This window comes from Exiguobacterium sp. HSB13, from assembly GCF_056764755.1.
In genome coordinates this window covers 114,432-172,102 of record NZ_JBUZOM010000002.1, presented here as the reverse complement: position 1 = coordinate 172,102, position 57,671 = coordinate 114,432, and the positions used below count along the sequence as shown (strand labels likewise).

General features: G+C 47.5%; 57 protein-coding genes (1 of these 57 only partly in view). 25 read left to right on the top strand and 32 right to left on the bottom strand.

Annotation, left to right across the window (positions count from 1 at the left end; genetic code table 11):
* Together ACZGCQ_RS12660 and ACZGCQ_RS12655 are read left to right on the top strand one after the other, a co-directional pair.
* Positions 1-1,018: the 3' portion of a sensor histidine kinase gene (locus ACZGCQ_RS12660; RefSeq protein ID WP_481266473.1), read on the top strand. It extends 332 nt beyond the left edge of the window; only the last 1,018 of its 1,350 coding nucleotides appear in the window; its start codon lies beyond the left edge, outside the window; it ends in the stop codon at positions 1,016-1,018.
* A 136-nt stretch (positions 1,019-1,154) separates the two neighbouring features.
* A complete protein-coding gene (locus ACZGCQ_RS12655; protein WP_481266472.1) occupies positions 1,155-2,948 on the top strand; it encodes an acyltransferase family protein in 1,794 nt (597 codons plus the stop codon).
* A 52-nt stretch (positions 2,949-3,000) separates the two neighbouring features.
* Here ACZGCQ_RS12655 and ACZGCQ_RS12650 read toward each other — a convergent pair whose 3' ends face one another.
* The 3 genes from ACZGCQ_RS12650 to ACZGCQ_RS12640 all read right to left on the bottom strand — a co-directional run bounded on the left by ACZGCQ_RS12650 (position 3,001) and on the right by ACZGCQ_RS12640 (position 5,948).
* Positions 3,001-3,990: a copper resistance D family protein gene (locus ACZGCQ_RS12650; protein WP_481266471.1), complete on the bottom strand. Its 990-nt coding sequence runs from the start codon at positions 3,988-3,990 to the stop codon at positions 3,001-3,003.
* On the bottom strand, positions 3,987-4,514 hold the full coding sequence (locus ACZGCQ_RS12645; RefSeq protein ID WP_481266470.1) for a copper resistance CopC family protein: 528 nt from the start codon (positions 4,512-4,514) through the stop codon (positions 3,987-3,989). The genes ACZGCQ_RS12650 and ACZGCQ_RS12645 overlap by 4 nt, the downstream gene beginning before the upstream one ends.
* Positions 4,515-4,577: 63 nt before the next feature.
* Positions 4,578-5,948 (bottom strand): copper amine oxidase, encoded by a 1,371-nt coding sequence (locus ACZGCQ_RS12640; protein ID WP_481266469.1) that lies wholly within the window; start codon positions 5,946-5,948, stop codon positions 4,578-4,580.
* Between the two features lie 244 nt (positions 5,949-6,192).
* Between ACZGCQ_RS12640 and ACZGCQ_RS12635 the strand changes: the two genes are divergently transcribed.
* Positions 6,193-7,212: a hypothetical protein gene (locus ACZGCQ_RS12635; RefSeq protein WP_481266468.1), complete on the top strand. Its 1,020-nt coding sequence runs from the start codon at positions 6,193-6,195 to the stop codon at positions 7,210-7,212.
* A 66-nt stretch (positions 7,213-7,278) separates the two neighbouring features.
* Here the strand turns inward: ACZGCQ_RS12635 and ACZGCQ_RS12630 are convergent, their stop codons facing one another.
* The 3 genes from ACZGCQ_RS12630 to ACZGCQ_RS12620 all read right to left on the bottom strand — a co-directional run bounded on the left by ACZGCQ_RS12630 (position 7,279) and on the right by ACZGCQ_RS12620 (position 9,982).
* Positions 7,279-7,764 (bottom strand): FixH family protein, encoded by a 486-nt coding sequence (locus ACZGCQ_RS12630; RefSeq protein WP_481266467.1) that lies wholly within the window; start codon positions 7,762-7,764, stop codon positions 7,279-7,281.
* A complete protein-coding gene (locus tag ACZGCQ_RS12625) occupies positions 7,757-9,124 on the bottom strand; it encodes a PepSY-associated TM helix domain-containing protein (RefSeq protein WP_481266466.1) in 1,368 nt (455 codons plus the stop codon). Before ACZGCQ_RS12625 ends, ACZGCQ_RS12630 begins: the two co-directional genes overlap by 8 nt.
* Positions 9,125-9,400: 276 nt before the next feature.
* Positions 9,401-9,982: a DedA family protein gene (locus ACZGCQ_RS12620; RefSeq protein ID WP_481266589.1), complete on the bottom strand. Its 582-nt coding sequence runs from the start codon at positions 9,980-9,982 to the stop codon at positions 9,401-9,403.
* Positions 9,983-10,255: 273 nt separating this feature from the next.
* Here ACZGCQ_RS12620 and ACZGCQ_RS12615 point away from each other — a divergent pair, with 273 nt between their 5' ends.
* Complete coding sequence (locus ACZGCQ_RS12615; RefSeq protein WP_481266465.1) at positions 10,256-11,041, top strand: NUDIX domain-containing protein; 786 nt, start codon at positions 10,256-10,258, stop codon at positions 11,039-11,041.
* A gap of 59 nt (positions 11,042-11,100) precedes the next feature.
* On the opposite strand, the gene ACZGCQ_RS12610 is transcribed toward ACZGCQ_RS12615, so the two are convergent.
* A complete protein-coding gene (locus ACZGCQ_RS12610) occupies positions 11,101-11,706 on the bottom strand; it encodes a CPBP family intramembrane glutamic endopeptidase (protein ID WP_238238571.1) in 606 nt (201 codons plus the stop codon).
* Positions 11,707-11,886: 180 nt separating this feature from the next.
* On the opposite strand from ACZGCQ_RS12610, the gene ACZGCQ_RS12605 reads away from it, so the two are divergent.
* Complete coding sequence (locus ACZGCQ_RS12605; protein WP_238238570.1) at positions 11,887-12,774, top strand: Rgg/GadR/MutR family transcriptional regulator; 888 nt, start codon at positions 11,887-11,889, stop codon at positions 12,772-12,774.
* Between the two features lie 100 nt (positions 12,775-12,874).
* On the opposite strand, the gene ACZGCQ_RS12600 is transcribed toward ACZGCQ_RS12605, so the two are convergent.
* The gene (locus ACZGCQ_RS12600; RefSeq protein WP_481266464.1) at positions 12,875-13,738 is read right to left on the bottom strand and encodes a VOC family protein; all 864 of its coding nucleotides are present in this window, start codon (positions 13,736-13,738) and stop codon (positions 12,875-12,877) included.
* Between the two features lie 121 nt (positions 13,739-13,859).
* Between ACZGCQ_RS12600 and ACZGCQ_RS12595 the strand changes: the two genes are divergently transcribed.
* Both ACZGCQ_RS12595 and ACZGCQ_RS12590 read left to right on the top strand, forming a co-directional pair.
* A complete protein-coding gene (locus tag ACZGCQ_RS12595) occupies positions 13,860-14,210 on the top strand; it encodes a winged helix-turn-helix transcriptional regulator (protein WP_238238568.1) in 351 nt (116 codons plus the stop codon).
* 103 nt (positions 14,211-14,313) lie between these two features.
* Positions 14,314-15,096: a nucleotidyltransferase domain-containing protein gene (locus tag ACZGCQ_RS12590; protein ID WP_481266463.1), complete on the top strand. Its 783-nt coding sequence runs from the start codon at positions 14,314-14,316 to the stop codon at positions 15,094-15,096.
* A gap of 50 nt (positions 15,097-15,146) precedes the next feature.
* On the opposite strand, the gene ACZGCQ_RS12585 is transcribed toward ACZGCQ_RS12590, so the two are convergent.
* From ACZGCQ_RS12585 to ACZGCQ_RS12575, 3 genes are all read right to left on the bottom strand, one after another.
* Complete coding sequence (locus ACZGCQ_RS12585; RefSeq protein WP_238238566.1) at positions 15,147-15,731, bottom strand: DUF4352 domain-containing protein; 585 nt, start codon at positions 15,729-15,731, stop codon at positions 15,147-15,149.
* 169 nt (positions 15,732-15,900) lie between these two features.
* The gene (locus ACZGCQ_RS12580) at positions 15,901-16,836 is read right to left on the bottom strand and encodes an NADP-dependent oxidoreductase (protein WP_238238565.1); all 936 of its coding nucleotides are present in this window, start codon (positions 16,834-16,836) and stop codon (positions 15,901-15,903) included.
* A 111-nt stretch (positions 16,837-16,947) separates the two neighbouring features.
* Entirely contained in the window at positions 16,948-18,417 is a 1,470-nt protein-coding gene (locus ACZGCQ_RS12575; protein WP_238238564.1) for a methyl-accepting chemotaxis protein, read from the bottom strand.
* A gap of 155 nt (positions 18,418-18,572) precedes the next feature.
* Between ACZGCQ_RS12575 and crcB (ACZGCQ_RS12570) the strand changes: the two genes are divergently transcribed.
* Together crcB (ACZGCQ_RS12570) and crcB (ACZGCQ_RS12565) are read left to right on the top strand one after the other, a co-directional pair.
* Positions 18,573-18,971, top strand: a complete 399-nt coding sequence (gene crcB, locus ACZGCQ_RS12570) for a fluoride efflux transporter CrcB (protein WP_238238562.1) — start codon at positions 18,573-18,575, stop codon at positions 18,969-18,971.
* Positions 18,972-19,322, top strand: coding sequence for a fluoride efflux transporter CrcB (gene crcB, locus ACZGCQ_RS12565; protein ID WP_238238560.1), 351 nt, complete (start codon positions 18,972-18,974; stop codon positions 19,320-19,322).
* A 271-nt stretch (positions 19,323-19,593) separates the two neighbouring features.
* On the opposite strand, the gene ACZGCQ_RS12560 is transcribed toward crcB (ACZGCQ_RS12565), so the two are convergent.
* The 11 genes from ACZGCQ_RS12560 to ACZGCQ_RS12510 form a co-directional block, all read right to left on the bottom strand.
* Positions 19,594-20,448 (bottom strand): DegV family protein, encoded by an 855-nt coding sequence (locus tag ACZGCQ_RS12560; RefSeq protein WP_238238558.1) that lies wholly within the window; start codon positions 20,446-20,448, stop codon positions 19,594-19,596.
* Between the two features lie 69 nt (positions 20,449-20,517).
* Positions 20,518-21,546: an aldose epimerase family protein gene (locus ACZGCQ_RS12555; RefSeq protein ID WP_481266462.1), complete on the bottom strand. Its 1,029-nt coding sequence runs from the start codon at positions 21,544-21,546 to the stop codon at positions 20,518-20,520.
* Positions 21,547-21,638: 92 nt separating this feature from the next.
* A complete protein-coding gene (locus ACZGCQ_RS12550; protein WP_481266461.1) occupies positions 21,639-23,276 on the bottom strand; it encodes a LytS/YhcK type 5TM receptor domain-containing protein in 1,638 nt (545 codons plus the stop codon).
* A gap of 220 nt (positions 23,277-23,496) precedes the next feature.
* Entirely contained in the window at positions 23,497-24,819 is a 1,323-nt protein-coding gene (locus tag ACZGCQ_RS12545) for a hemolysin family protein (RefSeq protein ID WP_238238554.1), read from the bottom strand.
* Between the two features lie 36 nt (positions 24,820-24,855).
* Positions 24,856-25,224: a MerR family transcriptional regulator gene (locus ACZGCQ_RS12540; RefSeq protein ID WP_149426685.1), complete on the bottom strand. Its 369-nt coding sequence runs from the start codon at positions 25,222-25,224 to the stop codon at positions 24,856-24,858.
* A gap of 155 nt (positions 25,225-25,379) precedes the next feature.
* Positions 25,380-27,515 carry a (Fe-S)-binding protein gene (locus ACZGCQ_RS12535; protein ID WP_350464764.1) on the bottom strand — a complete coding sequence of 712 codons (2,136 nt, stop codon included), beginning with the start codon at positions 27,513-27,515 and terminating at the stop codon, positions 25,380-25,382.
* 177 nt (positions 27,516-27,692) lie between these two features.
* Positions 27,693-29,027 carry an alkaline phosphatase gene (locus ACZGCQ_RS12530; RefSeq protein WP_481266460.1) on the bottom strand — a complete coding sequence of 445 codons (1,335 nt, stop codon included), beginning with the start codon at positions 29,025-29,027 and terminating at the stop codon, positions 27,693-27,695.
* A gap of 104 nt (positions 29,028-29,131) precedes the next feature.
* Positions 29,132-29,569, bottom strand: coding sequence for an NUDIX domain-containing protein (locus tag ACZGCQ_RS12525; protein WP_481266459.1), 438 nt, complete (start codon positions 29,567-29,569; stop codon positions 29,132-29,134).
* Between the two features lie 55 nt (positions 29,570-29,624).
* Positions 29,625-30,044, bottom strand: a complete 420-nt coding sequence (locus tag ACZGCQ_RS12520) for a hypothetical protein (protein WP_050677289.1) — start codon at positions 30,042-30,044, stop codon at positions 29,625-29,627.
* Positions 30,034-30,435: a YwiB family protein gene (locus tag ACZGCQ_RS12515; RefSeq protein WP_323679639.1), complete on the bottom strand. Its 402-nt coding sequence runs from the start codon at positions 30,433-30,435 to the stop codon at positions 30,034-30,036. The genes ACZGCQ_RS12520 and ACZGCQ_RS12515 overlap by 11 nt, the downstream gene beginning before the upstream one ends.
* 524 nt (positions 30,436-30,959) lie before the next feature.
* Positions 30,960-32,660 (bottom strand): glycoside hydrolase family 13 protein, encoded by a 1,701-nt coding sequence (locus ACZGCQ_RS12510; protein WP_406748467.1) that lies wholly within the window; start codon positions 32,658-32,660, stop codon positions 30,960-30,962.
* 349 nt (positions 32,661-33,009) lie between these two features.
* Here ACZGCQ_RS12510 and ACZGCQ_RS12505 point away from each other — a divergent pair, with 349 nt between their 5' ends.
* From ACZGCQ_RS12505 to ACZGCQ_RS12465, 9 genes are all read left to right on the top strand, one after another.
* A complete protein-coding gene (locus ACZGCQ_RS12505; protein WP_481266458.1) occupies positions 33,010-34,446 on the top strand; it encodes an NAD-dependent succinate-semialdehyde dehydrogenase in 1,437 nt (478 codons plus the stop codon).
* Entirely contained in the window at positions 34,443-36,071 is a 1,629-nt protein-coding gene (locus ACZGCQ_RS12500) for an acetolactate synthase large subunit (protein WP_481266457.1), read from the top strand. The genes ACZGCQ_RS12505 and ACZGCQ_RS12500 overlap by 4 nt, the downstream gene beginning before the upstream one ends.
* Positions 36,072-36,076: 5 nt before the next feature.
* Positions 36,077-36,403 (top strand): bacillithiol system redox-active protein YtxJ, encoded by a 327-nt coding sequence (gene ytxJ / locus ACZGCQ_RS12495; RefSeq protein ID WP_029343222.1) that lies wholly within the window; start codon positions 36,077-36,079, stop codon positions 36,401-36,403.
* A gap of 244 nt (positions 36,404-36,647) precedes the next feature.
* Positions 36,648-38,183: a DHA2 family efflux MFS transporter permease subunit gene (locus ACZGCQ_RS12490; protein ID WP_023466811.1), complete on the top strand. Its 1,536-nt coding sequence runs from the start codon at positions 36,648-36,650 to the stop codon at positions 38,181-38,183.
* Between the two features lie 119 nt (positions 38,184-38,302).
* Complete coding sequence (locus ACZGCQ_RS12485; RefSeq protein ID WP_350469225.1) at positions 38,303-38,599, top strand: metal-sensitive transcriptional regulator; 297 nt, start codon at positions 38,303-38,305, stop codon at positions 38,597-38,599.
* 13 nt (positions 38,600-38,612) lie between these two features.
* Entirely contained in the window at positions 38,613-40,742 is a 2,130-nt protein-coding gene (locus ACZGCQ_RS12480) for a heavy metal translocating P-type ATPase (protein WP_481266456.1), read from the top strand.
* Positions 40,739-40,945 (top strand): cation transporter, encoded by a 207-nt coding sequence (locus ACZGCQ_RS12475; RefSeq protein ID WP_035399161.1) that lies wholly within the window; start codon positions 40,739-40,741, stop codon positions 40,943-40,945. The genes ACZGCQ_RS12480 and ACZGCQ_RS12475 overlap by 4 nt, the downstream gene beginning before the upstream one ends.
* Positions 40,946-41,032: 87 nt before the next feature.
* The gene (locus ACZGCQ_RS12470) at positions 41,033-41,257 is read left to right on the top strand and encodes a hypothetical protein (RefSeq protein ID WP_023466807.1); all 225 of its coding nucleotides are present in this window, start codon (positions 41,033-41,035) and stop codon (positions 41,255-41,257) included.
* Between the two features lie 171 nt (positions 41,258-41,428).
* Positions 41,429-42,730: a globin-coupled sensor protein gene (locus ACZGCQ_RS12465; RefSeq protein WP_029343217.1), complete on the top strand. Its 1,302-nt coding sequence runs from the start codon at positions 41,429-41,431 to the stop codon at positions 42,728-42,730.
* 56 nt (positions 42,731-42,786) lie between these two features.
* Here the strand turns inward: ACZGCQ_RS12465 and ACZGCQ_RS12460 are convergent, their stop codons facing one another.
* The gene (locus ACZGCQ_RS12460) at positions 42,787-43,395 is read right to left on the bottom strand and encodes a class F sortase (protein WP_029343216.1); all 609 of its coding nucleotides are present in this window, start codon (positions 43,393-43,395) and stop codon (positions 42,787-42,789) included.
* Positions 43,367-44,155: a DUF4397 domain-containing protein gene (locus ACZGCQ_RS12455; RefSeq protein WP_481266455.1), complete on the bottom strand. Its 789-nt coding sequence runs from the start codon at positions 44,153-44,155 to the stop codon at positions 43,367-43,369. The genes ACZGCQ_RS12460 and ACZGCQ_RS12455 overlap by 29 nt, the downstream gene beginning before the upstream one ends.
* A gap of 220 nt (positions 44,156-44,375) precedes the next feature.
* Here ACZGCQ_RS12455 and ACZGCQ_RS12450 point away from each other — a divergent pair, with 220 nt between their 5' ends.
* Positions 44,376-44,834, top strand: coding sequence for an Lrp/AsnC family transcriptional regulator (locus ACZGCQ_RS12450; RefSeq protein WP_029343215.1), 459 nt, complete (start codon positions 44,376-44,378; stop codon positions 44,832-44,834).
* Positions 44,834-45,427 (top strand): LysE family translocator, encoded by a 594-nt coding sequence (locus ACZGCQ_RS12445; protein ID WP_481266454.1) that lies wholly within the window; start codon positions 44,834-44,836, stop codon positions 45,425-45,427. The genes ACZGCQ_RS12450 and ACZGCQ_RS12445 overlap by 1 nt, the downstream gene beginning before the upstream one ends.
* Positions 45,428-45,472: 45 nt before the next feature.
* Here ACZGCQ_RS12445 and speB read toward each other — a convergent pair whose 3' ends face one another.
* The 3 genes from speB to ACZGCQ_RS12430 form a co-directional block, all read right to left on the bottom strand.
* A complete protein-coding gene (speB, locus tag ACZGCQ_RS12440) occupies positions 45,473-46,345 on the bottom strand; it encodes an agmatinase (RefSeq protein WP_047391872.1) in 873 nt (290 codons plus the stop codon).
* A 114-nt stretch (positions 46,346-46,459) separates the two neighbouring features.
* A complete protein-coding gene (gene speE / locus ACZGCQ_RS12435) occupies positions 46,460-47,302 on the bottom strand; it encodes a polyamine aminopropyltransferase (protein ID WP_023466799.1) in 843 nt (280 codons plus the stop codon).
* Between the two features lie 144 nt (positions 47,303-47,446).
* A complete protein-coding gene (locus ACZGCQ_RS12430; RefSeq protein ID WP_481266453.1) occupies positions 47,447-48,118 on the bottom strand; it encodes an NAD(P)H-dependent oxidoreductase in 672 nt (223 codons plus the stop codon).
* A gap of 378 nt (positions 48,119-48,496) precedes the next feature.
* Between ACZGCQ_RS12430 and ACZGCQ_RS12425 the strand changes: the two genes are divergently transcribed.
* Both ACZGCQ_RS12425 and ACZGCQ_RS12420 read left to right on the top strand, forming a co-directional pair.
* Positions 48,497-50,053, top strand: coding sequence for a BCCT family transporter (locus ACZGCQ_RS12425; protein WP_481266452.1), 1,557 nt, complete (start codon positions 48,497-48,499; stop codon positions 50,051-50,053).
* 89 nt (positions 50,054-50,142) lie between these two features.
* Entirely contained in the window at positions 50,143-50,988 is an 846-nt protein-coding gene (locus ACZGCQ_RS12420) for a metallophosphoesterase (protein WP_481266451.1), read from the top strand.
* Between the two features lie 36 nt (positions 50,989-51,024).
* Here the strand turns inward: ACZGCQ_RS12420 and ACZGCQ_RS12415 are convergent, their stop codons facing one another.
* Together ACZGCQ_RS12415 and ACZGCQ_RS12410 are read right to left on the bottom strand one after the other, a co-directional pair.
* A complete protein-coding gene (locus ACZGCQ_RS12415; RefSeq protein WP_481266450.1) occupies positions 51,025-51,519 on the bottom strand; it encodes a YwhD family protein in 495 nt (164 codons plus the stop codon).
* Between the two features lie 65 nt (positions 51,520-51,584).
* Entirely contained in the window at positions 51,585-52,109 is a 525-nt protein-coding gene (locus ACZGCQ_RS12410) for a hypothetical protein (RefSeq protein WP_069940184.1), read from the bottom strand.
* A gap of 168 nt (positions 52,110-52,277) precedes the next feature.
* Between ACZGCQ_RS12410 and ACZGCQ_RS12405 the strand changes: the two genes are divergently transcribed.
* Both ACZGCQ_RS12405 and ACZGCQ_RS12400 read left to right on the top strand, forming a co-directional pair.
* Positions 52,278-52,463 carry a 2-hydroxymuconate tautomerase gene (locus ACZGCQ_RS12405; RefSeq protein ID WP_023466792.1) on the top strand — a complete coding sequence of 62 codons (186 nt, stop codon included), beginning with the start codon at positions 52,278-52,280 and terminating at the stop codon, positions 52,461-52,463.
* Between the two features lie 72 nt (positions 52,464-52,535).
* Entirely contained in the window at positions 52,536-53,180 is a 645-nt protein-coding gene (locus tag ACZGCQ_RS12400) for an NAD(P)-dependent oxidoreductase (protein WP_481266449.1), read from the top strand.
* Between the two features lie 55 nt (positions 53,181-53,235).
* Here ACZGCQ_RS12400 and ACZGCQ_RS12395 read toward each other — a convergent pair whose 3' ends face one another.
* The 3 genes from ACZGCQ_RS12395 to ACZGCQ_RS12385 all read right to left on the bottom strand — a co-directional run bounded on the left by ACZGCQ_RS12395 (position 53,236) and on the right by ACZGCQ_RS12385 (position 56,698).
* On the bottom strand, positions 53,236-54,414 hold the full coding sequence (locus tag ACZGCQ_RS12395; protein ID WP_481266448.1) for a NupC/NupG family nucleoside CNT transporter: 1,179 nt from the start codon (positions 54,412-54,414) through the stop codon (positions 53,236-53,238).
* A gap of 122 nt (positions 54,415-54,536) precedes the next feature.
* Positions 54,537-55,364, bottom strand: coding sequence for a phosphotransferase family protein (locus tag ACZGCQ_RS12390; RefSeq protein WP_481266447.1), 828 nt, complete (start codon positions 55,362-55,364; stop codon positions 54,537-54,539).
* 26 nt (positions 55,365-55,390) lie between these two features.
* Positions 55,391-56,698 (bottom strand): HD domain-containing protein, encoded by a 1,308-nt coding sequence (locus ACZGCQ_RS12385; protein WP_481266446.1) that lies wholly within the window; start codon positions 56,696-56,698, stop codon positions 55,391-55,393.
* A gap of 145 nt (positions 56,699-56,843) precedes the next feature.
* Between ACZGCQ_RS12385 and lipL the strand changes: the two genes are divergently transcribed.
* Positions 56,844-57,665, top strand: a complete 822-nt coding sequence (gene lipL / locus ACZGCQ_RS12380; RefSeq protein ID WP_481266445.1) for an octanoyl-[GcvH]:protein N-octanoyltransferase — start codon at positions 56,844-56,846, stop codon at positions 57,663-57,665.
* Positions 57,666-57,671 lie beyond the last annotated feature (6 nt).

Below are 57,671 nucleotides of genomic sequence, written 5' to 3'. Positions count from 1 at the left end.
TACGGGAACGATTCGGACATTGCACCATATTGAAGCGATTTCCCTACCAAATGGTGAGTCTGGCTTTTTCCTGACGGTACAAACAAACAAGCCGAGACTGAATGAATATCAAGTCGGTAATCCGAATGCTTTCTTCATCTTGCAGGTCGTCTTGTTCATTCTCTTTTTACTGCTTTTGACACGCTGGATCGCTAAATTGTTCCGGGAACTCGAGCGACGACTCGAACGGTTGACGGTCGAACCACCGCCGACCGAATCGCTCCCACCGGTCAAAGGACCGAAGGAATTTAAATTGTTCGCGCAATCGATCGAACGGATTGAACAGGAACTCCGGACGTTACGGATGCGTGATCAGGAACGGTTCGTGCAGCAGTTACGATTGATCACCAGTCTATCGCATGACTTACGGACGCCCTTGACCTCAATCCAAGGCTTCATTCAATGGCTGACGGAAAAACATGAGACGTTATCCGCGACAGAACGCACGGAGCTGCTAGCGATCGTCACCCGCCAGTCGGAAACGCTCGCTGCCCGAATCGATGAACTGTTCACGCTCGCTAAATTATCGAACACTGATTATCCGGTCGAACGAACATCACTTGATCTCGTCACATTGACGGAACAAGTCCTGGAGCTGTTTCCTGGCACTTCCGCTACTGTTAGTGGTCCGGCACACGCGACTCTCTTCGCCGATCCGATGCTCTTACGGCGCTTGCTCGAGAACCTGATTCGCAATGCAACACTTCACGGAACCGGTGACCTTCGGATTTCAATCAAAGAAGAAGCAGAAGGCATCCAACTCATCTGCTCGAATGCGATTGAGTCGACCTATACACTAGAGGAACTAAACGAATGGTTGACACCGTTCGGAACATCTGACGCATCGCGTTCTTCCGGCGGTTCCGGTATCGGTCTGTCGATCGTTCAACAAATCATGGCACGTCATTCAGGTAGTGTCGCGTTGAATTCAAAAGACAACCGCTTCATCGTGACCTGTCGTTTTCCACATGTTTCGTAAGCCTGCATCCGACGCTTTCGTCGGGTGCTTTTTTTAGTCAGGTTGTTACTTCTTAGACACTTCTTTGAAATTGGAATTCGATACACTAAAGACTGTTAGAAATTAGTTGTCGTTTTAAAGGAGTTGTTCGTGTCTTATGAAATCCTCGTCTCGTTCGATTACATATATGCCAGGGCTTGATGGCTTGCGTGCCTTTGCTGTCCTATCTGTCATTCTCTACCACTTATCCGTTGCATTCTTCTCTGGTGGTTTCCTCGGTGTTGATCTCTTTTTCGTCCTATCCGGTTACCTGATTACCGGTCTCTTGTTACGCGAGTGGCAGACGACCGGACGCCTCGATTTGAAACGGTTTTGGATTCATCGCTTCCGTCGCCTGTTCCCAGCCCTATTCGTCATGCTGTTACTCGTTCTCGGATACGTGACCGTCTTTGAACGCGACCTGTTGCATACGGTTCGCCAAGATAGTGCCTTTGCGCTCATTTACGGAACGAACTGGTGGTACATCTTCCATGACGTCTCGTATTTCGAGTCGTTCGGCAAACCGTCACCGATTCAAAACCTTTGGTCACTTGCAATCGAAGAGCAGTTCTATCTGCTTTTTCCGATCTTACTTTGGTTCGGAATGAAAAATCGTCGACTGTTCCTGCAATTGATTGGCGTTGCGATCGGCGCATCCGTGCTCGCAATGGCGATTCAGTTCACAGCCGGTGAAGATCCAAGTCGTGTCTACTACGGTACGGATACCCGCCTATTCGCCTTATTGATTGGGAGTCTGCTCGCGTTTGCGTGGCAACCAACCCGCTTTAAGCTCGATATCCCAAAACGCGGTGTCCGGTTATTGAATCAAACGGGCGCTGTCACTTTGCCAATCTTGCTTATACTAATGATCGTCACAAGTGAGTTCGGAAGCTTCTTATACCGGGGTGGCTTTTTCCTTGTCGCCGTTCTTGCTGCCCTATTGATTGCTACGATCGCCCACCCGGCGTCGATTTGGAGTCGCTGGTTTGCGCATCCGGCACTCGTTGCGATCGGCAAACGATCGTACGGTTTATATCTCTGGCATTTTCCCGTCATTACGCTGATGACGCCAGTCGAGCAGATCGGAACGTTTTCATTGCTTCGGACCGTGTTGATCGTCGTCGTGCTGGTTGCGTTAACCGAAGCATCGTATCGCTTCATCGAACGTCCGATCCGTCAGCATGGTCTGTCCGGTTACTTAAAACGTCTATCGTTACATCCGCGACAGTTACGTCAGTTTTCAAAGATGCAGTGGACGAGTGTTGCCGTATTGACGGTTCTCGTCGTCAGCTTCATTGGTAACTTATCGATTCTTGCTGTCTCCGATACACCGAAGCCAGAACCTGCTTTTCATAAGGTAGCGGCGCCGAAAGAAAAACCAAAACCGGTCCTGAAACCGACGACACCGAAAGAAAAGCCCGACCAGCGAAAAATCTGTCGACCGACGCTTGCGATCGGTGATTCAGTATTACTCGGTGTCGAAGATTATCTCGGCAGCACACTCAAGCAATTGACGATTGATGCGAAACTCGGTCGCCAGCTCCGGGAGGCGATTCCATTGAGTCAACAATACGCCGCATATAACCAACATGGACGCCAAGTCATTCTTCATCTCGGAACGAACGGTAGCTTCCGGAAGGATCAGTTGAATAGTTTACTCGATCAATTCGCGAATGCCGATCACGTCTATCTGGTGACAGTACGCGTCCCGCGTCCATGGGAAGCGGAAGTCAATCAGATGTTACGCGAGGCCTCGAAACGAAAACGGGTCGAGCTGATCGACTGGCATGCTGTTGCCGTCAAGCATCCGTCTTACTTCGAAGCGGATGGCGTTCATTTGAATATCAAGGGCGCACGTGCCTATTCGAAGATTCTTGCGAAAGCAACGAATTGCGCTGTTTCAACGAAATAAAACCACGTCAAACAAGGTAGCGGAACTATCCGCTACCTTGTTTTTTTCATGTTCACCCTGTCGCCAGCAACCCAAGATAAATCAGACTGACGCTGAATAAGCTCAGCAAGACACCCACTGCATGGCGACGATACCCGAGTAAGAGCAGTGGTAAGGTCGCGATACCGATCATCAAGACCCATCCGTCCCCTGCTGGACTACTGGTCGGTAGTTGCCCTAGCGTCGGTTGTTCTAGACGACTGAGTGATGCACTCGCCATGAACAGCAACACTAAAATGATACTCTCCATTCGAATTAACGATCGCGGATCGTACGTTGAGTCAAAACGCAACCGACGCCGGACAAGCGTGCCATTACAGAAGGCGTAGAACAAAAGCGGTAACAACAAGAGGTGCTTCAGCAACAATGCTTGACCGTATGGCACACCCCAAAGATTCGTGTAACGTTCGAGGGGAATTGCTAATTGCATTAACAACAGACCCGACAGGATGACACCCGTAAAGGCAATCCGGGCAAATGGACTGAACCAACTTAAAAAGGCAGACCAACGCTCGGTCGAGCGAGCACCGATGGCTATCCAAAATACGACACCGATCCAAGCCGTCACACATAAGAAGTGGCTAAACTGGAGCATCCATCCGAACGCACCATATTTCGCTGCAGCGTGACTCGTTCCTGCGATCCCAATCCATAACGGGATCGTCAAAAGTGCGAGGAGGACGGACCGTTGTTTTTGCCACGCGAGTACAATCAATATGAGTAAGGCAGAGAAGTAAACGACAAGAAACATCCGACCGATGTGCAATTCCAGTAAACCCGTTCGTAGAGCCGCTGTCATCGTTTGCGTCGAAAGCAGAAAACGAACGGCACCGATGACCGGGATACTCGTTCCAAGAACAAGCATCCCGAGTCCCGCTACCGCCCATGACGTACCGTCCATTAATGGCGGTTTGCGTTTCGTTGAGATGAAGCGTAATACCAAATGGCCCATCCAAAGCGCACCACCCATGTAGACGAGTAGTTCTCCTACGAACGCACTCATGTCGTGCGACGACGTAACAACAGAAGGATAACGATACTGATCAACAGTCCCCCGACAACCCAAGGGAGCAGTGTCGGAACGAGTCCTTTTGAAACAGGTTCTGCTTCTGGAACGACCGATGCTTTTGTTTCCATCGGCTCTGCCTTTTCTACGGTGCTTGTTTCAGCTTTTGCCGCACCCAGTACCGTAAAACGAATCGTTCCTTTCACCGGATGACCATCATCTGAAATCGATGCCCACTTGATCGTGTATTTCCCTTCCGTTAAAGGCTCTGAGACGACAGCACTCAGTTCATTTCCGATGATGAGTGGTTTTGCGAGAGATTGTTCGACGCCACTCGCGTCTACTACACGTAAAGTGCTCGTTTTTTCAACAGCCTCACTGAACGTCAACCGGATTCGATCGACGGGTTCAGATAATGCCGATCCCTCTGCCGGATTCGAGCTTTTTAAACTCGTATGTGCTTCGACCGATATGGGCAACAGACAAATCAGGAATAGAATTACAAATCGGATGATGCGCATGTCGTTTACCTCCTTTCTGCTTGATGTGTAAAAGAAAACCCGCTGTTGCCAGCGGGTCGTCCTTTATTGTTGCGGGCGACGACGGAGTGCGAAGAATCCAAGGATCGATGCTGCTGCGATACCAAGCAGTGACCAGACGATACCTGTCGTCGATGCTTTTTCTTGCATACCACCGAGACCTGTGTTCGGCATTCCAGATGGTGCACCTTTGAATTTATCTGGGAACTGATCGACGATTGCTGTCGCTGTTCCTTCCCCTACGCCGTACATATGCGCGTACGCTTCGCGAATCGCTGGGTACGTTTTGTCGTAATCTTTTTCATTGTAGCTATTGAAGGCAAGTAAGAGTTGGTCGATGTGAACCTTCAATCCTTCTTCCAAATCTTTTGCTTTTAAGCGACCTTCCGTTGCCGCATCAAGGAATGCTGCCTGTTCGACACGGTACTCATCAAGTTCCTTCACAGCCATGTCACGTGCTTGATCATCTTTCGCGCCTGTCGCTTTGACATAGTCGACGAAGTAGCCGATGTGGCTCGACCAGATCTTCTTGAATTGTTGCGCTGCTTCGCTACCATACACAGAACCGATCGAAGCAGTCAGGTCATCCGTATTTTGATTCAAGGCACCGGCTGCCGCATCAAAGTCTTTTGCTCCGTCAATCCCTTTTTGCATCGCGAGCACTGCAAGCGCTGCGTGTTCCGAGAAGTTCCGGTTCAGTCCGGCACGAAGATCGGCTGCTGGTGTATCGACTTTCGTATTTTTGAATTTATCCGGGTACTGATCAACAATCGCACCAGATAATCCTTCTCCGACCATATACATATGCTCAATCGCTTTACGTAGATTGCTGTAAGCGGCATCATAATCACCCGCTACGTAGCTATCAAACGATGTTAACAGTTGCGTGATATGGACTTTAAGTCCACCTTCGAGATCCGCAGCCTTTAGACGTCCTTCCGTTGCTTTATCGAGGAACGCAGCCTGTTCGACGCGGTACTCATCAAGCTCTTTTAATGCTTTTTGTTTCGCATCTTCGTCCTTAGCACCCGTTGCTTTAACGTAATCGACGAAGTAACCGATATGGCTCGCCCAGATTTCTTTGAAGGCAGCGCCTGCTTCCTCCCCGTAGACTGATCCGACAGCTGCCGCTAAATCATCCGTGTTTTGATTCAAGGCACCGGCTGCCTGCTCAAAATCTTCTTTACCATCGATCCCTTTTTGCATCGCAACGACTGCGAGATACGCGTGTTCAGATAGAATTTGATCGAGTGTCGCTCGCAAATCCGATGCTGGGGATGAGACATCCAGTGAGACTTTTCCTGAACTGTGAGACATCTTACTATGGTCCTCATGACCGTGGGCACTGACACCTGCTGCTGGAATCAACAATGCGGCACTAAGCGGAACAGCGAGATACGACTTTTTCATCTTCATCTTATGAACACCCCTTTGATTTTTTGGACTTCACATAGATAACGTAAGAAGTTCACGAATGGTTTTATCTTTTTACATTTTTTATTTAAAATATTTTTTTGGTTGAAATAAGACCGGATAGTGCTTTAATTATTTTTAGTTTTTATTTACTCGTTTTGCGAAACAGCCGACTTATTTTCTAATCATTTCATTAGAATCTTCTTATAACCCCATCTTTTATCTTTTATAGAACAGGAGTGGACTCATGAAACGGATTGTCATTGGCGCAGTACTTGCTTCGCTCGTCGTCTCGCAAGCAGTTGGACCTGTCGAAGCAAAAAGTAAAGCGAAGAAGAAACCTGTCGTGCAAGTCGATCGAGACAAAAATGCAATTCCAGATGCTTGGCAAAAACAATATCATTTGGGATATGGAAAACAAGTCGCCACAAAAGATCACGATCGCGATGGTCTAACGAATGCGCAAGAATATCAACTTCGCCTCAACCCCACTAAATCGGATTCTGATCAGGACCGGATCAAAGATGGACAAGAGGATGCGGATCGCGACTCACTCACGAATCAACAAGAATACACAGCGCATCTGAACCCGTTGAAAAAGGATTCCGATCAAGATGGTATTTCCGATGATAAAGAAGACCAAGATCAGGATCGATTGACGACACGAGAAGAGTTCATCGTCGGTACGCAACCATTGAAAAAGGATTCAGATCGTGATGGCATCAAAGACAACGAAGAAGACCGGGATCGGGATACGCTTATCAACGAAGATGAATTCGAACTCGGTTCTGATCCAACAAAAGCCGACAGTGATCAGGACGGGACTCGAGACGATCAGGAAGATACGGATCACGACGGCGTTCAGAATAATCAAGAACTCAAACGGATCATGATCAAAGTGACGGATACGAACAAGAAAAAGTTCGAGTGGCGTTACAGTAATGAACATCACCGGAAAGAATTGCGCTTTAAAGACGAGATCGGTATCACTGACGTTGCGACGTTAAAAGATCGTCTCCTCGTCACACCATCGATGACGGAAGAAGAATTATTAACGTTAGTCGCACAGGCACTTCAATTGCCAAACATCAAAACGTTACACGTCCAGATCAAGTTCTATAATGGACAGGAACTCGAATCAGAAGATGAGCACTCGGATGACGATGATTCTTCGGATGACTCAGAAGATGATGATCAAAATGATGATTCAGACGATCATGGAGACGATGACGGGGATGATCACGGAGATCATGGTGATGACGATTAATCGTCTATACGAAAAATGAGAGGACGGAACAGTATTCCGCCCTCTCATTTTTTATTTCCTAATTCTTCAATGATGGTGACCGCTACTTCCGCCAGCTGGTTTCACTCCACCTTGTAAGATTTTTAAATCTTCTTTCGATAACTCACCGACGATGAACTGCCGTGTTGGCATGATCATCGCACCTTCACTGCTTGCATGCGCTTTAACATAATACAAGCCGGATTTCGGTAGTGCCTTCGCAATCGTATAGACACCTGGCTTTGTCTCCTCTGCCGGTTCCATACTATAACGTACTGTTCCATCCGCTTTCCAGATTTCGAAATGTACATAATCGACTTTTTGAACCGGTTTGGCTTCACGCCAGACTGTTGCTTCAAACGTCTGCTTTTTCTTGGCGTCCGGTTGTACGTCTTTTGGGATATTCATTTTGATCGATAACGGCTTAGCTACGGCATACTGTTCTGCTGCATCGGAATCGACCGCACACCCGGCAAGGCCCGTCGTCGTGACGAGCAGTCCGCCGAGCATGAGTGCTTGCATCGATTTACGCATTGAAGAACCTCCTTACATTCGGAATACGACGGATGATAATAAAATCGAGTAGCCAGACGATGAGTAATGAGAGTCCAACAAGCGGGAACAAAATACCGAGCACGACGAGTACGGCGAGGAATCCTTTCAACATGAATGCTTTCGGTCCTTTCGGCGCCCCCATCCCTTTACTTGGTTTCCGCTTCAACCAGAGATAGAAACCGCTGACCGCTACGAGAATGATTCCGAGGCAAATCAACAGACTAATTAACTGATTGAACCAGCCGAATTCCGTTCCTTTGTGAAGCGTGATTCCGGTCGCGACAATTTTACCGACGACACCATAGTTGTCATAACGGTAGTCGGCGAGCACAGCACCGGAATATTGATCGAGATGAATCGTTGCTTCATTCTGTGCTTTCGCTGGATACGCAGACAGCGTATAGACACCGCTCGGATCACTCGGGATGCTGATTTTAAAGCTTGGGTCCATCCCTTGTTGTTTACCGATCGCAACGATATCGTCGATCGAAGCCGGAACAGCACCTTCGACTTTTGACTGCGGGACATCAAGTGTTTCAGCAGCCCACGGAACCTCCGCGATATCTTTCGTCTGAAGCGTCGACGTCGGTGCCTCCCCACCCCAGATGGACGGTGGATAACCCAGCCCTTGGTTCGTGACGAGTGACTGGAAGTTCGTTCCCCAGAAACCGGACCACGGTAAGCCAGTCAAGATCAGGAACAGCATCCCTGCTGTGATCCAGAATGCTGGAACAGCGTGGAGATCACGACGAAATAACTTCTTGCCTTGACGAAGACGTGGGAACAAGACACCTGACAGTCCCTTTTGCTTACGCGGGAACCATAGGAACAGTCCCGTCACGATCAAGACGATTGCCCAACAGGCAACGAGTTCAACGATCCGGTCACCGGTCGTTCCCGCCATCAGCTCCCCATGGATCTCTTCGATTTTATTCATGATCCGATCATCGTCCGATAATGTTCCGATGATCTTACCGGAATACGGATTGACGAAGACCGTCGCCGACATGTCTGGTGACGAGACCTTCACTTCACTTGATCGATCGTCAGATTCACCCGGTCGGTACGACGTCACAAGTGCATCGGGATACTTCGCTTTGACGCGATCAATCTGTTCCGTCGCAGTGATGCGATCTGTTTTTGGTGTAACTTCATAATACGATTGATACAGGACGTTTTCGATTTGTGGCTTAAAAAGATAAATGGATCCTGTCACAGCAAGCATGACGAGGAACGGTGCAAAAATAATACCAGCATAAAAGTGCCACCGCCAAATCGTCCGGTAAGCAGAAGAAGTCGGTGCTTTTTTGACCGTCTCTTCCGTCTGCATGAGATTCATATGTACCCTCCTCTAGCAATAAATATGTCCACTCTGTGAACAACTCTTAGTATAAGCGTTTACAATCCAATTTCAGCCACTTGCTTGTGACGATAAATTGCCAATACAGTGTGTAAATCAGGTAGCTTTTAAGAAGTGTCAAACGTCTTTTTTTGACAATGATTTCACTTTTCTTGTAGATTACTTCTTATTTCAAAAAACTATTCTTATTCATAAAACCAAACTTCATCTAAAAAAGCGAATCCTGATCTGGATTCGCTTGCTCGTATGATGTTTTTATATTGAAGAACTTTCCTCGACTGATTCCTTTTGACGCCGATGGTGCACGATACCAATTACGACAATACCGATCACGATGATCAAGACAGAGCCGACGATTCCTGGATTCACCTGAAGCCAGTTCCACAGCTCCGACCACGTCACGGCTTCTCCGATCCGGACGATCAAAAAGGTCCAGAGTCCTGTATAAACGCCTGCCGCTAAGAACGTCATCACTAAATAGCGTGGTAACGGATAACCAAGAAGTCCGGCGACATAATGAATCGGGTGTCTGACGCCGGGTAAGAAGAACGATAGTCCAATCGCCCATAATCCCCGTCGTTCAATGATCGTTTCTGCTCGTTCCAAGAAACGTGACTTCATCCAGCGTTTAACAAGCGGAATCTCACGGAAGAACCGTGCAAGTAAATAAAACCATGTAAAAGCAATGAAGAAGACCGGCCAAGCGGTCAACCAGACGACGATCGGGTGCATCCCCTCTCGTAAACGTAATGCTGCAAAACTCATCATCAAGACATCGTCCGACAATGGGGTGAACATGATTCCGCCAGCCAGGCGGACGAGTGCCATGATATCCATCACGTATCCCTTCTTTCTGTTTCTCTCTATATGTAGTATCCCCGATTTTTCTAAAGTTGAGCCCTGTCCATTTCTTAACTTCTTCTTTAGTTACACTTTTCCGAACAAAAGAGATCGTCATCGATTCTTTAAAGTCACTTACACCGTATGAAATTTCTACACTATCGTTCAACAAAAAAGCCTTTTTCCCACATTGAGAAAAAGGGTTTCATCCGTTCGTTCGAGAAGGGGTACAACGTACATTTGAACGCTCATCTGATAGGAGGAATTTCCATGTTACATCGCCGGAAGACCTATACGATTCGTCCCGAACGCCTAGAAGAATTTACTGAGTTTTTCCATACCTATTTGTACCCGCTTCAAGTTAGCCACGGTGCCCGTCTTGTTGGTCGCTGGGTGACCGAGGCAGAAGATGAAGTCATCGCCATTTGGGAATATCGCGATCGTGAACATTACGAACAAGTCGATCGTGATGTCCGCAATAGTGCCTTACGTCGTGAAGCGATGAAGAAGCGCGCACGCCTTGGCAAAAATTTATATATCAAATCGTATGAAGACTTCATGACGTCGACTGGTACGTATGCCCCGCCTCGCGCTATCGTTAGTGTGACCGCATATATTACGAACGATGCGGGTGAAGTTCTACTCGTCCGTAACCTACATCGTGGTGATACGTTCGAGATGCCGGGCGGACAAGTCGAAAATCACGAGTCGATTCTTGACGCCATCAAACGAGAAGTCAAAGAAGAGACCGGTGTCGATGTCACGATCGATGGTATTACCGGCATTTATCAAAATGTCTCAAGTCACGTCCTTTGCGTCTGTTTCCGCGGGAAAGCCACGGGCGGCGAACTCGCGACACAAGAAGGTGAAACGACGGATGTCGGCTTCTTCCCGCTGACGCGTGACTCGCTGAGTGAATACATCAAACGGGAGCACTTCCAGTTACGGACGCTTGATGCGATGGATCCACACTACTTCCCACACGCCTTATATAAAGTCAGACCATATGAATTGATCAGCCGGTATGACGGTAATACAACGTCGTCATCACGCTAATATTCTATACATGAAAACATCCAGCAGCAGACCCAACGTCCACTGCTGGATGTTTTTCTTTAAAAAATGGATAATACAACAAAATCAACGATCATGTGAGAAATCCATGACCCAAAAATACTGCGCCCCGTCTTAATATAAACATAGTTGAAGATCAGTCGCGCTACACCTTGAAGTAATAATACGTGCAGGAGAGTCGATACGAGTGAGCCGTCCCAGTATGACGGAATATGAATGAGACCGAACACAACAGCACTCAACAGGGTACTCGTCCACATCGATAACCCTTTACTTCTTGCCCCTTCCAATATTCCAATCCCAAGCAACTCTTCCCCCATCAACATGAATGGAAGCATGAAGGCAATCTGCCCCAAGTGACCAGAAGCTGGATTAGCTGCCCACTCCAGTCCAGTCGAGCTAGCAATCAATCCGATGAGTATGCTTAAGACGACGTAGAGCAGCGCACCGACCGGAATCATCCATAACTTCTTTGGAAACGTAACCGCTTGTAGACTATCTTTTTTGAAAGTAACTGCCCATGCAACAAGCCCGCACAAGAATAATGCCCACCACGCCCAGTCAAACTGCACCAATGCAACAAAACCAACTAACAGTAGTAGTGACCCGACTAGTAACCCACCATTCGTTGTCCGCATCGTCTTCATTCCTGTTCCTCCTTCATTCATGACTCGGGACTTACCATGCGCTTTTTTGATACTTGAATTATAAGACGTAAATACGGGTATGATTAAAATAGTCTCCTATTTAATACCTCTCTATAAGATACTTGTTGATTTATTAGACCTATCCTTTAGCGTAATGTCTTTTAAACAGGAGGACTTATCATGCCATCTCACGGAGAATTATTGAGAGAATTGCGAATCAAAAAAGGAATGACACAGAAGCAACTCTACGATTCTGTCATGTCTAAATCTTATGCGATTCGCTTTGAACAAGGAAAACACGAGATATCCTTTCACCTGATCCAGTTACTCCTCGAACGACTCGGAATGGAAATTGATGAGTTTCTATACATCCATCATGGATTCAAGGAATCACTCATCGAGCAATTTTATGATGAATACGGATTAAAGGGGAATGCGAACGACATCGACGGGTTGATTCTTCTTAGATCGCAGTATTACGATTTACCGGAGTCTTATCAGAACAGTTTGCGAATTGCTGAACTCGATGCTCGTATCGAACAACTGACTCATTTCAATCAATATGGTGTCTTTTCAAAAGAGGCCATTGCAGAAGATACTCGTCAAACGATTCTTGATTACTTGGACCGTATTGAAACGTGGACAATTGGTGAACTACGTTTTTTGGCGAATACGCTCGACTTCATCGACTATGAAAGAAAAGTGGAGTATTTCCGTAGCATTCTCCCTTCCTTAGATCGCTATAAACAATTCAAACGTGGACGGACCATCATCTATACGTTATTGATCAATGAAATCCATGAATTGATCATGACGAATGAACTGGACATGGCACAGGTGTTACTCCTGCAGCTCGATGACTTTACCCAAGGTGTCGAAGCGATGTTCTATCGAAATTCACACAGCTTTTATACCGGTCTCCTACTGATTGCGCAAGGTGATGTAACAACAGGAACGATGTATGTCGAACGAGCCTTAATGATTTATGAAGTACTCGGTTATCCACACCAAGCAACATTATCGCGTTCGTTTTATGAAATCCTTTTAGAGAAAGCACTTCATCAGTGACTTTTCCGTTCTTCCTATCCTCCTCTAGCCTTTATCCATGCAAATATAAAACCCCCATCGACACGATTATTTCGTGTAGACAGGGGTTGGTGCAACGTCCTTAATTTTCTAGTCGTGCTACAGTCAATCGAACCGTAATACCGGCATCATCGGTCACATATACATCTCCTGCTTGATCCGTAACAGTGTAAGCAGAAACCTTTAACGTCTCGATCGCCGTCTGAAGCGTCGCTTGATCAGGATAACGTAACGTCCAGTAGACGAGTCCGACTGCATCTTTCGGATTCGTCGGTGCGTTGACTCCAGACCAGACGTTCAGACCGATATGGTGATGGTAACCGCCAGCAGCAACGAATAACGCCCGCATGCGGGAAGCATCAGCCGCCACCTCAAAGCCGAGTGTCTCGATATAAAACTTCCGCGCTGCTTCGAGTGTCTTCACGTGGAAGTGCACGTGTCCCATGACGGTCTCGCTTGGCATGCCATACCAATCTTCTTCTCCTGCTTCAACGAGCATGCTTTGCCAGTCGACAGGATCGGTCGTCATCTTGACGTCGCCATTCGCTTCATACGTCCACGTGTCACGCGGACGATCGGCATAAATCTCAATGCCGTTCCCATCTGGGTCCGATAAATAAAACGCTTCACTGACAAGATGGTCACCTTGACCAATTTCAATGCCTTGAGCGATCAGGTTCCGGATGACGAAGCCGAGTTCTTTTCGGTTTGGTAATAAAATCGCAAAGTGGTATAACCCGGTAACCGAGTTCGGTGGAAAACGGCGGGCGTTCGGATGGACTTCCAGCTCAACAAGTGGTGTACCTTGTGCGCCGAGCACAGTCAATTGTTCAGTTTGTGTCAGCACACGTAATCCGAGTGATCCGGTATAAAATGAAACGGAACGATCGAGATCCGTCACACGCAAGCGAACAGGACCGAGTGTAATCTGTGGGTGAATGGACATCTTGTTTCCTCCTTCAACTATATAGCTCGTACCTCTATTATTACGCGGAAGCGACGGAAGCGGAAGTAGGCACGAATAAGTGGTATAGTATCCTCAACGATACCATGAAGGAGGAAGACCGATGGAAGAGACACCAAGTTGTCGTGTCGAGACGGCACTCGAAATCTTGACCGGGAAATGGAAACCGTCGATTTTACTTGTATTGATCACGCGCGGAACACTCCGCTTCAGTGAACTGAAACGACAATTACCAAACATCACGCAAAAGATGCTGACGGCTCAACTACGTGAGCTCGAACTGAATGACATCGTCCACCGCGAGATTTATCAGGAAGTCCCACCACGTGTCGAGTACTCGCTGACGGACTATGGACGGACACTCATTCCGGTCCTTGACGCAATCAATGCCTGGGGCGAACAGCACGTCATTCATCTCGAAAATAAAGACAAACTAACGTCTGCTTCACAATGAGAAGTCCATTTCGATGCGATTTCTCTTTTTTTATGGAATAAACTGTCTATTATCCCGTATACTGACCTAATAGACTTCTGTTTTCGGAAAGGAATGAGTCCTCATGCATCAACTTCATGCGATCGAGCAGCTCGTTGCTCGACTCACACAAGATCCTGCTGTCGAAGCCATCTTCTTGAAAGGATCGTTCGGACGGGGAGAAGAAGATGTTCATTCAGACATCGATCTGTACTGCCTTGTCTCGGAAGAACGCCAAACGAAATTCTTATCCCGTCGTTTGTCGCACCTAGCCGTCTATCGCCCAATCATCTGGAAAGATGAAATCGACATCATCGCGCCACAAATGATTGTCGTCTACGATGATTTCCTACATATCGATTTATTCACGGTGACACTCGACTCGCTGAATCATAAGGATCAACTACGTGTTCTGTACGACCCGAAGCAACAGCTGATAGATTACACAGATACATGTGACTTGACGCTTTCCGCTCAAGAAGCGACCGATGAAGCAATTGATGCCGTCTGGTTCTTATTCCAATACAAAAAAGCAGCGGCACGGGGAAATGACTTATGGGCGGTTGAGATGCTACGTAGCGCTTTGATCAAGTTCGCGAAAGTATTGCTCCATCACCATGCTCCGAATCGAGCGCAACTCGGATTGAAGACGATTCCGACGACGTTGCCTGACATTCCTCGCCTTGCTCTTGAAGCAATCTATGACGTCCTTACACCAGCCACGCACGCAGAAGCGGCTCAGCGTTATCTAGCGTGTCTCGAGACAGAACGGAAAGCACTCGACCGGACGCTCGCCGCTCATCCAGAGACGCTCGAATTACTTGATCGATTGACACCTGAGCTACTGATCCAACAATCTCGATCGTAAAAAACTGAAGGGAGTAGCGGGCATTTGTCCACTACTCCCTTTCTTGATGCTTATTGTGTCAATTGAATCTCTTTTGATTGTCCACCTGCCCAGCCAAAGCCAGATGAGACTTCAAGCAGCGGACTTTTGACTTGTTTCGGTAATTCGAAGACGATGTTGCCGGTTTTTTCGATATTCGGATTAATCGTCTCTAAGAAGAACCCCATTCCGTCTTCATTCGCATAGAGATCGAGTTCTGTGTCGGCTGAGTATTCCGTATCGCCGACATTGACTTTAAACATATTGCTGTCGACGAATCGCTCTTCCTTATCTCCGTTTAGAATCGTCAGACCGATGACTAAGAATTGTCCTGATGTTTTCTTTTCGCCAAGGACATTCGATAGCGTATCGACCATTTTGACGTCATTGACGACGTACGTCAGTTTACCGACCTTCACCTCATCATTAATCCCGTACGTTTTCTTGACCGGCTTTGCGGCTGCCTTTGCTTTCACTGGTTTTGCTTCTGACTTAACTGCTTCTTGTTGAACTTCCACTTTTTTCTCAGGTGCTGCTTGATCTTCGTCATCCCCCAGATTTCCGAGAATGACTGCTCCGATTACAATGATTCCTGCCCACTTAAATCCTTTTTTCATGTTACTTCCTCCTTTTAATTTGGCTGACTCACATCTGATAGCCTTAGTATAGGAAGAAGCAACACCTTACCCTTTACACTTTTTTGACCAGGTATTTTTTTGTTTTAGGTTCGAAAAATGGATTGACAACATACAAAAAGAGCGCTGAATTTAGCGCTCTTCTTCTCACTCATTCTCCTTTGACTCGGATGACGATTTTTCCTTTAGCATGCCCTTCTTCACCATAATCGTGGGCTTCCTTGATGTGATCGAGATCAAAGATCCGATCAACGACAGGCTGTAACTCGCCACGCTCGACTGCTTTTGCGATATGCTGCAAACGCTCACCGGTCGGTTGCATGAAGACATACGCAGAACGTGCATTGTGCTCTTTCGCTTTGTCTTCATCAGGTGGTGTTGAGATCGAGACGAGCATCCCGTTCGGCTTTAGCATTTGATACAACTCACCTTGTTTATCGCCGCCCATCGTATCAAACACAAAATCGACGTCCTGGACACGATCAGCTGGATTTTCTTGTTTGTAATCGATGACTTCGTCTGCTCCAAGCGCTTTCACCCAGTCAACGTTTTTCGTACTTGTCGATGTAATGACGTATAAGCCATTCGCTTTCGCGAGTTGAATCGCAACCGTTCCGACGCCCCCTGATCCGGCACCAATGAAAATCCGGTCACCTGGTTTCGCATCCATCACTTCGAACATGACCTGCCATGCGGTATGCGAGACCAGCGGAAGAGAAGCCGCTTCAGCAAAACTGAGTGATTCTGGTTTTTTCACGACAAGATGTGCATCGACTGCAACGTACTCTGCATACGTTCCTTGACGGGCAATTTCCGGACGACTGAAGACCGCATCTCCGACTTGAAGATCCGAGACGTTCGCTCCGACTTCTTGAATCACACCAGCAACGTCCCAGCCGATGACAAGCGGCATCTCATAGCTCAACATCTCACGCAAGTATCCTTCGCGTAACTTCCAGTCGACTGGGTTGACACTTGCGGCATAGACTTCAATCAAGACATCGTCTGGTCCAATGACGGGCTTATCCAGTTCTCCAACCTTAAATTGTTCCGATCCACCATACTGTTCAATGTAAGCTGCCTTCATCCGTTGACTCCTCCTTCAATAATCGTTCCCTATCTTGTTCCCCGTCCGTTGCAACGACAAACTGTCGCAGACACACAACAGCTCCCCATCAATCGATGAGGAGCTGTCTCGTTAAGCGTTCGTCTGCTGAAGGGTTGACGCTGTTTCGTTCAAGGCGTGAATCGCTTGTTGCAGTTCCATGACCTGTCCGACTTGATGGCGTGTCAGACCGGATAATGATTCACTTTGTGAAAGTAAAGCGTTCATGAATGTATCGAGTTGACCGGTTGCTGTCGTAATAGCAGTAAGACTACTCGTCATCGTCGCGAACTGGGTCTGCGCCGACTGGATCGAACCAACGACTTCTGTCGCATCCGTCTCGATCGTCTGCAGGGCTAACTGACTCTCTGCCATCCGTTCTTCCTGCTCTCGTAGCAGTGTCGTACTCGCATGAATCGAATTACCAGTTTGTGTGACGTCTTGATCCACACGTTCAATGATTGCATTGATTTCCTTTGACGCTTCTGCCGTTTGTGCTGATAGATTACGAATTTCTTGCGCAACGACCGTAAAGCCTTTCCCGAACTCGCCAGCACGAGCTGCTTCAATCGAAGCATTCAGACTGAGTAAGTTTGTCTGAGCCGCAATCGCATTGATGCTCGACGTGATCGCAACAATTTCTTGGAACCGCCCAGCGAGTTGTCCGAATGACGTGACAGACTCATCCATGCTCGTCGTCAATTGTTGTAAGGATTGTCCAGCAAGACCAATCGTCTGCCTGCTTTGTTCGGCTGTCGTTCGTGATGAAGAACTCCGATCGAGTGCGTGGTCGACGGAAACCGTCACGTCTTGCATCCGGTTGACTTGTTGTTCGTTCAATTGGCGGATTTCACGAATCGCTTGGACGCTACCTGCTGCATCATGTGCCAGCTGTTGCATCGCTAGATCGACCTGACTGAAAGAATCCTTCGCAGCATCGACTGTTTCGCTCATCTCTTCTGTGAACGTCGTCACTTCCGTTGCGGTTGCTGCCGTTTGTTCAAGCGCAACTTGCGATGTTGCCGCGTAAGCTTCCGACCGCTCTTGTTCTTGGCGGACTGCGCGCATGACATTTCGTCCGAAGACGGCAACGAAGACAGCAGCCGAGAAAATCATCAAATAGATGACATAGGCGACGATCAAGTCAAATGTATTCGTAAAGACGATTGTTCCAAGTATCGTGAATATTATCATTTCGATGAGTCCAAGAATTCCTGCAAGAATAACGAGGCTTGGAATCAAGTAGACGATCGAAATCGTCAAATAGAGATAGACGATCGTCCAAATGCTTGGCGACGGTAATGTCGTCAAGACTAAAGCGAGTACGAAATAGGTTAACGTCACTTGGACGTATTTCCCACTCGGACGATGTCCAAGTAGACGGTTGCCAGCAAGCAACGCGACCGTCAAGATCAAACCACCGACTAAAAACTGATAAAACACACTGATCGGAACGTAATTCATTTGGGCAAATAAAAAAATCAATGGATGCGCAATGGTAATTAACGTTGCAATCAGGCGGGACAAAATCTTTGTACTTTGTTGCTCGAGGGCAGATACCATCTTGTTCAAACTCCTTCACCTTATTAAAGTCATACAGTTGTTCATCGGTAGAAAGAATTCAATCGTTAAGTCCCTCGCGTGACTTTTTTTCTTGACGCTTTCTTAAAGCCAGGAGTACGTTTAATGTAGACTTTTTTCAAGAAAAGAGGATTCATATGCTCTATGTACTCGTAGGTCTCGCAGGTATTCTTGGAGCCTCTGCTCGTTATGGACTCGGACTGCTGATTGGCGACTTGACGACCGGTCCTTTCCCGTGGCCGACGCTTGCAATCAACTTAATTGGGAGCTTTCTGCTCGGCTATGCGACACACTTTTTATTTCGAACGAAACTCTTACACCAGTATGCGATTACAGCAATCGGAACAGGATTCATTGGATCGTTCACGACGTTCTCGACGTTCAGTGTAGAAACGGTGACCTTAATCCAAACACATCATGTAACGGATGCCCTTTTATATGTTCTCATCAGTCTGTTTGGTGGCTTATTCCTGTCTTATCTCGGTTATACGCTTGGGACAAGACGGCTACGTCGCGTGACGAAAGGACGTGAGTGAATGGAATTACTCTCCCTTGCCATCGGTGCTTTTTGTGGCGCTATCAGTCGGTTCGCCGTCAGTCAATGGATGAAGACGGTTTGGAAACGCGAATTTCCACTGGCGACGTTCCTGATTAACGTACTCGGTTCATTTTTACTTGGACTCGTCATCGGGGCGCATCTCGATACGACATGGACGTTACTCTTAGGTACCGGCTTCCTCGGATCATTTACGACATTCTCAACGTTTAAAATCGAGACATTGCAGCTATTTCAGGACGGAAATCGTAAAGTGCTCACCCTCTATCTCATCTCGAGCTACGGTTTCGGAATTCTTGCAGCTTTCCTTGGAATCACACTTACAGCTTGAACGAAACAAGGAGTCTGACTCAAAAAAAGAATGACGCGTCTTTTCACGCCCTTTCCTCAGGCGAGACACAAGCCAGTTTTCCTGCTTCATTTAAGCAGGAGAGCGGGTCTTGTTTGTCTCTGACAGCGCAAAGATGCGCTTTTTCCTGTAGGAGTTGCGTGCGACGCGTCATTCTTTTTGTTACAAGATAAGGGTGGCAGATTATCGTTCTGCCACCCTAACTTTGTAGAGTCTGACTTTTGAGTCAGCCCCTTGTCGTATCCGTTTCAGTTTAGTCATTCATCCAGAATAAACCGACTGTCTCTGCTCCGGCATGCGTTCCGATCGCAGGACCAAACGTCCCTTCAAGAATCGTCAGATCCGGGAACTTCGCTGCGACTTGTTGACGCAATTCAGCCGCCATTTCCGGTGCCATCGTCGTCGCGACATAAATCCGATTCTTGTAGAACGTATGCTGACGCATCGACTCATCGATTTGTTTCACCATTTCGATGTAGGCTTTTTTCAGCGAACGTGCTTTTTTGAATGGAACGATTTTTCCTGCTTCGTCCGTCGTGATGATTGGTTTAATGCTGAGTAAGTTCGCAAGGAACAAATCTCCCGACGAAACACGTCCACCTCGACGCATCGTCTCCATATTACCGACGATCATATAGAAATGCGTCTTCTTCGTCAACGCTTGTAAGGCTGCTACGATTTCCTCGACGGATTTCCCCTGTGCCTCGAGTTCCATCCCGTAACGAATGAATTCCTGCTGGTTCTCGAACGCTGTATGCGAGTCGATGATGTGAACGGGAAAGCTTGCTGCTTCCGCTGCTGATGCTGAGCTTTGGACGGTACTTGAGAGTCCGTTCGTACAATGCACCGCAATCGCGCAGTCATATCCTTCTTCTTTCAGCCGTTCGTATGTCCCGACGAACTCACCAAAGATTGGTTGCGATGTTTTTGCAATCAGTTTCTTGTCCGCATCAAGTGCACGGAACAATCGCTCGACTGTGATGGCATTCTCTTGATACGCCGTATCACCAAGCAAGATTTGAATCGGTACGACATTGACGCCGATCGTTTCTGCCTCTTCCTTCGTGAAATAGGCCATACTATCGGTCACCCATGCTATTTTAGTCATTTCCCTAGCCTCCGTTAGATTCTTCTCGCTTTATCCTACCATATACAGAAGTGGAAATCGCAAGAAACGTCATGACATCACCTGAAAATGAAACGATGTGTGCTTATGATAGTGCTCGCCAGCATGCAAGACGACAGAAGGAAAATTCGGTTGGTTGATTGCATCTGGTAATCCTTGTGTCTCAAAACAGATTCCAAGATACGGTGTCGCACGACGACCACAAATCGTGAAGTCACCTGACAAGTGATTGGCAGTGTAAACAACGACTCCCGGTTGATCGGTCACGACCCGTAATCGTCGACCGCTGATTGGTTCGTCGAGAACGATTTCTCCGCTTTCTCTGAGCAAGAAGGGGTGATCAACACCACTACCTGCTTGGCGTAGTTCTTCGTCTGGTGCGTGTGTCACTTCATGTAGTGGACGCGCTTCCGAAAAATCAAAGACAGTTCCTGCCACAGGGAGGATGTCACCGGTCGGTACAGCATCTTTCGTTAACGGTACATAAAAAGGAGCATCCATTTGTAGGACATGCTGTTCGATCGTCGTTTTTGCTTCACCCGTCAAATTAAAGTACGTATGGTTCGTCGGACTGAATGGTGTCGAAGCCGTCGTCTCCGCCTCATAATGAATCTGAAGAACATCCTCATCCGTCCATTTGAATGTCAAAGTGAACGACAAATGACCGGGATACCCGTTCTCACCGCTTGGACTATCTAAGCGTAGAATCAGATCGTTCTCATTGATTTCGTGCGTGAACATCCGGTTCGCCCAGTTTTCGCTTCCACCGTGCAGATGATGATCACCCTCATTTTGTTCCAGGACATATGTCATCCCTTCAAGCGCGAACGCTCCGTTCGCAATTCGTCCCCCGACACGTCCGATCGTTGCCCCTAAATGATGTGGATCATCCTGATATTCCGACAGGTCATCAAATGCGAGTACGACGTTTTCGATCGCTCCTTGTTGATCTGGAACACGTATGGCAAGAATCTTCGCCCCTCGGTTCAAGATATCGACGCTATGTCCGTGCGCATTCTGTAAAGTAAAGCAGAGCAAGGACTCATCACCGAACTGTCCCACTTTAGTTATCGTAATCATCATTTGTTTCCTCCTGTACGTTACATTTTCCTGTTTTCCTTTTTACCCTCGGAACGAGACAAAAAAACAACAACGGCGAAATGCCATTGTTGTCAGAGGGATGGAAGAGGTAACCGGACTTCGATGCGTGTTCCTTGATTGATGATCGAGTGGACATGTAATGTCGCAACCGGACCGTATGTCACGTCTAACGCTCGTCGAATCAAGAACAGATTTGAATCCCCCGCTTCCTTTTGCTCCAATTGTTGCATTACATTAAACGGCATACCCTGCCCATTGTCCGTGACTTCGATGACCCAGTCCCTCGTCGCCTTAAAGGCACGGACATCAATCCGGTGATGTCGTCCTGCTTTTACGAACGCATGACGCAGTGCATTATCGACAAGCTGTGTCACGAGAAAGGGGAAAACGAAGTATTCTTCAACGGCAGTCTCGATATCAAGATCGACCGTAATATCAGCGGAAGTCAGTTGGTTGGGACGGCGTCGTGTTCCTTCGAGTGATAAATATGCCTTTAATGTCGCTAGTTCTTCACGCAACGGGTGTTCATCATGTCGCGTCGCTGCCGTCAAAAGTTGAAGCAACGCATTCAGTTGATGTTTCACAGGAGTTCCTGGATCGGCTGTCCGTTGAATCTCTTCAATGATCCCTTTGAGATAGGTCACATGTAACATCGGTTTCATTTTTCGTCCACTTAATCGGGTCAATTGCTCTTCCCGGTGTATGTTCAGCTCTCGAGCTAACAAACCGACGAGTTGTTCTGTCATCCGCTCCACGGTGTCATCAAATAAATCCTTTGAGAAATAACAGATGACACCCGCTTTTTGACCGTTGATCCGCATCGGATGAAAACTCAAAATTTGTCCCGTCTGCTCATCTTCTTGTCGCACTGGTTCTTCCGCCTCAATCCATCGTTGTTCTTCACGTCTCGGCTGCTCGCCACAGACGGCAGGTTGCTGATCAGTCATATCGATGACGACTTCTGTCGCCCCGATCAACACGATTCGTTGCATCTTCGTTTCTTTTAATAATGTCGCTCCGATTTGTCGCGCGACTTCCGAGGTCAATCCCTGCTTTCGTAATGGTTGTAACGCTTGCAGTAGACGATCGGAACGCTCAGTCTGGCGGACGAAGAGCGCTCCCTCGAGCCGAAGTTGTGTCCGTAAAATCATGATGAACAGGATGACACCGCATGTGTTTGCGAACAGTAACGGAAAAGCGGCACGGCTCATCAAATCAAGTGCCTCTGTCGTATCCGGGGCAAGCAATAATGTGATACCGCTCTCGAATAACAACGCAGTCAATACGATACCGATTGGTGGAACGAGCGCATAACCATCATGCAAACGCCACCGCTTCCGATACCATCCGCTCGCAAGTCCAGCGAGCATCGCAATGATCCAGCCTGCTTCTGCCCCTAACGAACCGAGCACGTAACGGTGCAGACCGACTAAACATCCCGTGATCCCACCGACCACCGGTCCACCAATCAAACCACTCGTTACGATGACAGCCAGTCGTGTATCGAGCAACAGGGCATCCTTTTCGACAGCTAATCCGAGTAACGGATCAATCGTCGTATCTTGCGAAAGTTCGATCCCCGCGTAATTCATCAAAATACCAGATGACACGAACGCAAAAAGAAGTGGAAGGTTCATTCCACGGTCCATTTTGAATATGTATCGGGAAATGCGCCACTGGGATAATAGAAAGGCTAACAGTGCTAACATACCTAAACGACTCAGTAAAAATGGAATCTGCTCGAGCACGGAATACCTCCTCGTTTCATGGGACGCGATTCAACAATAAAGTAACTGTAGATTACATTCCCGCTTCACTAGTCATTCTCCTATCATGACTGCCGAAAGTTCGCACAATCCGTCCATTCTTGATTTTTTGACTGATATGATGCAAAAAAAAAGCCGGCTCCTCGATGAGGAACCGACTATTTTATCCTTCTGCTTCTACTTGTTCAGCTGGATGCAACCAAATTTTGACGCGGTTGATTTGATAGTTTTCCATCTCCATCACTTCGACTGAGAAGTCTGGTGTGTCGATGTGTTCACCTGGTTGGAGATCAATGTTGTGCATCTGAATCCAACCACCGATTGTATCGACATCTTCGACATTCGTAAAGCGAATATTGAAGCGGTCTTCTAAGTCCGCGAGCAGGACTGTACCGTCGAGTAGGAACTCATCCGATTTAACCTGTTCGATTTCTTCGATTTCATCCGCATCGAATTCATCACGGATTTCACCGACGATTTCTTCGAGTAAGTCTTCCATCGAGACGAGACCTGCTGTTCCACCATATTCATCGACGACGAGAACGAGATGGGTCCGGGTCCGTTTCATCTTCCGTAACGTTTCTTGAAGTGACGTCACTTCCGAAACAACCGGTAAATCCTTGATATAATGCGTCACCGGATGCTCATTTCCGTTCGCATAATCCGTCAAGACTTCCTTGACGTTGACGTATCCGAGAATCCGATCTTTATCATTTTCTTCTGTGACCGGGTAACGCGTGTACGGATTATCCATGAAGATTTCCATCAGTTCATCTTTCGTTAAACGTTCCGAGATTGTCTCCATCCGCATCCGCGGCACCATCAAGTCTTTGACGATGTGCTCATCAAACGCAAAAACATTCTGCATGAGGGCAAGTTCCGTTTGGTTGATTTCACCACTTTGGAAACTTTGCGCCATGATGATTTTCAATTCATCTTCCGAGTGGGCTTGTTCGTGCCCTGCTGGTTTGACGCCGAACAGACCGAGGAACAAGCGAGCTGAACCGTTGAGTAACCAGATGAACGGATACATGATTTTACCGAACACGTAAAGTGGACGAGCAAATAGTAATGTCATCCGTTCTGCATACTGAATCGCAAGTGTCTTCGGAGCGAGTTCACCGATGACGACGTGTAAGAACGTTACGGATACGAACGCGATACCAAACGATAAGAGCGTTGAAACCGCAGCAGAGATGCCGAAGTCATCAAAGACAGGGTGCAAAATCTTTTCGACCGTCGGTTCACCGAGGGCCCCAAGACCAAGTGCTGTGACCGTGATACCAAGCTGACAGGCTGACAAGTAGTAATCGAGATCACCGGCGATTTTTTTCGCAAGCACGGCACTCTTATTCCCCTCTTGAATCATCTGATCCAAACGCGACATCCGGACTTTAACGACAGCAAATTCCGATCCGACGAAAAACGCCGTCAACGCAATCAACAAGACCACTAAAAATAAATTGATGAATAATATAGTATCCAAAATCCCCTAAACAGGGGTCACCTCCATTGTTTTGTATTAAAGCTGTGCAATCAAGGAAGCAATCAATGTGAGACGCCGTGATAGTTCTAAGCGGATCGCTTGTTTTTCGACGTCCGTCGAATACAACAAACGCTGCTCGAGTCCTTCAACCGTCGCCTGAAGTTGTTTCACTTCCTGATAAATCGTCTCCCCTGTTTTTTGTTCCCGTTCCGTAAAAGAAGCAAGAATCTCTTGCAGGGAAAGCCGTTGAGACTTCAAATATTCAATCTTTTCGATTTGATGAATGACCGATTCGTCATACAGACGGTAGCCAGAAGCGGTACGCTCTGGTGTTAACAGACCGAGTGATGTGTAATAATCGATCGTTCGTTTTGATAAGCCGGTGGTCTCCGCGACCTGACCGATTCGAAGTAACGCCTTCCCAAAAGATTCTCACCTCCTTTCTATAGCTAGTTCTTTTATCTTATCATGTCAAAACCATACAGTAAAACGTCGCGCTTTTTTAGAGAAAAAAACGACTACTCCCGTCCGCACGAGAATAATCGTTCCATCCTACTTTTTTATACAGTTACGACAGGTTCTTCGACGGGTACACCGACAATTGACCGTTCGAGTAATTCAACGACATCGTACGTAGCAACCGCCTCGTCGACTTCCTTCGCTTTCGTGCCGTCACTGAGCATCGTCAGACAGTACGGGCACGCAGATCCGATGACAGACGGTTGGACCGTCAACAATTGTTCCGTCCGTGCGACATTGACGCGTGCGCCGACTTTTTCTTCTTGCCACATCATGCCGCCACCAGCACCACAACACATCCCCTTTTCCCGGTTGCGTTCCGTCTCGACGAGCGTGATTCCTGGAATCTTCTCAAGAATATAGCGTGGTGCATCGTAAATATCATTGTAACGACCGAGATAACATGAATCGTGATAGACGACACGCTCCTTAACTTCATGGAGCGGTGTGATCCGTTTTTCGTCAATCAGTCGTGCGAGCAATTCAGTATGATGATAGACTTCAACGTCCGGACTCAGTCCGAAGTCGGGATACTCGTTTTTAAATGTATTGTAGGCATGCGGATCAATCGTGACAATCTTTTTGACACCATATTTCTCAAATGATTTGATGTTGGCTTCCGCGAGTTCCTGGAACAAGACTTCGTTCCCGATCCGGCGCGGTGTATCCCCTGAGTTTTTCTCATCGTTTCCGAGAATCGCAAACGAGATGTCTGCCTCGTTTAGAATACGCGCAAACGCCATCGCGATTTTTTGACTTCGGTTATCGTACGATCCCATCGCACCAACCCAGAACAGATACTCGAAGTCTTCGCCCGCTTTTTTCTTCTCCTTTGCTGTCGGAACGACGAGTTCATCACGGTTTTTCCGCCAGTTTTCGCGTTCTTTCCGGTTCATCCCCCATGGATTACCTTGACGTTCGATGTTCGCCATCGTCCGTTGCATCTCCGGATCCATCTTGCCTTCCATCATGACGAGGTGACGACGGAGGTCGATGATCTTATCGACATGTTCGTTCATGACCGGACACTGATCTTCACAGTTCCGGCATGTCGTACACGCCCAGATCTCTTCTTCCGTAATGACGTTCCCAATCAATGAATCCGGAACGATATCCATCTGTCCGGCTGCTGCCAGTGAAGCGATTTGATTGCCTTGCGATCCTTCGAACGCAAAGGCAGGTGCCCATGGCGAGCGCTGTGTGATGGCTGCCGTTTTCATGTTGAGATGGTCCCGTAATTTAACGATCAAATCCATCGGCGACAACATCTTCCCCGTTCCACTCGCTGGGCACATGTTCGTACAGCGTCCACACTCGACGCAGGCATATAGATCAACGAGCTGTTTCTGATTGAAATCTTCGATTCGGTTGACCCCGAAGCTGAATTCCGCTTCGTCGTCTTCTGCCTCTTCCATGACCGATAGATCGATCGGCGCCAAACGCCCGACTTTCGATGTTCGACCGAGCCAGACATTTGCTGTGCCGGCAATCAAGTGCGCATGTTTACCTTGCGGGATATAGACCATGAAGCTAAGTAAGAACAGTAAGTGCGCCCACCAGAAGAAAACGAATAGTCCGAACGCAATTGATTCCGGCACCCAACTGAATAAGAACGCGATGCTTGAAGCAACCGGTTCACCGAGCGTCGAATGATTCTCATAGACAAGGAAGAATCCATTTCCGAACAGGACGGCGACCATCAAACCACCGATGAAAATCAACGCAAGACCTGCCATGAAGTTTCGTTTCAAGCGGACGAGTTTCTCGACGTACCGGCGATAAAATCCCCAAACGACGGCAATCAAGATGACGAGCATGACGATTTCTTGGAAGAATGTAAAAATCGGATAAAGCGGACCGAGTGGGACGTGCGGGAAACGCTGACCGACGGCGAGTCCTTTCCAGATAAAATCGATCGCTCCGAATTGAACGAGTAAGAAGCCGTAAAACATCATGACGTGGATTGCGCCACTTTTCTTATCCTTTAATAATTTCTTTTGACCGAAGACATTGACTAAGACTGCGTCTAGTCGTTCTTTGTTCGTCAGTGTCCATTCCGCCTTTTTCCCCCGTTTAATGGCGGCATAACGACTTTTGACGAGTGACGTGAACAGATAGCCTGCATAGCCGATGACGAGTAGGAAGGCAATCCAGTTAATGAGTAAAAACGTATTCATGTTCGAACAAACCCCTTTCCCCCTAAAGCAGTTGTGTTGAAATGAGTATAGCATATAATGAATGGCTATTCATTCATTTTTTTCATTTAGTTTTTACTGCGTCACACAAGCAGATAAGTACTCAAAAAAAATCAAACGGTGAATGATCCACCGCTTGATTTAATCACGTCCAATACGTCATTTTTTTAATTTCATTGCATTGGCCATCAGACCAGGGATGTCCGTATTTTCATGCAACCCACTGAACTGTTCGCTTTGTGGACCGTAAGCGTAGAGCGGAACGTCTACACCTGTATGCACGGCAGTCGTCCAGCCGACATACGCTCGTTTACTGATCATCTCATTCAATGTCATGACGCGTTTCTTCGCATCCACTTTTTGCAACGTCTGAATTTCTTCAGCCGTCAAATCAAACGTCGTTTCTCGTTTGACGACAGTTGCGATGTTCGATAAGTCGTCGTTGAACTGACGAACCATCTCATCTCCCGTCGCCTTGACGTTTTTCAAGACTTCCGGTTTCGCTACGTACTCATCGTATCCACCGACTGACATACCACCTGTATCATGGTCACCGGCAACGACGACTAAAGTATGTTTATCTTTTGCAGCAAAACGAAGCACTTTTTCGACAGCCTGGTGGAACGCTTCTGCATCCTTCATCGCCCAAGCAGCATCATGCGCGTGACCCGCCCAGTCGATCTGACTTCCTTCTACCATCAAGAAGAAGCCATCGCGATCTTTCTTCAATGTTTGCAGGGCTTTCGACGTCATCGTCGCAAGGCTCGGTTGATTCGTGTTTTCCCGGTCCAGTTCCGGTGCCATTCCTTCTTCTGCAAACAATCCAAGAACTTTACGACCATCCGTCTCATTCAGACTTTCGAGTGAATCCGCATACTGGTATCCTGCTCGTTCTGCTTTCTTCACTAGATTACCAGCCTCTTGAACGCCACCATTCTTTTGATCAAAAAAGAACTTCTGACCGCCACCCAGTAAGACGTCGACTTTCATTTCATCCATGTATTGTTTCGCAATGTCCGCTTCGTTCGCACGCGTTGCGACGTGCGATGCAAAAACAGCTGGTGTCGCATGGGTGATGGCTGATGTCGAGACAAGTCCTGTTGCTTTGCCTGCTTGATCCGCCCGATCAAGAATAGACGCCACTTCTTTTCCACTTGGATCCATACCGATTGTTCCGTTGTTTGTTTTTGTTCCTGTTGCCATCGCCGTTCCGGCAGCAGCTGAATCGGTCACTTTCGTGTTTGCCGAATACGTCCGCATCATTCCTTTTAAGTGACCGTCGAGTTCTGTCTCCTCGCCTCCTTGATACCAGCGATAATTCGTTGCATAGGCAGCTGAATAACCGTCCGGAATCATGAAGATGACATTTTTAACCTTTGCTTGTTTCGTGTTTTGTTTTGCCTCGACCGGCTGAGCCGATTCATATGTATAACCTGCAACTCCCGTCATAAGCACTGTACCGAGAATACTTGTCGCCATCCATTTCTTGTTCATTTGTGTTTCCTCCCTGTTCACGATGATGGTTTCATCATACCGAGCGAATGTAAATGAACGATGGAGACGGCTTTAAGGAATGTAAAGAAACGATGACAGCCGAGTTACCACTTCATCTCTTCAAACATGTAATAACCTTTGTGCTGTTCTTCTAAATATGCCGATAATGGAAGACGGACGTCTTCACTTGTGATGTACTTCGCTAACTCCGTCTGATCGATCCACTTCGTCTCAATGATTTCTTTATCGGGATCATTTGGATCAAGTACACCACTCACTTCGCAATCAAAATACGTCACGAGACTGTGCGCTTGATAGGTCGGCATGAAGTTCTCCGTTAAGAAAGCAAACGACGACGATGTGACCGTCAAACCGGTTTCTTCTTCCACCTCGCGACGCAATGCTTGCTCGAGTGTCTCTCCAGATTCAATCTGTCCACCGGGTAAGCTCCAGCGTTTCTCCTGACCCGATTGATTATTGACGATGAGCAGTTGATCGCCCTTGCGGATGATCGCGACGATGATTCGATAGAGTGGATACATGACGCTTCCTCCTAAAAAGACCACCTTGCCTAAAACAAGATGGTCCACTGATTGTTTATTCTAAACCGAGCGACTGTGGCAGACGAACTGCACGTGCGAAGGCATTTTTATAGTCCTTTTTCGCGACTAATTTTTCGACTTCACGGATTGCTGGATGCTGTTCGTCCGCGAACGCACCAAGGATCGTCAAGTAACGCTCGTATACTTGATCGTCTTCCTGACGTGCTTTCAAGAGTGCTGTATACAGCATGACGGTATCTTCGCCGTATAAGACCGGTAATTCTTCATTGATTAAAAGTAACGTATCGATCGACTCCGGGTCGACCTTCGGATTGTATTCCGTGATGACCTGTTCTGCGAGTCCTTCGAGTTGATCGCGCCATTCGTTGTAACGCGGCTCATCGTTCTCGAGCCATTCAAACCATTCCTCTTCCAACATCTGCTCCATTTGACGTACTGTTTGTTCAAATGCCATTCGTCTCACTCCGTTCCCAAGTTAAATCAATCGTATACGTACCGACTGCTTGTCCATTCATTTTTAATGTATAACGAAACTGCATCTGCTGCCGTTTCATCTCAATCGTCTCCGTGTCCGTTTCCATCAACATCTGACCGAATTGACTGCCATACTGGCTTTTGGTCGTCTCTCCTAAAATAAAGACATGATGCATCGCAACAGGACCTTTACGATTCAAAGCAATCTGGTCTTTTGACCATTTGATCGTCGTATCGATCGGTTGTTCATCCGGCTGAACGAACTTCACGGCAAAACCGTCTTTTGTTTCGAACAACGTGCCGTCCGCCTCAAGTTCGACCGATTCACGCATCGGACCATCTTCGATCGTCGTCACCTGTCGTAATGACACCGGGTACTTTACTGGTTTCACTTCTATCACCTCATCGTTTAGCGTACACGATTTTTTCGTCTGATGCACCTTCTGCTTACATGCAACAAAAAAACGGATCCGATGTACATCGAATCCGTTCCAGATTGTAGACAAATGGACTGACTCAAAAAATGACGCACCTTTTCACGCCCTTTCCTCAGGCGAGACACAAGCCAGTTTTCCCGCTCCATTCGAGCAGGAAAACGGGTCTTGTTTGTCTCTGACAGCGCAAAATTGCGCTTTTTCCTGTAGGAGTGGCGTGTAACGTGTCATTTTCTTTATATCCGGAAGGAGAATCAGAAAAGCGTTTTGTTCACTCGACATCGCTTCCTAGGGAAAAACAAGCAAGAGCGACCCTGCAGCGAAGCGAAGCGGCGCGATGCTTGTCCAAGGAAAACGATGCGAGACGAACAAAAAAAGCGCAATCCTTCTCGTTAGAGAACAATTGCACTTATCTTCAGTCTCAAACGGATTCGATGTACTCCGAATCCGTTCAAAACATATTAGCGCACACGGTACAGACGAGCTTCGAATGGACGAAGGACGAGTTCTGTTCCTTCGTGGTGCATCGTCGGATAGTTGCCAAGCAACATATTGTCCGAGTGCAAGATGATGTCCGTATCGATTTCTGCTGTTTCGCCTTTTAAGTTCGTAACGATCAAGAACTGTTCGTCACCAAGCGTCCGTGTATACGCGTAGACTTTCGTATCTTCCGGTAAGATGAGATCGTACGCTCCGTAAATCAACGTCTCTTCCATCTTACGGATTTGGATCATTCGTTTGTAGAAGTTCAAGATCGAATCTTCATCTTGTTCTTGCGACGCGACGTTGATGTCCGCGTAGTTCGGGTTGACACCAAACCATGGAGATTGATTCGAAAAGCCACCGTTTTGCTCGTTCGTCCATTGCATTGGTGTGCGTGAGTTATCACGAGACGAGTTCCAGATGACTTCCATGATTTCCTCATGTGTCTTCCCGGAAGCGAGTTGCATCTCGTACATGTTTTTTGTCGCAACATCATCATAATCCGAGATGTCCGGGAATTGAACGTTCGTCATCCCGATCTCTTGTCCTTGATAGATGAACGGTGTGCCTTGCATGAAGAAATACATCATTGCAAGCGACTTCGCGCTCTCTTTCCAGTACTGTTCCTCGTCACCCCAAAGAGAGACCGAACGAACCTTATCATGGTTTTCGAGGTACAAGGCATTCCAACCTGTTGCTTCAAGTCCTTTTTGCCATTTTGTCAGCACTTGTTTCAGTTTGACGACGTCGACGCCTTTTTCCGCATCGGCACGCCAGAGATCCATGTGCTCGAACTGGAAGACCATGTTCATCTTGCCATTCTCTTCTCCGACCCATAGATCCGCTTCTTCCGGTGTGACGCCGTTTGCTTCTCCGACTGTCATGATATCGTATTTCGAGAACGTCTCATCTTTCAACTCTTCGAGATACGCATGGATGCCTTCGACGTTCATATGCATATCGAATGAAGGGACATACGGCATACCGAGCGGATTCGGGAGATCAGCGAATGATTGATCCTTGTTGATATGACTAATTGCATCGATTCGGAAACCATCGATGCCTTTATCGAGCCACCAGTTGATCATCGTATAGACAGCTTGACGCATGTCGCGGTTTTGCCAGTTCAAGTCTGGTTGACGACGAGAGAAGACGTGCAGGAAGTACTGCTCTGTCTTTTCATCATATTCCCATGCTGATCCACCGAAAATACTTTCCCAGTTGTTCGGTTCTCCACCATTAACGGCATCTTTCCAGATGTACCAATCGCGTTTCTCATTGTCTTTCGACGAACGTGATTCAAGGAACCACGGGTGTTCATCCGATGTGTGGTTGACGACAAGATCAAGCAAGACTTTGATGTCACGCTTATGCGCTTCTTCCATCAAGAGATCAAAGTCCGCCATCGTACCGAACTCATCCATGATGTCTTCATAATCACTGATATCATATCCATTATCATCGTTTGGCGATTTGAACATCGGACAAATCCAAAGGACATCAACGCCAAGATCCTTCAAATAATCCAATTTTGCGATGATACCCGGAATATCGCCGATTCCATCGTTGTTTGCATCGTAAAAGCTGCGTGGATAGATTTGGTAAGCAACTGCTTCTTTCCACCAAGCTCGTGTAATTGTTTGTTGGGCCGTTTCAGGGCGCGGTATCATTTGTGTCATGTGTCGTGAATCCTCTCGTAGGTCAGTCTTTAGGGTGTTGTTTTCATCAGTTATTGAACTTCTATACACATAGCGCAACCGATTGCGCAATTCCTCTACCTTCATCTTATCAAATCCACTTTTAAAGTCAATGTTTCGGGGGTGATTCCACCATTTCACATCAACGGTTGTCACTCTTCGTTCACACTGAATATTTCATATCGTTTTACATTACATTTACTGAATTATCCTACACTGTTTATCGGTCGATTTCTACCCTTTTGCATAACCTTTCCTTCCGAAAGTGAATCTTTTTTTCTTCGTTCGGGTATACCCTTACCAATGCATGTAAAAAAGGGGGATTTTCAGGATGAAGGGACAATTCTTTATTGGTGGACAATGGCTAGATCACGGACGAGAACGGACGGATGTTACGAATCCAGCAACTGGAGAAGTCGTCGGTAGTGTACCAAACGGAACAAAATCAGACGTCAACGACGCAGTAGAAGCAGCACGGAAGGCATTTCCTGATTGGTCGAAACGGACAGTCTACGAACGTGCCGAACTGCTCGAGAAGTTATATGCGAAGATGATTGAGAAAAAAGATGAACTGGCTCGCCTGATGACGCTTGAAATGGGGAAACCGCTCGCTGAATCAGAAGGTGAAGTGCAGTATGCCGCAAACTTCGTCAAATGGTTTGCAGAGGAAGGAAAACGCGCTTATGGACGTGTCATTCCGACACATGATGCTTCTAAACGACTTCAAGTCATCAAACAGCCGGTCGGTGTCGTTGCTGCAATCACACCATGGAACTTCCCGGCTGCCATGATTACCCGAAAGCTTGCTCCGGCACTCGTCGCCGGATGTACGTTTGTCATCAAACCACCAACAGCGACTCCGCTTACCGCGCTTCGTCTTCTTGAACTCTGTCAGGAAGTTGGGATTCCAGAAGGCGTCGTCAATGCCGTTACAGGCAGCGGGAAAGCACTCGGTGAATCACTCGCGACACATCCACATGTCGATAAGATCACCTTCACTGGTTCAACCGAAGTCGGACGGACGCTGATGGCTCAAGGAGCAGAGACGATCAAGGCGATGTCGCTCGAACTCGGAGGACATGCACCGATTCTCGTCTTTGATGACTGTGACCTTGATTTAGCTGTTGCTGAGACGATTAAGTCGAAATTCCGTAATGGCGGACAGACGTGTGTCTGCGGAAACCGGATTTACGTATCCGACTCGATCTATGACGCGTTCGTTGAAAAACTCGGGCAAGAGACAGCGAAGTTGAAGACCGGAAATGGTCTGGATGCTGAGACGAAGATTGGACCGATGATCAATAAAGCGGGTTACGATAAAGTCAAAAAACATGTTGATGATGCGACAGCCGCTGGTGCACGAGTCGTCACGGGCGGAACAGGAACGACGGATGAGGAGAACGATGTCTATTATTATGAAGCAACCGTTCTTGCGGACGTAAAACCCGGCATGCTGATCATGAACGAGGAGACGTTCGGACCTGTTGCTCCCGTTCAGCGTGTCAGTTCTGATGAGGAGGCGGTTCGTTACGCCAATCAGACACCATTCGGTCTCGCTTCGTACGTCTTTACAAAGGATTACGCGCGTGCCATTCGTGCAATCGAGGGGCTTGATTATGGAATCGTCGGCTGGAATGATGGCGTTCCTTCTGCTGCGCAAGCACCATTTGGTGGAATGAAACAATCCGGTCTCGGGCGCGAAGGCGGTAGCGAAGGACTTGAAGCGTATCTTGAGACGAAGTACATTTCCATCGGTGGACTAGCGTGAACGCGGCGGATTGGTTCGTCCAATGTTTAGAGGCAGAGGGCGTCACGCATATCTTCGGTGTTCCCGGTGAGGAAAACATTACATTGCTCGAATCACTCAGTCGTTCGTCGATCACGTTCATCACGACACGTCACGAAACGAACGCCGCGTTCATGGCAGCGATGTTCGGTCGCCTGAGTGGGCGACCGGGTGTCTGCCTATCAACACTTGGTCCTGGTGCGACCAATATGATGACCGGTATTGCAAGTGCGACGATGGATCACTCCCCTGTCGTCGCACTCACGGGTCAAGGCGCAACAGCACGGCAACATAAAGCGTCGCATCAAATGTTTGATCTCGTAGATCTCTATCGTCCTGTCACGAAGTCCAGTACGTCCGTGCTGTCAGCGGAGGTCATTCCGGAAATCGTTCGACGTGCCTTTGCGACAGCAAAAAGCGAAAAACTAGGGGCAACCCATATCTCTTTTCCAGAAGACATCGCAAAACAAGAACGTGATCAATCAGCGACACCTTTACAGCAGGATAGTACGCCAACGCATCTCCATTCCTTGACGATTGATGATCCCGATGCCTTACGTCTGATTGAACGAGCAAAAAGTCCCGTCATCATTGCTGGATTTGGCATCCACCGGCAGCAAGCACTTGATGCATTTCGAGCATTCGTCGAAAAGCTCCAAGCTCCTGTCGTCGAGACGATGATGGGAAAAGGAGCGATTTCTTCACACCATCCGCTCGCTGCACACACGATCGGTTTACCGGACGTCGATTACAACCAGCGGATTCTCGATGCGAGTGACCTCATTATTACGGTGGGCTACGATATTACGGAGTTACCTCCGCAAAAATGGAACCCGAAAAAGACACCAATCGTCCATTTGGATACGAATCCACACGAAATCGATGCCTATTACCCGGTCGTCGCGAACGTAGTCGGACCACTCGTCGATATGCTGACTGTATTGACTCCTTTACTTCCAGAGCGTGCGTGGAACGACTGGCAACACGATCGCGATAAATTACGCGACGAGATTCAAGAAACGTACTCGCTTGCCTTGCCTTTACATCCTCAAAGTATCGTCCGTGAACTCGAACGAACCGTCGGGGAGGATGGCATGGTCTTCTCAGACGTCGGCGCCCACAAAGTGTGGCTCGCTCGTCATTATCAAACGACACGTCCAGATCAATTATTCATTTCCAATGGATTCGCTTCGATGGGCTATGGTTTATCGAGTGCGCTCGCAGCCAAGCTGTTATATCCGGATCGGCGAATCGTCTGTGCCGCTGGAGATGGTGCCTTTTTGATGAATGGACAAGATCTTGAAACCGCCGTTCGTCTGAAGCTGCCGCTCGTCGTATTGATTTGGCGTGACGGTACCTATGGACTCATTGAATGGAAACAACAACAAGCGTTTGGGCGGTCATCCTACATCACGTTTGACAATCCAGACCTCGTTCAACTGGCTCATGCCTTCGGCGCACTCGGTCTTCGTGTCGGTGAACACGGCTCTCTCGCACATTGTCTTGACCAAGCATTTGCAAGTGATGGACCCGTTTTGATTGACTGTCCGGTCGATTACCGGGAAAATCTAAAGTTAAGTGAACGTCTCCGGACGTATGGAGGGTGATATACATGACACAACCACGTAAGCTGCAATCCATTTCTGATTTTGATCAATTTGCGTCCGAACATACCGCGTTCGTGATTTGCAAACACAGCACGACATGTCCGATTAGTGCCGCAGGCTTCTCGGAGTATACGAAGTTCGCGGATGAAACGTCTGTTCCAACGGCGTATCTTTTCGTCCAAGAAGCTCGGACGTTATCGAACCATATCGCCGAACATTACAGCGTTCGACACGAGTCACCACAAGTTTTGTTCATTCAAGACGGTAAATCGGTCTGGACAGCCTCTCATTACGACATCACAAAAGATGCACTTGAAACAAACGTCCAGTAATGCTAGCTATGAAACAAGCCTCCGGCAGTTTCAAACTGAAGACGAAGCGCAATTTTTCTTTCACGAGAAGGATTGCGCTTTTTTGTTTACTTCACTAGAAAAACGCTTTCAATCTTACATAAAAAATAAAATTATCTTTCTTAGCTATTATTATTTGTAATTCGAACTAAATCGGATTAAGATAAACTACAGATAGAACGACCGTATAGAAATCTGTACCGTTAGTTTAGTTAGGAGGATATTCATGCAACAAAGTGCAACTCACACAGCTCGAGCTCCTTACGGCATTCTCGCCGTTTTGATGATCGGGGCATTCATTGCTTTCTTAAATAATACATTGCTCAACATCGCCCTGCCTTCGATCATGAAGGATCTTGCGATTGAACCATCAACTGCTCAATGGCTGTCGACTGGTTTCATGCTCGTCAACGGTGTCTTAATTCCGACATCTGCGTTCTTGATTCAAAAATATTCGGTTCGTCGCCTCTTCTTACTCGCGATGACCCTCTTCTCGGCCGGAACGATTCTTGCCGGCTTCGCAGAAGTCTTTCCTGTGCTACTCGCAGGACGGATGATTCAAGCATCTGGTTCTGCGATCATGATGCCGTTACTGATGAACGTCATGCTCGTCAGTTTCCCGATTGAAAAACGCGGAACCGCAATGGGCTTTTTCGGATTAATCATGATGGGTGCTCCAGCAATCGGACCAACGCTATCTGGTTGGATCATCGAGCACTATGATTGGCGGATGTTGTTCCACTTCATCACACCAATCGCCTTGATCGTTCTCGTCGCTGGTTTCTTCTTACTTCGTGACGTCAAGGAACGGTCTGCCACTCGCATTGATCTTGCTTCCGTTGCACTTTCGTCACTTGGTTTCGGTGGCTTACTGTACGGATTCAGCTCAGCTGGCTCTAAGGGTTGGGACAGCTTCCACGTCTATGGAGCGTTGATCGTCGGAGTTATCGCACTCGTGACATTCATTTACCGTCAGCTCCATATGGAACGTCCGATGCTCAACTTCAAGATTTATCGTTACCCGATGTTCGCCTTGTCTTCTGCCATCTCGATGGTCGTCACGATGGCGATGTTCTCTGGGATGTTATTGCTTCCGATTTATGTCCAGACGATTCGCGGTATCTCACCACTTGATGCGGGTCTCATGCTATTACCAGGGGCGATCTTGATGGCCGTCATGTCACCAATCAACGGGAAACTGTTTGATAAGATCGGTGGACGTCCTCTTGCGTTGACTGGTTTGTTCATCACAGTCGTTACCAGTTACTACTTCAGTCAGCTTGAGATGGATACGACGTATACACATCTGATCGTCCTGTATTCGTTACGGATGTTCGGGATGTCAATGGTCATGATGCCAGTCTCGACGAATGGTTTGAACCAGTTACCAACGCGCTACTATCCACACGGAACAGCGATGAACAATACGTTGCAACAAGTATCCGGTGCGATCGGAACCGCCTTGCTCGTAACGATCATGTCGACGCATGCCAAGACGCGTGGGACAGAACTCGCGGCTGAAGCGGCGAAGAACATGACGAGTCAACCGACAGCTGAAGCGGCTGCTGCTCTGAAACAGCAGATTACGATGCAAGCGACGCTTGACGGAATCAACTATGCGTTCTTCATCTCGACGTTCATCGCTGGTCTAGCATTCGTCCTTGCCTTCTTCATTAAACGGGCGACACAAGCCGAAGATATCATCAGCGATCAACGTTCATTAAACGAAACGATCGTCAAACCACAAGTTTCCAATCAGTAAGTGCAAAAGCAGTCGCCTCTCGCGACTGCTTTTTTTATTTCTTAAGCTATATACTGGTACCCCCCACACCTATATGTTACAGTAAAGATAACAACAAAATCACCAAAGGAGGCACGACTATGACACACGATCACCCCGTCGTTCCACGAACGAATGAAGAACAAGATGCGTTGATGAAGCGATTGAAGCGCATCGAAGGACAAGTCCGCGGGATTGCTAATATGGTCACTGAAGATCGGTATTGTATCGACATTTTGACGCAAACGGCATCAATCCAAGCAGCACTAAGACAAGTCGAACTACAAATCATCGAACGCCACGTTAAGATGTGCATGCATGAAGTCGCCACCCGTCAAGATAGTACGGACGCTTACGTCGATGAATTGATGGCGGTCATCGCTCGATTGAAAAAGTAAGGAGGGTTTTCTGATGTCAAAAACGATTGAGTTTGATATTGAAGGCATGACGTGTGCCGCCTGCTCCGCCCGGATTGAAAAAGTCCTCAACCGGATGGACGGGGTTGAAGCAACGGTCAACTTGCCGCTTGAAACCGCTCGTGTCTCGATTTCTGATGCCTATGACGATCAAGCGATCATCGAAAAAATCCGAAAAATCGGCTACGGGGCAACGGTCAAACAAGCACCACACGCAACAAAATCGAATCGCCGGATGCTGTATCGCTTTATAATCGCGGCCATTCTATCGTTACCGTTGCTCGCGAGCATGCTGACGCATATTCCAAACAGTCCGTTCTACCTTCCATTCTTGATGAATCCGTGGCTACAGTTTGCTTTAGCGACACCGGTTCAATTCATCATCGGAGCGCCCTTCTATAGTGGGGCCTATAAAAGTTTACGGAGCGGTAGCGCCAACATGGACGTTCTCGTTGCACTCGGAACATCGGCAGCTTACTTTTATTCCGTTGCTGAAATGCTACTCGTCTCTGATATGCCGCATCTCTACTTTGAGACGAGTGCGATTCTGATTACACTCGTCTTGCTCGGCAAGGTCCTTGAAGACCGTGCGAAACAACAGACGACGGGAGCAATTAAAAGTCTGCTCTCCCTACAAGCAAAGGAAGCCGTCATCTTAGAGGACGGACAGGAACGAACGGTCTCCATCGATGCGATTCAAACCGGGATGATCTTACTCGTAAAACCTGGGAACAAAATTCCGACAGATGGTGTCATTCGTGCAGGCGACGCGTATCTCGATGAATCGATGTTAACCGGTGAATCTGCGCCTGTTCATAAAACGGTTGGGGCATCCGTCATTGGTGGTACGCTGAATACGAACGGATCTTTACAAGTCGAAGCGACAAAGATCGGACAAGCGACGGTTCTTTCACAAATCATTCGCGTCGTCGAACAAGCGCAGACTGAAAAAGCACCGATTCAACGACAAGCCGATCGGATTTCTGGTGTGTTCGTGCCAATCGTCGTCGCCATCGCGCTTCTGACATTAGCCGCTTGGTGGATGATCAGTGGATCCTTTGCGGAAGCGATTCGTCCTGCCATCGCGGTGCTCGTCATCGCTTGTCCATGTGCACTCGGACTTGCGACACCGACTTCGATCATGGTCGGAACCGGAAAAGGGGCAGAACGAGGTATTCTCTTTAAAGGAGGCGCTCAACTCGAAAATCTCCAACATGTCGATGCTGTCGTCTTTGATAAGACCGGAACACTGACAGTCGGTCGCCCTGTCGTCGTCGAAACGTTCGGTACGGAGACAGCGCTCGATTTCGCTGCTGCGCTTGAACGGCAATCGGAACACCCTCTTGCTCGCGCCATCACAGCAGAACGGGATGTCGTCTTTGATATCGAACGGTTCCACGTCGAATCAGGACGTGGGATCACGGGACAAATCATGGGACATGATCTCATCGTCGGATCGGCGCGAATGATGCAGGAACGAAACATCGTTCTTCCTGATTGGACATCACCTGGAGCGACTCTCGTATACGTCGCTGTCGATGGAGAAGTCGCGGCCGGATACGCCATCCGTGACGCGCTAAAAGATTCAGCGAAAGAAACGATCCAGCGTTTGCGCCAGACAAAAGAAGTATATCTCTTGACCGGTGACCGCCGGGAAGTCGCCGATCATTTAGCAACAGAACTGGGACTGGATCCAGCGTTCGTCTTTGCTGACGTTTTGCCGATTGAAAAGGCAGATGTCATTCAGTCACTTCAACAAACGAAACGTGTCGCGATGGTCGGAGACGGTATCAATGATGCCCCTGCTCTCGTAACAGCGGATGTCGGCATCGCGCTCGGTAGCGGAACGGATGTCGCTCTTGAAGCAGCCGACGTGACGTTGCTTGGACACGACTTAAAACAAGTTTTACTTGCGATCGAGCTGAGTGAGCAGACGATGAAAAACATTCGTCAAAATCTCGTCTTCGCACTTGGCTACAATACGATTGGCATTCCGGTCGCTTTTCTCGGTCTGCTTGCCCCATGGCTTGCGGGTGCCGCGATGGCATTCAGCTCTGTCTCTGTCGTGACGAATGCGTTACGATTAAAACGTACCCCACTATCTGAAGGAGGAACATCATCATGAAAGAAACAACATTATCTGTTATCGGTATGACATGCAATCACTGTAAAGCGAGTGTTGAATCCGCTCTATCTGAAGTCGAAGGTGTGCAACAGGCAACTGTCTCACTCGAACAAAACCAAGTGACCGTACAGCATGAGGATGTTCCACGTGAGCGTCTCGTCGATGCGATTGAAGAGATCGGCTATGATGTGCCGACTGCATAATTTTTTTAAGCCAAACTGCTTCTAACACGCAGTTTGGCTTTTTTATTTTTTGAAAAGCGGGAATGTACGGAGTAAGGAGGGGTTCGTATGGTACCGAAAATCGAATTCGTAGAACACTTCGACGACAACAAAGGAAAACGATTTAAAATCGAACTTTGGAATCTCGGAACCTTCACATTCAGTGCTGAGTCAGCTCGTGGACCTGTCACCCGTTTCACCTCCATTGATATTCAGTTTGTCCAAGCTTGCGTTCAACGGATGCGCTCGATTGTGGACGCCAAAAAAGCATTTCAGGAAGATCAACCGGTCTAATCCTGCATATTTTTTATTCTCCTCATGGCACTTGCCATGAGTTTTTTTGTTTCCGGTCAATGTTTTTCAATATTCTCGTCTTTTTTTCGAAAATCAGTATCACTTCGTCAAGATGAACCGATAAGAAACAGACATCAATTTATTCACATCTTGAGTATTGGAGGCAACTACGTGCGTAACCCTTTTAAAAGTAAGACTACTTCGGCTTATCAAGCTACAATCGGCTTTCCTGATTCCCGTCTCATTACAAAGACGGCAGATCCTGATCTCACATCCCGTCTCGTATACATGGGCTATACAGAAGAACAGCTACAGACACTCAAATCGATGGCGCCTGTCGTTCAAGGTATCTTAGATGAAGTCCTCGAGCAAGTGCTTGACCATCTATTATTGAATCCCGAGATGGCAACGATCGCGAAACAATCATCGACACGCGAACGACTGAAGAAAGTCTTCGCCGACTACTTTACGAGTTTGTTAACAGGAAATATGGATGAGTCGTTCCTTGCGATGCGGACACGGATGGGACAGACGCATAAACATAACTTCGTTCCCGTCACGTGGTTCATCGCTTCTTACGCAGCGTTTCAGACGTTGTTGATTCCAAAAATCGTCGAACACTATCAACATGACCCAGCCCAACTGACGACAGCTGTGCTTGCCTTGACACATGCGATGAATTTAGATGCTCAAATCGTCACGAGTCAGTACGTCGATTCTCGTCTTCATGAAGTGACAGCAGCGAACGAGTCGCGCCGTCAACTTTTGACAGATGTCGTCCGTGTCAGTCAAGAAGTTGCAAGCTCCGTCGAACACACGGATCATGCCATCATCGAGACGAGCCGCCGTGCCTCACAAGTGTTGGCAGAAACGGCTCAAACGGAGCAGACGAGTCAGCAGCTCGTCCAAATGACGATTGCCAACGAACGACAGATGCAACAGATGGAGCAACAATTCGCTCAATCGACACAACAAGTCGGTACTTCGCTTGAAAGCATCCATGAATTAAAGACGACGTCGGATGACATCGTCCAGATGACACAAAGCATCGAAGCGATCGCCAATCAGACGAACTTACTCGCGTTGAATGCTTCGATCGAAGCAGCACGTGCCGGTGAACACGGTAAAGGTTTTGCTGTCGTCGCGACGGAAGTCCGAAACCTTGCTGAAAATGCCAAGTCATTAAGTAGTAGCATCAATGGTCTGATTCAAAAGAACAATGGTAACATCACACAACTCGTTTCTCAGATGGAAGACATCACACGCGCCAACACCGCATCGCAGCAAGAATTGCAACAAGTGAAACAAGGAATTCAAACCGTTAAGAGCGAGATGGAAAACTCCCTCACCTTATTTGGACGTAACAAGGAAAACCTTGGACAAATCGTCGAGACGATCCAAGGACTCAGTAAGACGACACAAGGCTTGACGACACTGACGACGGATCTTGTCGCTGCTTCCGAAACACATTAAAAAATAGGCAATTCTTATTCTCGGTTCTGACCGAAATAAGAATTGCCTATTTTATTTTACTCGTCTTGTTCTGCTGTGACGACAAGACGCTGATCGTATCCTTTTGATTCTGAAAACGTACCAATACATGAAATAAGCGTCAGTTTATTCATGACGGTCGCACCGAAGATTGATCCAACCGGTGCTTCATCGACAGGATAGGACATGACGTTCGTCACCACGTATGATACCTGTTGTCCTGCTTTTCCCGTCACTTCAATCCGTTGCCCTTTTTTCATCTTCGCTAAATCATAAAAAACAGCGGGACCTTCTTGATCATCCAAGTGTCCGGCTAGTACGACATTTCCGGTTTGTCCGGCTTTTGCTCCGTACTTGTACCAAGCGACCTGATCGGTCTGTTTCGGAACATCCATCCGTCCTTGTTTATCCTTCCCGACGACTTCGATGTTCGCTTTCACATCGAGCGTCGGAATCGTAATACGCGTTGGTATGAACGCCTCTTCGTCCACCTTTTCAGATGGAGTGGACGAAGAAGACGTCGTTGTTTCGGTTTGTTTTGGTTTTTCCGGCTTTGTAGCATCTGGAGGTGATCCCGATTGACATCCGGCTAATACGAGTAATAGAAGAAGACTACTCTTAAGCGTTTTGTTTACGACGGACGACATACGCTGTTCCTACTAACAAGGCAGTAGCTGCTGCGACTGCCCATGGTGTAGCAGAAGCCGTATCAGATGAACCACCAAGTCCTGTTTCTGGCATTGATGCCATTTCACCACCATCTGGGATCAAGAGGACTTCAAATGCTGGTTCGCCTTCAAGTAAGCCAATTGCGAGCGCTGTATAGTTTTTGCCACTGTCGAGTTTGACTCCATCCAGTGCTTTGACGACATCCGTTGCGCCTGCAGGACGGACCTCGAGGTCATATGTGCCTGCATCGAGTGTACCGTAGTCAGAGACTTTCGAGAATTCAAGGTTACTGAAGAGTGGGTCTCCACCTTTTGGTGCGACATCAACAGCTGGTGCATCCGGTGCAAAGTGTGCGACACGGACCATTGATTTGCCGTCTTCGCCTTTACCGTTGTCTTCCATGACCGCTAGTTTGATATCAGCCAATTTGCCGATCGCTGCGACAGAGTAGAATTTACCAGCTTCGACGTTGAGTGTTTGAGAGAGCACAGGATCTTTTGTTGTTCCTGCAGCGAATACTTCTACTTTATGTTCCCCAGCTGGTAGTGTGAGGTAATCTGTGACATCTTTGAATTTCGCTCCTGATACTGCTTTTTTGCCATCGACCGCAATATCAACTGCTGGAGCATCTGGTGAAGCATGAATGACACGAACCATTGCGTCATCAGCTGCGCCTACTGGTAACACGAATAGTGCAAACAGTAACGTAGCAGTCACAAACGATAAGAGTTTCTTCATCTTTTTTCCACCTTTCTGATTGTCAAATGTACATCGCTCTCAAACCAATGTTCTTACACTCCAGAACATTTCCTTCGTGGTGATATCTTAAACTTAAGACAGTTCCGTATATGTGTAAAGATTTCAGTGTGCTATGAACTTGTTTTACAAACACATTGACACCTCCTTTCTTTTCGAAATAAAATATTCTAAATAACAACAGAAAAGAAGGTTTTTATTTATGGATTCCTACGATTTAAAAATTATTGATTTTTTAAGAAGCGATGCTCGTATGAAATGGTCGACACTTGCACAGCACATCGGTTTATCGGCACCGGCTGTAGCAGAACGTGTAGCACGCTTACAAGAGCAAGGTATCATCCGTCAATTAACAACGGTACTAGACCCTTCCTCCTTTGACTATCGTCTTGCTGCGTTCGTCGCTGTTTCACTCGAGCGACCGGAACACCGAGCGCCATTTCTAAAACGGGTTCAAGAACTTGAGTACGTACTGGAATGTCATCACGTCGCCGGGGACGATGATTATCTACTTAAAATCCGTTGTCGTGATACAGAACAACTTGATGAAATCATCACCTACCACATCAAAGAATTAGCAGGTATCCTGCGGACAAAAACAACAATCATCATGCGGACGGAAAAGGAATCGCTTCATTTTCCGTTACCCGAGGTTGACTGATGTTTGCGACTGGTTTTGGAATCGGGTTTGCGTTAGCGGCTCCCGTAGGTCCAATCGGACTTTTATGCATGCAACGAACGCTTCGACATGGACGAATTTCCGGCATCGTTTCCGGACTCGGAGCCGCAACGGCAGACTTCACTTATGGATTGATTGCATTGTCCGGTTTTTCGCTTGTCCAATCCCTAATCATTCAAGCAACCTGGATGCAACTGATCGGCAGTCTGTTTTTGTGTTACATCGGCTGGTCGATGTTTCAATCTTCTTCAAACACGTCCATTTCTGATACAGCTTCGTCACGGTTGAGTGCCTATCTATCCGTCTTATTCCTGACGTTTTTGAATCCGATGACGATTACGCTGTTCCTGGCGTTGTTTGCACGTTTTGAGTTAACGATGACGAACGGACAGGATGCCTTTTTGTTTCTAATCGGTATTTTTCTCGGTTCTGCCGCCTGGTGGGTCATTCTATCGAACATCACTCACCTGCTCAAGCACCAGCTTGCGACATCCGTTCTACGCGTTATCCAATGGACATCCGCCATCTTGATCATTGGATTCGGTGCATTCGGGGTCATTCAGTTCTTCCTCTGAACAAAACAAAAGAGACCGACATCACGTCTGGTCTCTTTTGTCTATTCATTTAATGAATCCAATCATCATTTCACGTAATACCTTCGCTGCAGCGATCGCTGTCATGTCAGATTGATCGTATGCTGGGCATACTTCTACCAAATCCGCACCGATGACGTCAACGTCTGCTCGGGCAATCATATGAACGACCTCAAGTAATTCCTTCGTCGTCACTCCACCGATTTCTTGTGTTCCTGTCCCTGGTGCTGCTGACGGATCAAGAACATCGATGTCGATCGTAACGTAGACCTTTTTACCGGCAAGTGTCGGAAGGACTTGACGAAGCGGCTCGACGATCTCGTATTTGAAGAGGTTGTAACCTGATGTCTTCGCCCATTCGAACTCTTCTTTCATACCTGAACGAATTCCGAATGAATAGCAGTTCTCTGGTCCGATCAAGTTGGCGATCTTCTTGAGTGGCGTCGAGTGCGACAATGGCTCTCCTTCATATTCGTCTCGTAAGTCCGTATGCGCATCAAAGTGAAGTACGACGAAATCATCGAAGTGTTTATCGAACGCTTTGACGACTGGCCACGTGACTAAATGTTCGCCACCCATACCGAGCGGGAACTTGCCTGCTGTCAGTAACGAATCGACGTATTCTTCAATCATATCAAGTGATTTTTGTGCATTCCCGAATGGTAACGGGATATCTCCCGCGTCAAACAATTTTGCGTCAGCGATGTCACCATCTAAGTACGGGCTATATTCTTCTAAACCAAGTGAGACTTCACGGATACGTGCCGGACCGAATCGTGAACCGGGACGGAAACTGACCGTCCAGTCCATCGGCATGCCGTATAAAATTCCTTTTGCATCTTCGTGAGTCGGTTGACTCGCGATAAAGACTTTTCCTGAATATGCTTCATCAAAACGCATGATCCATTCCCCCTGTTCATTTGCCGTTTGCTGATGCAAACGCCTGTTTACCTGACAACAGAGCGATTTCGAAGATCGAAACCGCTCTGTTCATGTGTGCTATAGTGACTGAGCTCAGCCGTTCGTCAAATCTTTAACGAACTTCGGAAGCGCGAAGGCTGCCGTGTGAAGCTCAGGCGTGTAATACTTTGTGTCAATCTCGTGGAAACGCTCTGGTGCAACTGCAAGCGGATCATGTTTCTTCGATCCGATCGTGAACGTCCAAAGACCACTTGGGTATGTCGGAACGTTTGCGATGTAGAGCTTCGTGATCGGGAAGATTTCTTTGACGTCGCGTTGAACATCACGGATCAAGTCTGGTGTGAACCATGGGTTATCCGATTGTGCGACGAAAATGCCGTCCTCTTTTAATGCTTTTGAAATACCAGAGTAGAAGCCTTTCGTGAACAAGTTGACCGCTGGACCAACTGGTTCAGTCGAGTCGACCATGATGACATCATACTCGTTTTCTGCTTCTGCGATATGCATGAATCCATCCCCAACGATGACTTCGACGCGTGCATCGTCCAATCCACCTGCGATGTTCGGGAGGTATTTTTTCGAATACTCGATGACTTTTCCGTCGATTTCAACTAAAACCGCTTTTTCGACGGACGGGTGTTTCAAGACTTCACGGATGACTCCGCCGTCTCCTCCACCAACGACCAGAACCGATTTTGGATTCGGGTGTGTGAACAATGGGACGTGCGCGACCATCTCGTGGTAAACGAACTCGTCCTTATCTGTCGTCATGACCATTCCGTCAAGTAACAACATCGTACCGAACTCGTCCGTTTCAACCATCTCTAGGCGTTGAAACTCCGTTTGTTCGCTCTCATAAACGTGGTTGACACGGAATGTGATACCGTAATCTTCCGTTTGGTGTTCCGTGAACCATAACTTTAATTTTTGTTCCATTTGCGATAGAACCCCTTTCTTTCATCAAGACAAAAGTTGTTCGTATGCGAGTGGCGTTTACGGCGCTTCTTAATCATACAAATGCGAGTATACCGAATTTCGAAAGAAACTTCTATATAATTCGAAAATTTTTGTCTTTCGTCTTTACTCGACGAACGTCACGATTTCATCGAGCGGACGACGTTGCTTTTCACGTTTTGGTTCGTCTGCTCGGTAACCGAACGCGACCATGACCGGCACCGTGAAAACAGAACGATCGAGCAGTCCACGATCGACGAGTAATTGCTCGACGGCTTGCTGGTCGAATCCTTCGATCGGGCATGAATCCACACCGATTTGTGCTGCCGTCGACATCATGTTCCCGAGTGCGATATAGGCTTGTTTTGCTGCCCAGTCTTCCATTGCTTTCGGATTATGACCGATTGCAAAATCTTCTTCTAAGAACAGTCCATATCGTTTCGTCCGTCCAGCTTTCGCCTCTTCGGATAAACCTAGGAAATCCATCATCTGCGTGACATGCGGTCCGTCCGCCTGCATCTGTTCTCCAGTCCGGGCGAGGAACAAGACGAAATGACTCGCTGTTGGCAATTGCCCTTGTGCGCCCCAAGAAAGTTCTTTTAACGCTTCACGGATTTCTGGATTTTGAATGACGAGCATGTTCCATGGCTCATATCCAAATGAGCTCGGTGACAGACGTGCTGTTTCCAAAATGAACCGGAAATCGTCTTCTGAGATCATTTGACCGTTAAATGCTTTTGTTGCATGACGAGATTGAAATGCTTCAAGAATTACTTGTTTTTGTTGTTCTTTTTCCATGAGTAATACCTCCTTCAAAGTGATGACTGCTTTTGTTATATCAAATCTGATTTCAGACTGCCTCTGATTTGCTCATATCAGTCATTGCGTTAGTTTTTAAGTAAAACGGGAAATAAGAATATTAACGTCTTTCCTTTCATTATTTAAAAATTATTTTAAACGATTGATGATCCGCTATTCTACGCCTTTCCTTTCTGGTAAATCCCTAGTTTCTATGGTTTCATTTCCCAAATGGTTTGCTTTTCCCCACAAATGTTTGTTACGGTAGTCACCTGCGTGATTAGGTTTTGTTATCGGACAAACGGGGAATCATTATTGTCGTTGTTATCATTCGATTCAAAACAACCATGTAAAATTCGAAAGAAGGTGTGGAACACGATGGAAAATAATCGAAAAAGTAAGATCACAAAAGTCTTTATGGTATCTGTCATTTTCTGTGTGCTCTTTACCATATGGGGAATCTTACCGGAATCCCTAATCGGTGCAGCTAGTCTCGGAAATGTCACATCAATAGCACAATCGTTTGTCTCCAACCGTTTGGGTTGGCTTTATCTCCTCGGAATGAGCGCATTTCTCTTAATTGCCATCTTCCTTATTTTTTCCCGCTTCGGTTCAATCCGACTCGGTAAGGATTCAGACCGTCCTGAGTACAGTTTGCTTTCCTGGTTCGCTATGCTCTTTAGTGCTGGTATGGGAATTGGGCTTGTTTTCTGGGGTGTCTCAGAACCACTGACACACTTCCATACGCCACCAGTCGCAACAAGTGACCCGACAGAAGCCGGTCCTCTTGCGATGCGTTATTCATTCTTCCACTGGGGCTTGCACCCTTGGGCACTATACGCAGTTGTCGCGCTTGCGATTGCTTACTCGACATTCCGTAAAGGGCGTCCCGCTACTATCGGGGATACCGTCGCTTCCCTAATGAAGCCGCGCTATGAAGCAGCCGGTAAAGGAACAGTTGAAGTACTCGCAATCGTTGCAACAGCTTTTGGTGTCGCAACATCGCTTGGTCTTGGTGCGCAGCAAATCTCAGGTGGACTCAACTTCCTGACGAGCAGTGTTCCAAATACGTTCACGACACAAATCATCATCATCGCTGTCGTTTCGGTATTGTATATGATTAGTGCTGCATCTGGTCTTGACAAAGGAATCGTCCGCCTCAGTAATGCCAACATCGTCTTAGCGACTTTATTGATGATTGGTGTCATGTTCCTCGGACCATTCAGCTTCATCATGGACCTCTTCGTGCAAACGACGGGTGCTTATCTGCAAAACTTACCAGTCATGAGCTTCCGGGCTTCTGCCTTCAACCCAGATGAACGTGAGTGGATTAACGGTTGGACGATCTTCTACTGGGCATGGTGGATTTCATGGTCACCATTCGTCGGAACATTCATCGCCCGTGTCTCGAAAGGACGGACGATTCGTGAGTTCGTCATCGGCATCATGCTCGTCCCAACGATTTTTGGTCTCCTTTGGTTCTCAGTCTTCGGTGGTTCAGCGATTTGGAACGAATTGTTCCAAAACGTCGACCTAATCTCGACTGTTAACGATAAAGGGGTTGAAACTGGAATGTTTGCATTGTTCGAGACATTCGGTGGCTTAGGAACGTTCCTCAGTATCGTTGCCGTCTTCTTGATCACGACGTTCTTCATCACTTCAGCTGACTCCGCGACATATGTTCTCGGTATGCTATCGTCTGGTGGTAGTCTGATGCCTAGCTTACGCATTAAGCTCGCTTGGGGTGTCGTACAGTCATCGATTGCCGCTGTACTCTTGTATGCTGGTGGATTAGGTGCGTTGCAGGCTGCTGCCATATTAGCCGCTTTCCCATTCATCTTCGTCGTCGGAATGATGGTCGTCGCCCTATTCAAAGATTTGTCGGATGAACCCGACGCACAAAAAGAAACAACTGAATTAAAACAAGACGCTTAAATCAAATTGATTTCCTCCTTCCGTCGCATACGGAAGGAGGTCTTTTTTGTTATCCTGAATTATGATTAGTGGAAGAAATGAGGTGGCTTATGCGTAAACGTACACGCTGGCTGTTATCCCTTGGCGTCCTCGCCTTAGGAAGCTGGTTTTTATATCGTGAAAACAACATCATTGATGTCTCACAGGTGACGGTGACGTCCAGCCGTTTACCGGAAGCGTTTAATGGATATCGTGTCGTGCAGGTCGCAGATTTACATGGCAAGGCGTTCGGGAATGAACAAGAACGACTACTGAAAAAGATTGATCGCGAACAGCCGGATTTTGTCGTCATGACTGGTGATTTGATTGACTCGAGACGAAACGGTGAAGAAGCTGCCCTTACACTCATGAAAGCGCTCGTTGATCGGTACCCGGTCTACTTCGTCACCGGGAATCATGAGGTTCGACTCAATCTAACGATTTTGCCAAAGCTTGAACAACTAGGTGTCACCGTTCTCCGGAATGAATCGCGCGTCGTCGAATACCAAGGTCAATCGATTTCGTTACTCGGTATCGATGACCCGACGACGACACGATGGCGCGAAGGACTGTCGGAACCGGATGGGATTCGTCAAAGTCTCGATCAAGCACTGCAAGACGTGTCACCCGATGCGTTTCAGCTCTTGCTTGCGCATCGTCCGGAATATAAATCACTGTACGCGGAACGATCTATTGATCTCGTCTTATCCGGTCACGCCCACGGCGGACAGATCCGCCTGCCGTTTACGGAAGGTCTGTATGCCCCTGGTCAAGGATTCTTTCCAGCGGTGACGGCCGGTCGCTATCAGGAACAGCAGACGGAACTGATCGTCAGTCGTGGTCTCGGGAACAGCCTGTTTCCGTTTCGTCTGTTCAATCACCCAGAACTCGTCGTCTTGACGCTAAAACGACCATGAAAAAAGAACGTGTGCCGCGGCACACGTTCTTTTTGTTTAGACCAACGCTTCATGTAAAGCAGCGTCAGCATTTTCCCACATCTCAGGTTTATGTGTCTGCAAGAAATCACGTAACAATTCCTTTGAACGCTCATCCATGTGATCGACGACAATTCGTCCTTTAAGGGATTTATCCATCTTATTGACGTGATCAGCGAGAATCTTGAATCCGCGACGTGCTTCCGCATCGACTAGCAGATCGCAGGCAGCGACACCGCCGTAATAGAAGCCTTCTGGCTTACGACCGACCGTCACCCAGACGATCCAGTACAGTTTACCGTTTGGCGTATCTGCTTTATCCGTCGTGAACTTGACGCGTTTCTCGATAGTTGCTTTCGCGTGCATCGCGCCCATATCGATGTAAGCTTCACCGTCTTCCGGAGAAATGATGACAGGTGACATACTATTTAAGCTGAGTGTTCCGACACCAAATCCTCCGTGACCGTCTGTAGAGTTATCTGAAATGATATTAAAGTTAATCTTTTTTTCCATCGTGTTTTGTCCCCTTTTAATCCTGTTGCTTCTATCATACCGTATTCCGAGGTGTCTGCAACCAGTCACTCGTAACGAAGTAACTGTAATTGTTCTTCTGATGCTCGGCGAATCGTCGGGAGACGGTAACACGTCATGGACGCAATCTCCTCATGCGCCGGAGGATTGACCTCTTCGAGATGAAGCAAAGCGCGGTCAAACAGGGTTTGCGCCGCACGACCGAACAAGAAGAGACGTTCTAGTGAAGAACACCGCGACCGAATCGCACGTAACTGATGCGCGAGTTCTCTCACTTTCGCCTCGACCTCTTCTTCCATGTCAGCTGTCGGTTTTCGATTTTGAAACAACGGTTTGAAACGTACATCGTCTTCAAGCAACGTCAACATCCCGTATCGCTTTGCTTCTTTTTGATTCAGCAGTTGAGCGAGCTCTTTATCCGTTACGAGTCGTCCGAATGGAATGTTTTGCTCAAAGACGATATCTGCGACTTCGAGTCCTTTTGCACCAGACAACGGATAATTCGTATCCTCCAGTAACGCCCGATCAAAAATCAGTAACGTATGAATCTTCTTCCGTATGATTGCGTCCATATGTCTCTCCTTTTCTGCCGTATGTGTATGACTACCTTCGCTTCCGACAAGAATAGCTCCTACCTTATACCCTTCTTTTTCGAAAACGATGTTCGAATTGACGAATCCCCTATCGAATGCGCTATACTGATGGCGTATCGTCATCAAGCTAGAGGGGGAAATGAAGTCATGCCATATGTTACGGTTAAAATGTTATCGGGTCGTACAGTCGAACAAAAACGTGCTTTGATTGAAAAAGTTACGGAAGCGGTGTCGGAAACGACAAATGCTCCAAAAGAAAACATTACGGTCTTCATCGAAGAGATGGAAAAAACAGATTACGGTCAAGCTGGCGTCATGTTCGCGGATAAATAAACAACAAGAGACGTCCGGTCGCTACCGCACGTCTCTTTTTCCCATCTACTTGATCTTTAAGGAGGAATTCTCATGACTACTGTTACTGTACTTGGTGCGACCGGTCGAACGGGCCGCCCTTTGATTGATCGGTTATTAGAAGACGGCTATGACGTTCGTGCACTCGTTCGTTCCACGTCACCGGACTTACCCGTTCACGATCGCCTTCATATCCTTACAGGAGACGCGACAAATCCGGACGATCTTGAACAAGCACTCGCAGGAAGTACCGCTGTCTTCAGTTGTCTTGGTACCGATCAACAGCAGGTCCTCTCGACAGCAATTCCACATCTCGTCACGAAGATGAAGGAAGCAGGTATCGAACGCATCGTCTTCATTGGCACGGCAGGCATTCTCGATGCGTCAGAAGAACCTGGGAAGTATCGTTTCCAATCGAGTGAATCCCGTCGCCGCTCGACGATTGCAGCAGAGGATCACTTGAAAGCTTATCTGACGTTAAAAGATGCAGACGTCGACTTCACCGTCATCTGTCCAACACAATTGACGGAAGACAACGCACTTGCTGCTGACGACCTATTGATCGAGACAATACGCTTCACTGCGCCTACAGGTCCGATTCCTCGGGAAAACGTCGCGCAGTTCGCTTACGAAGTCTATCGTGACGGAACACATCATCGTGTCCGTGTCGGGATTGCTTCGCATGGATCAACTGAGTGAAAAACAAAAAGAGCAATGGATCAGCAGATCCATTGCTCTTTCATATGTGTAACGATTACAGCAAGACGCTGACGACGATTGCCGTCAAGACACTGACGAGTGTTGCGCCGTAGAGTAACTTCAGACCAAAACTAGCTGCAACGCTTCCTTGGCGGTCGTTCAATCCTTTAACCGCACCAGCGATGATTCCGATTGACGAGAAGTTCGCAAACGAGATCAAGAAGACAGACACGATTCCGAGTGTACGCTCCGAGAATTCTTTTGAGTATTCTGGAAGACTCAACATCGCAACGAATTCGTTCGTGATCAATTTCGTTGCCATGACACTACCGGCACTGACAGCTTCCGCCCATGGAATACCCATGATGAAAGCGAACGGTGCAAAGATGTATCCGAGGATTTCTTGGAACGAGATACCGAGAACCATGAGGAAGATATCGTTGACCATTCCGATTAAAGCGTTGTAACCAATCAACATTGCACCAACGATGATTGCGACTTTGAATCCATCCATGATGTATTCGCCGAGCATCTCGAAGAACGTTTGCTTTTCTTCGACGATTTCAAGAATATCTTCTTCCGGGTCAACCGTGTACGGGTTGATGATCGAGACGATCATGAAACCACCGAACAAGTTCAAGACGATTGCTGTAACGACATATTTCGGTTCTACCATAGTCATGTACGCACCGACGATCGACATCGAAACCGTCGACATCGCTGACGCACACAATGTGTAGAGACGATTTGCTGGTAATTGACCGATTTGTTTTTTGACTGTGATGAATACTTCTGATTGTCCGATCGCAGCTGAAGCAACCGCGTTGTAAGACTCAAGACGTCCCATACCATTGACTTTCGATAGGACGAAACCGATACCGCGCATCAAGAGTGGTAAAATCTTCGTGAACTGAAGAATCCCGATCAAAGCAGAGATGAAGACGATCGGTAGCAAGACATTGATGAAGAATGGTTGTGCGCCTTCATTCGCTAAACCACCGAAGACGAAATCAATTCCGATTGCCGCATAGCTAAGCAGTTTTTCAAAGACTTTCGCGACGCCACGAATGACGATATATCCGAACGATGTATTGAGTAAAATGAACCCAAGTACGAGCTGAAGAACTAGCATGACCGCAAGCGGTTTCAATTTGATGCCTTTACGGTTACTGCTGACAAGGAGTGCCAAGCCGAAAACGATAGCCAGTCCGAGTAGTGCGATAAGATATTTCATGAAGTACCCCTCTATCTATTAGTTGTTTATCAGTTGTACATTCGTACGATGTCTGACGTTTAATCTCTTTCCAAGTAATAGAATAATCAATATTCCGAAGAACTACAAGAGGAAAAGTTCATTTAGTAACCGCTTTCGTTATTTTCATAGACTTTCAAGACAAACTTTTCCAAGCGTTCCCGAACATTGTCCTGACTAAGGTTTTGCCTTCCATATGCTTTCCACCCCGGATAGACGTCAATCGTTTCAGGTTCAAAATCAAAAACAGCCCGAATATCCCATGCGTGATCGTAGGAACGTTTCGTCTGTTTAAGGTAACTTTTTAAAAAATGATCGGCCATTTCGACGGATTCAAGCAAGGCAAGATTCAACCGACAATGAGCAAGGTCGACTTCAATGGGTCCTACACATGCATTAATCCAATCAATCGTATGACACGTTCCATTTATTTCGTATAACACATTGACCGGATGAAAATCCCGATGAATGAACCGGATCGTTTGACTTTCAACCGGTTCAACAGTTAACAGTCGACGCCATAACTTCGGATGCTGCGTCCACGTCGGGATGTGACGTTCCGTCGCATACGGCTGATAGACATAACGAGATTCTGGTACCGGTAGTGCATGGATCGCAGCAAGCACCTGTGCCAATCGTTCGACATATTGCTCATCTACCTGATCAAGCCGGATCTCTCCCGATGAACATGTCATATATAACCAAGGTGGTATGTCTTCCATAACATCTGTTTGATAATCCAACACATCGGGTGCTAAGTCACCTGCTGCTTGTAACGCAAATACTTCATGTAAGACGAGATCGGGCTCTTCTCGCAACCAGTCTTGATTCGTATGGACGCGAAGAATTCCCTCACCGACTCGCAAAACGAGGGAGGAAGTCGCGCCTTGTAAGACTTCGACCTCTCCTCCCTCCTGTTCAAGCTGTTGCAAGATTTTCGTAAGGACAGCGGACGATATCATGATGTCACACTGCCAATCAATAATTGATCGATCTGCATCTTCTCGTTCGCATGTTCGCGCAAGTCGTGCAGAATTTCTTGCGGGAAGAACAGCTTCTCATCCGTCTGGCGTGACGTCGCGATGGCTTGAACGAGCGGTGAAACTTGCGAAATCTCTTTCATCTGCCCATCCTTCATCTGTAGCATGATCGGTTGTTTGCTGATTTCACCGTTATCTCCATATAAGTCATAAGGAAGACGACTGAGTTTATCTTCAAGCAGATAGTACGTCGGATTCAAGCCGATTGCCTCAAACAACTCGCACAGTTTATCGTGGACGAGTTCACGTTTTTCAGCCGGATAATCAACATACTTGAACAACTTCCGGTCAACGAATCGCCTCGAGAGATCAGCAAGGATTGGATCCTGCTCATTCGCCCACTGCTGAAAATAAAAGTAGACGATCGTCTCATCGAGCCCAAGGAAATCACGCAACTCCATCTTCTGATCAAATAGCGGCATCAAATGGATCGGTGCGATTGCAAATGGATAACCGGACAGGTACAACTCCTGCGCCCGCTCGAGAATGGCTTTTAATAGGTAATCACTCGAACGTGTCACCGGATGCAGGTAGACTTGCCAATACATCTGATAACGCCGCATGATGTAGTCTTCGATCGAATGCATTCCGGACTGTTTGACGACCATCTGATTCGGCGCGGGACGCAATACTCGAAGCATTCGCTCGAGATCGAATTTTCCATAGCTGACACCGGCAAAGTGCGCATCGCGCAATAAGTAATCCATCCGGTCGACGTCGAGTTGTGAACTAATCATCGTGACAAGCAATTGATTCGGATGCGTCTTATTGATGATTGAAGCTACCTCTTCCGCGAATCCGTCTCCGACTTGGTCGAGAACTTTTTTGATTTCTGTATCCCCGAGGATGATTCGCTCCGTCCACGTCTCGTGATTCACACCAAAGACATTCTCAAACGCGTGCGAAAACGGTCCGTGTCCGACATCGTGTAAGAGGGCTGCAACGAGCGTCAACTCCCGGTACTGATCGTCCCAATCGGCGCGACCGTTGAAGACATCGATCAGTTGGCGTGTGATTTCATAGACACCAAGCGAATGATGGAACCGTGTGTGTTCCGCCCCGTGAAACGTCAAAAAGGATGTCCCCAGTTGCTTGATCCGGCGTAGTCGCTGAAATTCACGTGTCCCGATTAATTGCCAAATCAACTGGTCACTGACATAGATATAGCGGTGAACGGGATCTTTGAAGACCTTCGTTTCCTTTAATTGTCCTAATGATTGATACATATGTTTCTCTCCTTTAAATCGAGTCTATGTCGTTGTTGTTCGGTTTTGTTTCAAAGGATTCCTGTCTCGCGCGTCGCTTCGCACAGAAACTTTACACACCCTGTGCTATAATGATGTCGCAAATCTACAATAAAGGAACGAGCCTATGGGAATCGAACTCTTAAAACAAGAACATTATCGTATTTTTGATCAAACGTCACTCGGAACTGCTTTCCATGCGACACAATCGTTTGCGATGGACGACACATTATGTGCTTCCGTTGCGACAGAAGGAGCCGCACTCCGCTCTTGGATTCACCACGAAACTGTCGTCCTCGGCATCCAGGATGCCCGTCTTCCTCATCTTGCTGACGGTGTAGCCGTCCTGCATGAACATGGTTTCTCGCCCGTCGTCCGCAATTCAGGTGGTCTTGCCGTCGTCCTCGACGCCGGTGTTTTAAATATTTCACTCGTCCTACCGGAACGCGGCGGCATCGATATCGACAGTGGTTACGAAGCGATGCTTGCGCTCGTCCGTCGTATGTTCGCACAAGAAACGGACGCAATCGTCGCTGGTGAAGTCGTCGGATCGTATTGTCCCGGTTCTTATGACTTATCGATTGCCGGTAAAAAATTCGCTGGTATCTCCCAGCGTCGTGTTCGTGGCGGAGTTGCCGTTCAAATCTACCTTTGTGTCAACGGAAGTGGGAGTCAACGCGCCGCTTTAGTCCGTGACTTTTACGCGGCAGCGCTTCAAGGTGAGGCGACGAAATTCGTCTATCCGACCGTCGTTCCGGAAACGATGGCGTCACTCGAAGAACTGCTCGGCATCTCATTGACGGTCGAGGAATGCTTACGTCGTTCGTATGAGGCGTTACTTGCGCTCGGCGCTGATTTGATACCAGCTACTTTGACGGAACTCGAGAACGAGCGATTCGGCGTCAACTTGAGTCGGATGCTTGATCGAAACGAAAAAGCCCTAGGTTAAGAAAGG

Coding starts and splice junctions, on each gene's coding strand:
- ytxJ (WP_029343222.1), top strand. CDS start 36,077: ATGACACAACCACGTAAGCTGCAATCCATTTCTGATTTTGATCAATTT.
- ACZGCQ_RS12415 (WP_481266450.1), bottom strand. CDS start 51,519: ATGGAAAAAAAGATTAACTTTAATATCATTTCAGATAACTCTACAGAC.
- ACZGCQ_RS12650 (WP_481266471.1), bottom strand. CDS start 3,990: ATGAGTGCGTTCGTAGGAGAACTACTCGTCTACATGGGTGGTGCGCTT.
- ACZGCQ_RS12640 (WP_481266469.1), bottom strand. CDS start 5,948: ATGAAGATGAAAAAGTCGTATCTCGCTGTTCCGCTTAGTGCCGCATTG.
- ACZGCQ_RS12600 (WP_481266464.1), bottom strand. CDS start 13,738: ATGTCCATTCACCCACAGATTACACTCGGTCCTGTTCGCTTGCGTGTG.
- ACZGCQ_RS12405 (WP_023466792.1), top strand. CDS start 52,278: ATGCCATATGTTACGGTTAAAATGTTATCGGGTCGTACAGTCGAACAA.
- lipL (WP_481266445.1), top strand. CDS start 56,844: ATGGGAATCGAACTCTTAAAACAAGAACATTATCGTATTTTTGATCAA.
- ACZGCQ_RS12445 (WP_481266454.1), top strand. CDS start 44,834: ATGTTTGCGACTGGTTTTGGAATCGGGTTTGCGTTAGCGGCTCCCGTA.
- ACZGCQ_RS12450 (WP_029343215.1), top strand. CDS start 44,376: ATGGATTCCTACGATTTAAAAATTATTGATTTTTTAAGAAGCGATGCT.
- ACZGCQ_RS12635 (WP_481266468.1), top strand. CDS start 6,193: ATGAAACGGATTGTCATTGGCGCAGTACTTGCTTCGCTCGTCGTCTCG.
- ACZGCQ_RS12425 (WP_481266452.1), top strand. CDS start 48,497: ATGGAAAATAATCGAAAAAGTAAGATCACAAAAGTCTTTATGGTATCT.
- ACZGCQ_RS12410 (WP_069940184.1), bottom strand. CDS start 52,109: ATGGACGCAATCATACGGAAGAAGATTCATACGTTACTGATTTTTGAT.
- speB (WP_047391872.1), bottom strand. CDS start 46,345: ATGCGTTTTGATGAAGCATATTCAGGAAAAGTCTTTATCGCGAGTCAA.
- ACZGCQ_RS12395 (WP_481266448.1), bottom strand. CDS start 54,414: ATGAAATATCTTATCGCACTACTCGGACTGGCTATCGTTTTCGGCTTG.
- ACZGCQ_RS12530 (WP_481266460.1), bottom strand. CDS start 29,027: ATGAACAAGAAATGGATGGCGACAAGTATTCTCGGTACAGTGCTTATG.
- ACZGCQ_RS12385 (WP_481266446.1), bottom strand. CDS start 56,698: ATGTATCAATCATTAGGACAATTAAAGGAAACGAAGGTCTTCAAAGAT.
- ACZGCQ_RS12475 (WP_035399161.1), top strand. CDS start 40,739: ATGAAAGAAACAACATTATCTGTTATCGGTATGACATGCAATCACTGT.
- ACZGCQ_RS12645 (WP_481266470.1), bottom strand. CDS start 4,514: ATGCGCATCATCCGATTTGTAATTCTATTCCTGATTTGTCTGTTGCCC.
- ACZGCQ_RS12560 (WP_238238558.1), bottom strand. CDS start 20,448: ATGACTAAAATAGCATGGGTGACCGATAGTATGGCCTATTTCACGAAG.
- ACZGCQ_RS12400 (WP_481266449.1), top strand. CDS start 52,536: ATGACTACTGTTACTGTACTTGGTGCGACCGGTCGAACGGGCCGCCCT.
- crcB (WP_238238562.1), top strand. CDS start 18,573: ATGCTCTATGTACTCGTAGGTCTCGCAGGTATTCTTGGAGCCTCTGCT.
- ACZGCQ_RS12460 (WP_029343216.1), bottom strand. CDS start 43,395: ATGTCGTCCGTCGTAAACAAAACGCTTAAGAGTAGTCTTCTTCTATTA.
- ACZGCQ_RS12655 (WP_481266472.1), top strand. CDS start 1,155: ATGAAATCCTCGTCTCGTTCGATTACATATATGCCAGGGCTTGATGGC.
- ACZGCQ_RS12455 (WP_481266455.1), bottom strand. CDS start 44,155: ATGAAGAAACTCTTATCGTTTGTGACTGCTACGTTACTGTTTGCACTA.
- ACZGCQ_RS12550 (WP_481266461.1), bottom strand. CDS start 23,276: ATGTTAGCACTGTTAGCCTTTCTATTATCCCAGTGGCGCATTTCCCGA.
- ACZGCQ_RS12575 (WP_238238564.1), bottom strand. CDS start 18,417: ATGGTATCTGCCCTCGAGCAACAAAGTACAAAGATTTTGTCCCGCCTG.
- ACZGCQ_RS12485 (WP_350469225.1), top strand. CDS start 38,303: ATGACACACGATCACCCCGTCGTTCCACGAACGAATGAAGAACAAGAT.
- ACZGCQ_RS12480 (WP_481266456.1), top strand. CDS start 38,613: ATGTCAAAAACGATTGAGTTTGATATTGAAGGCATGACGTGTGCCGCC.
- ACZGCQ_RS12555 (WP_481266462.1), bottom strand. CDS start 21,546: ATGATTACGATAACTAAAGTGGGACAGTTCGGTGATGAGTCCTTGCTC.
- ACZGCQ_RS12620 (WP_481266589.1), bottom strand. CDS start 9,982: ATGGATATCATGGCACTCGTCCGCCTGGCTGGCGGAATCATGTTCACC.
- ACZGCQ_RS12470 (WP_023466807.1), top strand. CDS start 41,033: ATGGTACCGAAAATCGAATTCGTAGAACACTTCGACGACAACAAAGGA.
- ACZGCQ_RS12525 (WP_481266459.1), bottom strand. CDS start 29,569: ATGTATCCACTCTATCGAATCATCGTCGCGATCATCCGCAAGGGCGAT.
- crcB (WP_238238560.1), top strand. CDS start 18,972: ATGGAATTACTCTCCCTTGCCATCGGTGCTTTTTGTGGCGCTATCAGT.
- ACZGCQ_RS12610 (WP_238238571.1), bottom strand. CDS start 11,706: ATGAAGACGATGCGGACAACGAATGGTGGGTTACTAGTCGGGTCACTA.
- ACZGCQ_RS12590 (WP_481266463.1), top strand. CDS start 14,314: ATGCATCAACTTCATGCGATCGAGCAGCTCGTTGCTCGACTCACACAA.
- ACZGCQ_RS12520 (WP_050677289.1), bottom strand. CDS start 30,044: ATGGCATTTGAACAAACAGTACGTCAAATGGAGCAGATGTTGGAAGAG.
- ACZGCQ_RS12630 (WP_481266467.1), bottom strand. CDS start 7,764: ATGCGTAAATCGATGCAAGCACTCATGCTCGGCGGACTGCTCGTCACG.
- ACZGCQ_RS12580 (WP_238238565.1), bottom strand. CDS start 16,836: ATGAAGGCAGCTTACATTGAACAGTATGGTGGATCGGAACAATTTAAG.
- ACZGCQ_RS12535 (WP_350464764.1), bottom strand. CDS start 27,515: ATGAATACGTTTTTACTCATTAACTGGATTGCCTTCCTACTCGTCATC.
- ACZGCQ_RS12595 (WP_238238568.1), top strand. CDS start 13,860: ATGGAAGAGACACCAAGTTGTCGTGTCGAGACGGCACTCGAAATCTTG.
- ACZGCQ_RS12510 (WP_406748467.1), bottom strand. CDS start 32,660: ATGACACAAATGATACCGCGCCCTGAAACGGCCCAACAAACAATTACA.
- ACZGCQ_RS12625 (WP_481266466.1), bottom strand. CDS start 9,124: ATGAATCTCATGCAGACGGAAGAGACGGTCAAAAAAGCACCGACTTCT.
- ACZGCQ_RS12420 (WP_481266451.1), top strand. CDS start 50,143: ATGCGTAAACGTACACGCTGGCTGTTATCCCTTGGCGTCCTCGCCTTA.
- ACZGCQ_RS12605 (WP_238238570.1), top strand. CDS start 11,887: ATGCCATCTCACGGAGAATTATTGAGAGAATTGCGAATCAAAAAAGGA.
- speE (WP_023466799.1), bottom strand. CDS start 47,302: ATGGAACAAAAATTAAAGTTATGGTTCACGGAACACCAAACGGAAGAT.
- ACZGCQ_RS12615 (WP_481266465.1), top strand. CDS start 10,256: ATGTTACATCGCCGGAAGACCTATACGATTCGTCCCGAACGCCTAGAA.
- ACZGCQ_RS12430 (WP_481266453.1), bottom strand. CDS start 48,118: ATGGAAAAAGAACAACAAAAACAAGTAATTCTTGAAGCATTTCAATCT.
- ACZGCQ_RS12505 (WP_481266458.1), top strand. CDS start 33,010: ATGAAGGGACAATTCTTTATTGGTGGACAATGGCTAGATCACGGACGA.
- ACZGCQ_RS12585 (WP_238238566.1), bottom strand. CDS start 15,731: ATGAAAAAAGGATTTAAGTGGGCAGGAATCATTGTAATCGGAGCAGTC.
- ACZGCQ_RS12490 (WP_023466811.1), top strand. CDS start 36,648: ATGCAACAAAGTGCAACTCACACAGCTCGAGCTCCTTACGGCATTCTC.